We start from the raw sequence: 43,758 nt of genomic DNA, 5'->3' as shown, positions 1-43,758 counted from the left end.
CCACCTCCGGCCCGACTGGGAACGCCCCCTGCGCCGCCTCTCCGCCCGCCACCAGGTCCTCGCCATCGAGATCATCGACCCCCGCGAACTCGACCTCCCCGACGTCGGCCTCGTCGAGATGACCGACCCCGAGACCGGCAGCGTCCACGAGATCGTCCTCAGCCGCCGCGTCCGCGAACGGTACGCCGCCGCCGCGGCCGCGCAACGCGACCGCACCCGCGACGCCCTGCGCCGCAGCGGCGCCCACCACCTCGTCCTGCGCACCGACCGCGACTGGATCGCCGACATCGCCCGCTTCGCCCTCCGCCAGCGCCGCGCCGCAGGACGGTCCGTCGAACGGAGCTCGTCCGTTGAAAGGCGGCGGGCGGGGGCTGGAGGACGGTCCGTCGAACGGAGTCCGTCCGTCCAACGGCGGCAGTCGGGGCCCGGAGGACGGTCAGCCAGCACCGCGGGAGAGCGCCCATGACCTTCCTGTCACCCGAACGCCTCTGGCTCCTCGGCGTCCTGCCCGCACTGGCCGCCGTCTACGTCCTGCTGCAACTGCGCCGCGGACAGCACGCCGTCCGCTTCACCAACCTCGCCCTGCTCACCCAGGTCGCGCCCCGCCGCCCCGGCTGGCGCCGGCACGTCGCCGCCGGCCTGTTCCTCGTCATGATCACCCTCATGATGATCGGGTTCGCGCGGCCCGCCGACTCCGTCAAGGTCCCCCGCGACCGCGCCACCATCCTCGTCGCCATCGACGTCTCCCTGTCCATGATGGCCAGGGACGTCCCGCCCAGCCGCTTCGACGCCGCCAAGGCCGCCGCCAAGAAGTTCATCGGCGAGCTCCCCGGACGCTTCAACGTCGGCGTCGTCGCCTTCGCCGGCAGCGCCAACCTCGTCGCCGCGCCGTCCACCGACCGCGCCGCCGCCGTCGCCTCCATCGACCAGCTCGTCATGGCCAAGCGGACCGCCATCGGCGAGGCCGTCTTCACCGGCCTGCAGGCCGTCCGGTCCTTCGACGCCGAAGCCCGCCAGGACCCGCCGCCCGCCCACATCGTCCTGCTGTCCGACGGGGACAACACCACCGGACGCTCCGTCCAGGAGGCCATCGACGCCAGCCGCGCCGCGCACGTCCCCGTCTCCACCATCGCGTTCGGCACCCCCTACGGCACCGTCGACATCGAGGGCGAGACCACCAGCGTCTCGGTCAACAAGGAGACCCTGCGCTCCCTCGCCGACAGCACCGAGGGCAAGGCCTACGAGGCCGCCGACTCCGCCGAGCTCCGCGACGTCTACGCCAACATCGGCACCTCCCTCGGCTTCAAGACCGAGCACCGCGACGTCGCCGCCCGCTACACCGGCATCGCGCTGCTGTTCGCGCTCGCCGCCGGCGGCGCCTCCCTGGCCTGGTTCTCCCGCCTGCCCTGACCGCTGATACGGTCGGCCGACGTGGGGGATCACTACTTCGCCGAACGGCCCGGCACCGCGAGCCGCCGCCGCACCGTCGACCTCGTCCTGCCCGACCTGCACCTGCGGCTCGACACCGACAGCGGCGTGTTCTCCCCCGACCGCGTCGACCCCGGCACCCGCGTGCTGCTGGAGACCGTCCCCGCGCCCCCGCAGGACGGCGACCTCCTCGACCTCGGCTGCGGCTACGGCCCCATCGCCCTCACCCTCGCCAGACGTTCGCCCCAGGCGATGGTCTGGGGCGTGGACGTTAATCAGCGAGCCCTGGAACTCGCTGAAAGTAATGCTCACGCCGCCGGCCTTGACAATGTAAGGTTCTGCTTGGCGGACGATCTCGACCCCGGCCTCCGCTTCGCCGCGATCTGGTCCAACCCGCCGATCCGCATCGGCAAGGCCGCCCTGCACGACCTCCTCCGCGCCTGGCTCCCCCGCCTCACCCCCACCGGCCTCGCCCACCTCGTCGTCCAGAAGCACCTCGGCTCCGACTCCCTGCAGCGGTGGCTGGACGCCCAGGGCCACCCCACCGAGCGGATCGCGTCCCGGTCCGCTTACCGCGTCCTGCGCGTCGCACCCCGCCCGGAAACCAGCACCGAAGCCCGCACGGATGACAGCACGGAAGGCCACACCCGATGAGCGGCCCCGACCGCCCGCACACCCCAGCCCAAGGACGCAGGCAGCTGCGCGGCACCGACGTCAAGCGCCTCAACCGCGACTGGCGGCGCCGCACCGACGCCCGCCTCGACCTGCTGGTGGAGTCGGTCACCCAGCCGTTCAACATCGGCTCGATCATCCGCAGCGCCGCCGTGTTCGGCGTCGAGCGCCTCTGGCTCGCCGGCAACGCCACGCCCCCGACCCACAAGGCCGTCGACAAGACCGCCCTCGGCACCGCCCGCCTCGTCCCCTGGGAACACGCCGGCTCCCCCGGCGACGCCGCCGCGGCCGTCCGCAAGGAGGGACTGCGGCTGGTCGCCGTCGAGCTCACCGCCGACGCCGTCCCCCTGCACGAGGCACCCCTGGACGGCGACGTCTGCCTCGCGGTCGGCGGCGAGGACCACGGCTGCTCCCCCGCCCTGCTGGCCGCCGCCGACGCCGTCGCCTACATCCCGCAGATCGGACGCGTCGGCTCCCTCAACGTCGCCGTCGCCACCGCCATCGCCCTCGCCGAGGCCCGCCGCCGCGACTGGACCGCCTAACCCCCCGCACCACCGCCCCAGCCCCGGCCGGGCCGCGCCGCTACACTGCTCCCGTGCAGTTCCTCACCCACGGATAGGACGCCCCCGCGCCACCGCGAAACGCGCCGGCGCCGGCCCGCGTCCCCCTGTCACCGCCCCGGCGAGGGCCCTTCCGAGGAACACACCGTGACCGCCTCGTACGCCTCCGTCCTGCGCACCCCGCACGCCCTGCGCACCTTCACCCTCGCGCTGCTGGGACGCCTGTCCTACGGGACGGTGTTCCTGTCCCTGACCCTGGCGTTCACCGCGTCCACCGGCTCCTACGCCGCCGCGGGCGCCCTGATGGCCCTGCTCGGACTCACCGGCGCCGCCCTGTCGCCCGTGCGCGCCGCGCTCATCGACCGGCACGGCGCACGCCGCGTCCTGCCCCCGATGACCGCCGCCTACGCCGCGCTGCTGACCGTCCTGGCCGCGCTGACCTGGCGTCCCGGCGCGCCCGTCCCCCTCCTGGGGGTCCTGTGCGTCGCCACCGGCGTCTGCCAGCCGCCCATCGGCGTCGTCATGCGGACGCTCTGGCGCGGCCTCCTCCAGGACGCCGCGCATCTCCGCCGCGCCTTCAGCCTCGACACCGTCTCCGAGGAGCTCGTCTTCGTCACCGGGCCGCTCCTCGCGGGACTGCTGGCCGCGGCCGTCTCCCCGTCCCTCGGCATCGCCCTCAGCGCCGCCCTGATCATCGTGGGCGTCCTCGGCGTCGCCGCCTCCCCCGCGGTGCCGCCGCGACCGGCCGCAGCCCGCCGCGAAGGGCCCCGCATCCGCGCGTTCGCGCCCGTGCCGGCCATCGCCGTCGCCGCCACCGGCTTCGCGCTCGGCTCGACCGGGCTGCTGGCCGTCGCGTTCACCGAACGGCACCACCAGCCCGCGGCGGTCGCCTGGGTGGAGGCCGCGATCGCCGCGGGCAGCACCCTTGGCGGCCTCGCCTACGGCGCCCTCAGCCGGACGGCCCCCGGACGCGGCCGGCTCGCCGTCCTGGTCTGCCCGGTCGGCCTCGTCCTCGCGGCGGCCGGGCTCGCCCCGTCCGTCGCCGTCCTGGCCGCGGCCGCCTTCACCGTCGGGCTGTTCGTCGGCCCCACCTTCACCACCGCGTTCCTGATCACCGACGCGACCACGGCGCCCCCCGCACGCACCCGCGCCGTCGCCTGGATCAGCACCTCCGTCAACCTCGGCATCTCCGCCGGGTCGGCGGCGACCGGCATGTTCCTGGACGCGCTGCCCCTGCCGCTCTGCTACGCCCTGGCCGCCGCCCCGGCCGCCCTCGCCCCGGCCCTGCTGCTGAGTTTGCCGAAACCGCAACAGAGTTCGCCGGACGCGCCAGTGAAGGTCCACCATCGGGCCATGGACGACGACACCACGGAACGCCAGGAATACTGGGACGCCCGCTACGCCGAGCACGACCACCTCTGGAGCGGCGAACCCAACGCCATGCTCGTCCAGGAGGTCACCGACCTGGACCCCGGCACCGCCCTGGACCTCGGATGCGGCGAGGGCGGCGACGCCATCTGGCTGGCCCGCCGCGGCTGGCGCGTCACCGCGACCGACATCTCCGGCGTCGCCCTCGACCGCGCCGCCCGCCACGCCGCGGACGCCGGCGTCGCCGACCGCGTCGACTTCCAGCAGCACGACCTGGGCGTGTCCTTCCCCGAAGGCGTCTACGACCTGGTCTCCGCCGCGTTCCTGCACTTCCCCAAAGAGGGCGTGCCGCGCGAGCCGATCCTGCGCGCCGCCGCCGCGGCCGTCGCCCCCGGCGGGACCCTGCTCATCCTCGGCCACGCCGGGCCCCCGCCCTGGGACCCCGACGCCTACCCGTCCGCGGAGCTGCCCACCGCCGCCGAGGTCCTGGCCTCCCTGCGGCTCCCCGGCGACACCTGGGACGTGCTCTACGAAGGCGAGCACGAACGCGTCCAGACCGCCCCCGACGGACGCACCATGACCCGCACCGACAGCACCCTCAAAGTCCGCCGCCGCCCCACCTGACGGGCCCGTTGGTCCGACCCCGCCCTGAGGCGGACCGCCGCCGCCGTCAGCGGCCGGCGGTCCGCTCCATCAGCGCGGTGAACTCCTCCAGCGAGATCTTCCCGTCGCCGTTGGCGTCGGCGGCCACGACCACCTCCACCGCGCGGGTGTCGGTGATGTCCTGCCCGAGCTTGCTCATCAGGTTCTTCAGCTCGGCCGTCGAGATGTAGCCGTCGCCGTCCACGTCCACGAGCTCGAACGTCGCCCGGTACTCGTTCACGTCCGCCATGGTCCCGCTCCCTCGGTGATCGATTGCCGCGCCGACGGTAGCACCGGGCGCGCCCGGCCCGAGGCCTTTACGTAGTAAGGTCCAGCGTGGCCACGAGGTCGGCAATAATCGGACGGGTGCGCCGCTCGTACGAATTCCTCGACCACCCCGGGCCGATCGCCTTCGCCCACCGAGGCGGCGCGGGCGGGCGGCCCGAGAACTCCATGGCCGCGTTCCAGCGCGCCGTCGACCTCGGCTACCGCTACCTGGAGACCGACGCGCACGCCACCGCCGACGGCGTCGTCGTCGCCTTCCACGACCGCACCCTCGACCGCGTCACCGACCGCAACGGCGCCATCGCCGAGCTCCCCTACGCCGAGGTCGCCAAGGCCCGCATCGGCGGCACCGAGCCCATCCCCCGCCTGGAGGAGCTCCTCGCCGCCTTCCCGGACGCGCGCGTCAACATCGACCTCAAGGACGCCCCCGTCATCGGCCCCCTCGCCGCCGCGCTGCACCGCGCCAGGGCCTGGGACCGGGTGTGCCTCACGTCCTTCTCCACCCGCCGGCTGGCCCAGATGCGCGCCCGCCTGCCCCTGTTCACCGACCGGGACGTGTGCACGGCGCTGGGCCCGCGCGGCGTGATGGCCCTGCGCGCCAAGTCCTACGGCGGCCCGGCCGCCAAGCTCATCCGCCTGGCCGCCACCGGCGTCGCCTGCGCCCAGGTCCCCTACGGCCTCGGGCCCCTCCCGTTCGTCACCGAGTCGTTCATCGCCCGCGCCCACGAACTCGGCCTGCAGGTCCACGCCTGGACGGTCAACGACCGCCCCGACATGGAACGCCTCCTCGACCTCGGCGTCGACGGCATCATGACCGACGAGATCCTCACCCTCCGCGCCGTCATGACGTCCCGCGGCCAATGGCCCGGCCCCGGCCCCGGCAGCGCCGCCGGCTGAACGAGCGGGCGCTCAGCGGCGGAAGCCGGGCGGCCGGTACTCGGCCGCGACGCGCAGCGGAGTCGACGGGGTCTGCGGACGCTCGACAGGCCGCGCCTGCTGCCCCGCCTGGGAAGCCTGCGTCAGGTCGACGCGCTGCGACTTGACCAGCTCCAGGAGCTCCAGGTCCTCCGGGGAGACCAGCGCGGCCATCACCCGTCCCCGCCGCGTCAGCTTGACGGGCTCGCCCGTGTAGGCGACCCGGTTCACCAGGTCCGCGAACTGGGCACGTGCTTCGGTTACCGGAACATCCACGTTTTTCATCGTATAGCGAAACCCCGGGGTACTCCCCTGGTCACTCCCTCCCTCCCAGGCTAGCGTGCTACGTACGTAGCGTACAGAACGTACAGATCGAGGAGGAGCTCGTGAACGGCGAACCGGAGCGGTGGAGCGGCGAGCGACGGGCGGAGACGTTCGCGGGGAGGACGTGGGCCGCGGTGGCGGAGGCGCCGCTGCTGGCGGAGGCGCAGCTGTTCGAGCGGCTGCTCGCGCAGCGGATCGTCTTCATCGGCACCGAGATCGACGACAAGGTCGCCAACCGGATCAACGGGGAGCTGCTGCTCCTCGCCGCGCAGGACGCGGAGCGCGACATCACGATCTACATCAACTCGCCCGGCGGCGTCGTCGACGCCGGGATGGCGATCTACGACATGATGCAGTTCGTCCCGAACGACATATCCACGGTCGCGATGGGCATGGCCGCGTCCATGGGACAGACCTTGCTGTGCGCCGGGACGCGGGGCAAGCGGTACGCGCTGCGCCACGCACGGGTGATGATGCACCAGCCGCACGGCGGGATCGGCGGCACCGCGTCCGACATCAAGATCCAGGCCGAGCAGTCGCTGTACCTCAAGCGGACCCTGGCGGAGCGGACCGCGTTCCACACCGGCCAGCCGCTGGAGCGGATCGAGGCCGACGGGGACCGCGACGCCTGGTTCACCGCCGAGCAGGCGCGCGACTACGGTTTCGTGGATCACGTCATCGACAGCACCGACCGGGTGGGCACATGACACGGGCGGAACGGCGCTACCTCGTCCCCGAGTTCGAGGAGCAGACCACCTACGGGCGCAAGCACACCGACCCCTACAACAAGCTCTTCGAGGACCGGATCGTGTTCCTCGGCGCGCCCGTCGACGACATCAGCGCCAACGACGTCACCGCGCAGCTGCTGGCCCTGGAGGGCATGGACCCCGACCGGCCCATCGCCCTCTACATCAACTCCCCCGGCGGGTCGCTGACGGCGATGCTCGCGATCTGCGACACGATGCGCTACGTCCGGCCGCCGATCGAGACGACGTGCGTCGGGCAGGCCGGGTCGGCGGCGGCGGTCCTGCTGGCGGCGGGCTCGCCGGGCCGGCGGGCGGCGCTGACCGGCGCGCGGATCCTGCTGCACGAGCCGGCGATCGAGGTGGCCCGCGGCTACACCACCGACCTGGACATCCAGGCCCGCGAGGTGCTGCGGCTGCGCGCCCAGACCGAGGCGATCGTGGCGGAGGCCACCGGGAAGGACCCCGGGACCGTCCGCCGCGACCTGGACCGGGAACGCTACTTCACCGCCGCCGAGGCCAAGGACTACGGGCTGATCGACGAGGTGCTCACGTCCCGTCACTGAGGCTCGCGCGGGGCCGCCGAGGGGGCGCGGCCCGGTGCGGCCGCAAACGGCAGGGTTGGATCACCATGGCCCGGGGAATCTTGTCGTGGGATTCAGCGTTGGTCAGGGCAAGACCGCAAGCCGTCTGGGAGGCACGTGACGATGGCCGAGCGCGCACTTCGCGGCACCCGACTCGGAGCGACGAGCTACGAGAACGATCGCAACACCGATCTGGCCCCTCGCCAAGAGGTGGACTACACCTGCACGAAGGGCCACCGGTTCACCGTGACGCTCGCAGCCGAGGCCGAGGTGCCGATGACCTGGGAATGCCGCAACTGCGGCGCCACGGCCCTGCGGGTCGACGGGGAGCTGCCCCAAACCAAGAAGGGCAAGCCGCCGCGCACGCATTGGGACATGCTCATGGAGCGCAGGACGCTCGAAGACCTTGAGGAGGTTCTGGCTGAGCGTCTGGCGATCCTGCGCGCGGGACGCAGGAAGTCGGCGTGAGCATCGACTGAGATTTCACGGATCGGGCCCGTACCGGGGATACGGTACGGGCCCGATTCACGTCCGTCCGGGGCCGGCGGCTCCAGCTGCGCGAGCCGCAGCGGGCCGCCAAGAGCAACCCGCGGTCAGGTGCGGGACGGGGAGTCGTCCTCGTCGATGACCTCGCCGCGGACCACCGGGCCCGGCGGGGTCTCGACGCGGTCGGGGCCGGGCCCGCGTCCGAACGGGTCGAAACCGGCGGCGAAGCCCGGCGGGAACGCGGCGCGCGACCGCGCCCTGTCCTCGGCCGCCCGCATCCGCCGCGACGCGTACCGCGACAGCACGCGGCGCACCAGCGGACGGGTGAACGGCAGCACGAACGCGAACCCGAACACGTCGGTGACGAACCCGGGCGTCAGCAGCAGCACGCCGCCGGCCATGACCAGGGCGGCGTCGGCGAGCTCCCGGTCGGGCATGACGCCGCGCCGCAGCGTCTCCTCCAAGGCGCGCCACGCGCGGCGGCCCTCCCGGCGCACGATCCAGCCGCCGAGCAGGCTCTCGGCGACCAGGAGCCCGACCGTGGGCCAGGCGCCGATGGCGCCGCCCACCTGGATGATCACGTAGATCTCCGCGACGGGCATCGCCAGGAACGCCAGGACCAGTAGCAGCGGCAGCATGGCTCCATCTTCGGGTCGCGGGGTGAATCCCTCTCCCCAGTACAACGCCGGGAAGCCCCCGAACGTTTCCCGCCCGCCGCCGGGCGGGCGGCGTTCAGCGGGGCGGACGCCGCCTGCCGGCCCGGCTGGACACGCCCCACTGGGTGATCCGCAGCGCCGCCTCGGCCATCACGTCGCGGCTCATCTTGCTCGTGCCGTGGACGCGCTCGACGAACGTGATCGGGACCTCCACGACGCGCAGGCCCTGCCGCACCGCCCGCAGCGCCAGGTCGATCTGGAAGCAGTAGCCGCGCGAGTCGACGCCGTCCAGCCCGATCTTGTCGAGCGTCGCGGCGCGGAACGCGCGGTAGCCGCCGGTGGCGTCGTGCAGCGGGATGCCGAGCATCAGCCGCGCGTAGGTGTTGGCGCCGCGCGACAGCGCCTCGCGGCGCTTCGGCCAGTTGCGGACCTTGCCGCCCGGGACCCAGCGGGCGCCGATGACCAGGTCGGCGTCCTGCAGGGCGGTCAGCAGCCGCGGAAGCTCCTCGGGCTGGTGGGAGCCGTCGGCGTCCATCTCGACCATGACGTCGTAGCCCTGCTCGGCCGCCCAGCGGAACCCGGCGATGTAGGCGGGGCCGAGGCCGTCCTTGCCCGCGCGGTGCAGGACCCTGATCTGCTCGTCCGCGGCCGCCAGGGCGTCGGCGACCTCGCCGGTGCCGTCGGGGCTGGCGTCGTCGACCACCAGGACGTCCACCGAGGGGACGGCCTCGCGCACCCGGCCGGCGATGCGCTCGATGTTGTCCCGCTCGTTGTACGTCGGGATGATCACGAGCACCCGGCCGAGGTCGGCTGGGATCTCCATCGGTGTCAATTCCCCTCGTTCTTCCTGGCCGACGTCCATGCCGCCGCGCAGACCGCGCCGAGCCCGAGCGCCGCGAGCGCCCAGTCGGGCGCGGCGCCGAGCCGGTCCGAGAGCGTCCGCGACGTCCGCGCCTGGACGGTCGCGACCTGCAGGTCCGGGACGAACTCCCGGGACTGGTCGATCATGCGGCCGTCCGGCGCGACGATCGCGCTGATGCCGCTGGTCGCGGCAACCAAGATCGTACGGCCATGTTCGACCGCGCGCAGCCGGGACATCGCGATCTGCTGCGGCGGCAGGCTGGTGCGGCCGTAGGTGGCGTTGTTGGTCTGCACGACCAGGAGGTCCCCGCGCGCGACGTCGCGGACCTCGCGGTCGTAGGCCACCTCGAAGCAGATCACGTCACCGACCGTGACGGGGCCCAGCCGCATGACGCCGGAGCGGGTGCCCTTGGCGAAGTCGCGGGGGACCCGCTCGAACCGCGTGATCAGCTTGGTGAGGACGTCGCGGAACGGCAGGTACTCCCCGAACGGGACGGGATGCCGCTTGACGTAGTAGTCGCCGGGCCCGGTCCGCGGGTCCCAGACGATGCCGCGGTTCTCGACCTTCTCGCCGTCGGGGGTGTCGGTGAGCGCGCCGACCAGGACGGGGACGCCGACGTCCTTCACCGCGCCGTCGATGGCGGTGTAGGCCTCGGGCTCGGCGTAGGGGTCAAGGTCGCTGGCGTTCTCGGGCCACACGACCAGCTCGGGCCTGGCGACCTCGCCCGCGCGGACCCGCCTGGCCAGCTCGTGGGTGGCCTGGACGTGGTTGTTCAGGACGGCCTTGCGCTGCCCGAGGTAGTCCAGGCCGAGGCGCGGCACGTTGCCCTGGACGACGGCGACGGTGACGGGCCGCCCGGACGTGGGGGTCGGGATCAGCGCGCCGCCCCCGGCGAGCGCGGCGATCACGGCGAGCGCCGCCGCGGCGGGCGCGGCCGGGGCCAAGGCGCGCCACTTCGGTCCGGTCCGCCCCTCCCCCTCCCCCTGCGGCTGCGCAGTACGGGCGCGGTAGGCGCGGTGGGCGAGGACGGCGGCGTAGGCGAGCAGCCCGCCGATCAGGGCGGTCAGGAACGTGACGAGGGGCGCGCCGCCGTAGGAGGCGTAGGGCGTCAGGGGCGAGGCGGTCTGGCTGAACGCGAGCCGCGCCCACGGGAACCCGCCGAACGGGACGTGCCCCCGGATCAGCTCCTCGCCGACCCACAGCGCGGCCGTCCACACCGGCCAGCCCGGCAGCCGGGCGACCAGGGAGATCCCGGCGCCGAGCGGCAGGAAGTACACGGCCTGGACGAGGCTGAGCGCGACCCACCCGTCCGGGCCGATGGCGGCGATCCCCTCCAGGACGGGCAGGAAGAACACGGCGCCGCCGACGAAGCCGAGCCAGGCGCCGGTGCGGGCGGCCTGGCCGCGCAGGGCGAGGGTGAGCAGCGCGACGCCCACGGGCGCGAGGACGGCGAGGTCGACGGGCGGGAACGCCAGCCACATGACCGGCCCGGACGCGGCGGCCAGCAGGGTGCGGGGCCAGCCCGCGCGGCCGCCGGCGCGGAGCCGGCCGGGGAGGCCGCTCAGCCGTCCCGGGCGCTCCCGGCCGCCGGGCTCGCCGCCTGGGCCCTCGTCCGGGCCCTTGGCCGGCGACCGGTCGGGCAGGGTCTCCTGGGCCACGTCCCACCTCGTTCGCTCGGTCTCTTGGTGGGAACGCTACCGGGCTCCGGCGGCCACGGCGACCATGCCCGCGCACGCACGAGCCCGCACACGCACGGGCGGACGAGCACGGGCGCGTGGCTTTTACGCACGGAAGAGGGCCCGCGACATCCGTCGGGCCGGAGTCGTCCCACAGGCGGTGGGAGCGAGGCTCCGTTTTCTACTGGATGTCCGGGCCCTTCCCGGGTCCAACCCCCCGCGCGATCGGGCGGCTCCGTCCGGGCACGGCCTCGGGTCACCGCGCTGGCTCGGGCGGACACGGCGTCGACCACTCGCGTGATCCCCGTCCCGTCGTGGCGCGGTGCCCGGTGGCGCCTCGGGCGGCCGATCGGTGAGTCCCGTGCTGGACTGCTGCAAAACTACCGGCTTCCGCCACCTTGTCAACCGCGGCATGTTCTGCGGCGACTCCGTGTTTCCCCAGCTCAACACCATGATCGCGGGGTCGGGCGAATTGGCCGCCGACACTTTCGATCATGGTGCGGCGGCAGGGTTCAGCCGCCGGGCGCGGACACCACGACGGTGCCGGACGCGGTGACCGCCACGATCGGGTCGGCGAGCGCCTCGGCGGCGGACTCGCCCTTGTCCGGACGGCCCCGGCACACCACGCGGGCCTCGAACTCCATGACCCGGCTGCGGGTGCCCGCGCGGGTGAGGACGGCGGTGGTCTCCAGCACGTCCCCCGCCCGGACGGGAGCGCGGAACTGCACGTCGGAGTAGGACGCGAACAGCCCCTCGTCGCCGTCGGTGCGGATGCACAGCTCGGTGGCCACGTCCCCGAACAGGCCGAGGACGTAGGCGCCGTCGACCAGGTCACCGGCGTAGTGGGCGTGGGAGTAGGGGATGTACCTGCGGTGCGTGACGGCCGTCCCCTCGCGCGGGCCGCTCGCGGTCTCCCGCGGGGGGACGGCCCCCCGCGTCGCCGGGTTCGCTTCGCTCATGTCACTCGTCCTCGTCCTCGTCCTCGTCGTCGTCGTCGGCCGGGCGGTCGGCGGCGGGCAGCAGCGCGTGGACGAGGTAGCTCGCGACCTCGGCGGGCGTGGTGCCCTTGCCGAAGATCCGGTCGACGCCGAGGTCGGCCTCGCTCACGGTGTCGAACCGGGGCCCGCCGACGACCAGCAGCGGCCGCCCCATCCCGCCGGCGACGGAGGTCGGGTACTCGGCGTGGAACGCGGCGGCCATCTGCTTGGTGTTGTGCAGGTGCGCGTTGCGCTGCGTGACGACCTGCGACACCAGGACGGCGTCGGCGTCCTCGGCCTTGGCGCGCTCGACCAGTTCCGCGACGGTCACCTGCGCGCCCATGTTCACCACCTGGATCTCCCGGTAGTACTCCAGGCCCTTCTCCCCCGCGAACCCCTTGACGTTGAGGATCGCGTCGATGCCGACGGTGTGCGCGTCGGTGCCGATGCAGGCGCCCACGACGACCAGCTTCCGGTTCAGCGCGCCGCGGATCGCCAGGTTCACCTCCTGGGACGTCAGCAGCGGGTAGGCGCGCTCCGCCGGGACGGGGATGGACGCGTAGTCGATGAGGTGCCCGACCTTCCCGTACACGATGAAGAAGGTGAAGTGGGGCCCCATCGGCTTGGCGTGCACGACGCTGGCGGGGTCCAGGCCCATCTTGCCGGCGAGCTGCAGCGCGGCGGCGTCGGCGCGCTTGCCCGCCGGGACGGGCAGGGTGAACGACATCTGCACCATGCCGTCGCCGGTGGTGTCGCCGTAGGGGCGGATCACCTGCCGGGTGTCGGCCGGGTCGGCCGGGGTCTGCGTCCCGGTCCCGGGGATCTCGACCGTCATGCGGGCACCTCCTGTTCGGCCGTGCCGCCCGCCGCGCCCACGGCGGCGGGCGGGGCGGCGTCCGGGTTCTCGGCGTCGAGGATCTCGATCGCGGGGTTGACGTAGCCGTCGGCGCGGGGGACGACGCCGTCCAGGCCCTTGCCGCCGTCGGGCGGGCGGCGGGTGACGCCGAACGTGCCGTCGGCGATGGCGTCGAGGAGCCCGTCGTCGGCGATGCGGCCGAGCAGGTCGACCGACTCCGACAGCACCTGCTTGGCGCGCTGGACGAGCATGCCGTCCGGGCGGGGCATGAAGTCCTCGGCGAGGCTCCCGCAGGCGTCGCGGACGTACCGGACGTTCTCCAGCGCCAGGTCGCGGTCCGACAGCCAGGGGGTGTGGATGCCCTCGGTCATCATCCCGATCAGGATGATCGACTGCCCGGTCATGACGCCGGCGAGGTTGAAGAACGCGTCCAGCAGGTACCCGTTGAAGATGTTGCCGGTCATGTGCTTGGTCGGCGGCATGTACTTCAGCGGCGCGCCGGGGAACAGCTCCCGGACCAGCTGCGCGTGCGCGAGCTCCAGCCGGAACGACCCGGGGATCGACGGGTCGATCTCGAAGGCGTGGCCGAGGCCGAGCTGCGCGTCGGCCAGGCCCGCCTCGTGCCCGAACCGCTCGTTCAGCAGCTGGCTGACGATCACGGTGTGCGCGGCGTCGACGGCGTCGGCGGTGGTGAGGTAGTTGTCCTCGCCGGTGTTGATGACGATGCCGGCGCGGGCGTGGATCTGCCGGGAGAAGCGCTGGTCGATGAACGTCCGGCGGGGGTTGATGTCGCGGAAGATGATCCCGTACATGCAGTCGTTCAGCATCATGTCCAGGCGCTCAAGACCGGCGAGCGTGGCGATCTCGGGCATGCAGAGGCCGGACGCGTAGTTCGTCAGCCGCACGTACCGGCCCAGTTCGCGGGACACCTCGTCCAGCGCGGACCGCATCAGCCGGAAGTTCTCCCGGGTGGCGTAGGTGCCGGCGTATCCCTCGCGGGTGGCGCCCTCGGGGACGAAGTCCAGCAGCGACTGCCCGGTGGAGCGGATCACCGCGACGATGTCGGCGCCCTCGCGGGCGGCGGCCTGCGCCTGCGGGATGTCCTCGTAGATGTCGCCGGTCGCGACGATCAGGTAGACCAGCGGGCGGGGCGGGTCGGCGGTGTCGGGGGTGGGCAGCTCGCGCAGCAGCGCGTCGCGTTCGGCGCGGCGGTGGTCGATGCGGGCGATCCCGGCGCGGGCCGCCTCGCCGGCGGCCTTGCGGGCGTGTTCGGCGTCGGTCCCGGCGGGCAGCCGGAACGACGCGCGGCCGCGGGCGGCGGCCTCGGCGAGGTCGCGGAGGGTGCCGTGCGGGCCGGTCAGCAGCGCGTCCCAGACGGGGAGCGCCACGCCGTGCTCCAGACCGACCTGGCCGCGGACGGCGTCGGCGAGGTGATTGGCCCACGGGCGGCCCTCGTCGTCGGCGCCGGTGAGCCCGGACAGGCGCAGCAGCGCGCGTTCGACGGAGACGGTCGTGTGGGAGCGGGCCATCCGGATGATCGGCTCGGCGGCGCGGGCGGCGAGCCGCCGGGCGGCGCGCACCGTCTCCGGGTCGAGGTCCAGCTTTCCGTGCGGCGCCATCGCCGTCTCCCCTCGCGCAGCCGCCCCTCTCAGGCCGGTTCCGTCAATCGTCCGTCAATCAGAGATCTCTACAAGAGATCTTCCGGCACGAACACCGTATTCCACAAGAACTACCACCAGTTCTTCCCCGTCTCACGCCGGTGGACAGCTCCATCTTCCCTGGCCGGGCGGTCACCTCACCGCCGGGTGAGGCTCGCGGCGGATCCCGGGCGTGGCGACTGACCGTAAATCTACAATCACCCCAGGTAGTGGCAGATCCGTCCCCCGGGAGAGCCATGATCGTTTACATTGCGGCCGCAGCGTGCGCGGTCGGCGTGGTGCTCATCGCGAGCCGGCTGGTCCGGCGGACGCCCGGCGTCGACGACCCCGACCCGGACGGCCCCACCACCGCCCACACCGGCGCGATGCTGTCCGCCCTGTTCCTGCTGGCGTTCGCCATCGCCGTCGTCGTGCCGTGGACCACGTCCGACTCCGCGCGCTCCAACACCTACACCGAGAGCCAGGCGATCGCCGAGGCGTACTGGGCCGCGTCGCGGCTGCGGCCGCCCGACGCGCAGCACGTCCAGCGGGCGCTGCGCGCCTACGTCGACCTGGTCCGCGGCCCCGAGTGGAAGCTCATGAAGGACGGCGAGCTCAGCCACCGCGGCTGGACCGACCTGGACCGCCTCCGCCGGGACGTCATCGCCCTCAGGACCGGCGACGACGAGGAGGTCAAGGAGGCCCGCAGCACCGTGCTGCTGCACCTCGGCGAGATCTCCGCCGCCCGCCGCCAGCGCGCCATGGACGCCCGCACCTCGCCGCCCGCCGGGCTGCTGATCATCACCGTGCTCACCGGGATCGTCGTCGTCCTGCTGCCCTTCCTCGCCGGCGCGCGGCCGCGCGGCATGACCCTCGTCCCGCTGGCGCTGATGGGGTCGCTGCTGGCGGCCGGGGCGTACCTGACCATCGACATCTCGCACGTGTTCACCGGCGCCCTGGCCGTCGGGCCGGACGCGTTCACGACCCTGGCCGCCGACCTGCAGCGCATCGCGGGAGGCGGCTGACCATGCGCCGCGCCCTCGTCCCGCGGGCCCGGCCCGTCAAGCGCGTCCGGTGCGTCGAGCGCGTCCGGCGCGTTCGGCTCGCCAGGGTCGTCTTCGCCGTTCTGGGCGGTGCCGTCGCGGGCGCGCTGGCCCTCCCGTCCTCCGTGCTCGCCGCCGGGCCGCCCCCGCCGTCGGCCCCGAAGCCGCGGATCAGCCTGTGCGTCGACGTGGAGATCGGCCCGGGCGGCGCGCACGGCCGACCAGGCCGACCCGGCTGGCCCACATGGCCCACTTGGCCGCCCTGGCCCACCTGCACACCGCCGCCGACACCGCCCACCCCTCCGACACCGCCGATACCGCCGATACCGCCGATACCGCCGACTCCGCCGATACCGCCAACGCCGACCGTCGTGCCGCCGACTCCGCCGACGCCTCCCGGGCCGACGCTCCCGACGCCGACGGCGCCCGCGCCGCCGTCCACGCCGCGTCCCCGGCCGACCGAGGCGGCCCCGGCCGCTCCCGCGCCGCCGCCCCGGACACGGCCGCGGCCGTCGTCGCCCAAGGCGACCCAGCCGGCCTTCGCGCGCTCGACGCCCCGCGCGGCGCGGACGCCGCCGCCGCGCCGCGACCCGCTCCGCACCTCGCTGGTCATAGCGGTCATCGCGATCGTCATCAGCGCGGGCGCCGCCATCGCGTTCGCCCGCTGACCGCCCCCGTCCGAGGGCGCGGCGCAGGGCGGGGCTAGCGGCGGCCCACCCCGCCGAACATCAGGAAGCGCTCGGGGTCGTCCACGGCCTCGCCCTCGTCCGGACGCCACAGCGGCACGTACACCAGCCCGGGGTCGAGCAGGTCCCAGCCGTCGAAGAACCGCAGGATCTCCGCGCGCGACCGGGACACGGCCGGGGAGCTCGCCCGGTCGTACAGCTTGCCGATCGCCGCGGTCTTGCCCGGTTCGGACTCGTGGGTGAGGTGGGAGATCACCAGGTGGCTGCCGGGCGCGCAGGCGTCCCGCAGCGCGGCGACGATCGAGCCGGGGTCCTCCTCGTGCTTGACCAGGTGCAGCGTCGTGACCAGCAGGAACGCGACCGGCCTTGCCAGGTCGAGCTGACCCTTCAGCACGGGGTCGGCGAGGATCTCCCCGGGGCGCCGCATGTCGGCCTGCAGGACGATCGCCCGGTCGTCGTCCGCGAGGATGGCGCGGCTGTGCGCCACGGCGACGTCGTCGTTGTCGACGTACACCACCCGCGCCTCCGGGTTGACGCTCTGCGCGACCTCGTGCACGTTTCCCTGCGTGGGGATGCCGGACCCGATGTCGACGAACTGGTCGACGCCCGCCCCGGCGACCGCGCGGACCGCGCGCCGCAGGAACGCCCGGTTCGCCCGCGCCAGTTCCCGCGCCTGCGGCTCGACCCGCAGCAGCCCGGTCGCCAGGTCGCGGTCGGACGCGAAATTGTGGTCTCCGCCGAGCAGGAAGTCGTATACACGTGCGACGCTTGGTCTTTGACTGTCGACCTCGGGTGGAACCCACTCGGAGCCCATGCGTCCACTCCCTTTTCGACCGATTGGCGCCGTCCGCGGGGACTCAGCGTAACGCGGTCCCGCCGGCGGCCCCGGCACACGGAACATGGAAGGCCGATGTCCGAACGACCCCCGCGGCAGGCGGCGCCGGTGACCGTCCTGCTGACCCCGGACGGGCGGATCACCGGCTGGAGCGAGGGCGCCGCGCGCCTGTTCGGCCGCGCCGCGGACGAGGCCGTCGGGTCCCTGCTCGCCGACCTGCTCACCGACCGGCTGGGACGTCCGGGCGCCGCCGAGCCGCTCGTCACCGCGCTCAAACGCGCCGCGGAGGGACGGCCGTGGCACGGCGCGCTGCCCCTGCCAAGCGGCGACCCGCCGGGCGGTGGCGTGTTCGACGGTGGCGTGGCCGGTGGCGGGCTGTCGGTTAGCTGCGAGCCGCTGACCGTCGCGGACGGCGGGACCGTCATCGCGCTGACGGTGTCCCCGTCGTGGGCCGGCGGGCTGGAGCTGCTCAGCGAGGCGGGCCGCCGCATCGGCTCGACCCTGGAGCTGCACCTGACCGCGCGGGAGATCGTCGACGTCGCCGTCCCGCGGTTCGCCGACGCCGGCGGGATCTACGTGCTGGAGCGGCTGCTCGCCGACGACGACCGGCCAGCCGCCGAGACCGGCGGCCCCGGCGAAGATCCCGGCGGCGGCGCGTCCGAGGGCGGCGGCCCGGCGGTCGTGCGGCGGCTGGCGGTCGCGTTCGCCGAGGACGACCCGCGCGGATGGTCCCGCGAGTTCCCCGTCAACGAGGTGATCGTCTACCCGCCGTCCACGCCGTACGCGCGGTGCCTGGCCACCGGCGGCATGGTCGAGTTCGGCGGCGACGCCGTCCAGGACACCCTCGCGCACCGCACCGGCCGCCTCATCGAGGGCCTGCTCGACCACGTGTCGCTGCTGGCGGTGCCGCTGGTGGCGCGGGACAGGGCGCTGGGGTTCGCGGTGTTCAGCCGCAAGCGCGGCCGGCTGCCGTTCGCCGCCGCCGACGCGGCCCTGGCCACCGAACTCGCCGCGCGGGCCGCGACGAGCATCGACAACGCGTGCCTGTTCCGGCGCGAGCACCGCACCGCCACGGCGCTGGCGTCGAGTCTGGTGCCCGCCGCGGTCGCCGCCCCGCCCGGCCTGGAGATGGCGCACCGCTACCTGCCGGCCCGCAGCGGCGTCGGCGGCGACTGGTACGACGTGGTGCCGCTGTCCGGCGACCGGATCGCCGTGGTGATCGGCGACTCGGTCGGCCACGGCGTCACCGCCGCCGCGGCGATGGGGCAGCTGCGGGTCGCCGCGCACACCCTGGCCAGCTGCGAGTTCCGGCCCGCCGAGGTGCTGGAGCGGCTCGACGCCATCGCCCAGGACCTGCACGCCGCCCAGTTCGCGACCTGCCTGTGCCTGGTCTGCGACCCGGCGACGCGGCGCTGCGAGGTGGCGTGCGCCGGGCATCCGCCGCCGCTGCTGGCCCTCCCCGGCGGCACCGTGCGCCATTTCTCCGCGCCGCGCGGCCTCCCGCTCGGCGTGTCCGACCAGGCGCATCCGCCCGAGTACGAGCAGGTCACCGAGACGATCCCGGTGGGCGCCACCCTCGCCCTCTACACCGACGGCCTCGTCGAGAGCCGGATGCGCAACGTGGACGAGGGCATCGCGCGGCTGGCGTCCGCCCTGGTCGCGTCCCGGGCGGGCACGCTGGAGGAGACCGCCGACGGCGTCCTGACCCTGCTGGCCGACCAGCAGGGCCGCGACGACATCGCCCTCCTCCTCATCCGTCCGGGCCCGGCCCGCGCCTGATCCCGCGTCCGTCACTTATTGTGTCGAGTTTGTTACATGCTGTATTCGCGTTGGTTAGAGTGCACGGCATGGCACCTCTCTTGGCCGCGCTCTGGGGCCTCGCCGGCGGCCTGTGCGTCGAGGGACTCGACCTCTACGCCCGCATCCACCGCGGGCGGGGATGGTCGTGGCGCAGGCCGATACCGCAGGGGTGGGTCGCGTTCGTGCTGTCGGTCGGGATCCGCTCCGGCGTGGGCGCGATCCTCGCGGCGGCGACGGCGGCGAGCGGCCAGGTCGAGGGCGCGTTCGCGGCCTTCGCGCTGGGAGTCGGCGCCCCGCTGGTGATCGAGCGCCTCGCCCGCGCCGTCCCGGTGGCGGGCCCGCCGGAGGCCCCGCCACCGCCCCGGAGCGCGCCGGAGACGGAGGTCACCGGTGATCCGCGCTGAGTCGTTCGCCGGCCGGCTGGTCGCGTCGCTCGCCCGGCCGCGGCCGGAACCGGCCGGCCGCCGGCCCGCGCCCGGGCTGATCGGCGCGCTGGCGCGGGACGCGGCGGGCGAGGCGCCGCCACGGCGCCCGCGGACCAGGCCAGCCCCACGGACCGGGCCGGGCCCGCGCGTTCCGGCCCCGCGGGACGGCTCCCGGCCGCCGCTCAAAGGCTTCGGGAAGCCCCTGCTCAGCGCGTTCCTGGCCGCCGCCGCGATGGCCGGAGGCGTCCTCGTCGACACCGCGATCCAGGAGCCCCGGCCGATGGTCGCGCCCGGCGGGGGGTTCATGCGCGTCACCGACGAGTCGGGCCGGATCACCGTGTCCGTCCCCGCCGAGTGGCGGGTGTGGCCCGGCCCGACCTGGGACCCGTCCACCGTGGGAGTGCGCGACGGCCGGCAGCGGCCCGTGCTGCGCGCCACCCCCGACCTGCGCGGGTTCCTCGGCGACGGGTCCGCCCCCGGGATCTTCGTCGGGCTGGTCTCGGCCGCCTCGGACGACGAGCTGCCGCCCCCCGCCGCGTCCGGCCATCCGAGCTGCGGCCCCCCGCGGGCACGGCCCTACCTCGCCGCCGGCGGGCTCCTCCACGGGTCCATCAGGCGGTTCACCGGTTGCCGCTCCGGGACGCCGTCCGTCGACGAGATCGGCCTCAGCGGCACCGGCCTCAGCGGCGACGGCGTCCGGGCGTGGGTCCGGATCAAGCAGCGCGACGACCGCGACCTCACCCTGGAGATCCTCGGGACGTTGCGGATCACCGGCGCCTGACCCGCGTCCGCCGCGTGACCGCGCCCCGCTAGAGGCCGGGGATCTCGTGGTTGCGGAAGGCGTCCACGAAGTAGGTGTGGTCGTCGCGGACGATCTCGGCGTACTGGGTGCCGAACGCGACCATCGCCGCGACGAACGCCGACTCGTCCGGGCCGATGACGGCGTCGATGGCGTCCTCGACCTGGAACCCGACCAGGGTGTGGTCGGAGTCGGTGTCGGACACGCAGTGCACCTTGGCGGTGGCGCGTCCCAGGTCGTCCAGGACCGACAGCATCTCCTCCGGCTCGGTGAGGCCGCTCCAGTCCAGGTCCTCCTCGTAGGGGGACAGCTCCTGGACGACGTACCCGACGCCGTCGATCTGGGTGTGGCCGAGCCACGGGTCGCTGTTGGCCTGCAGCGCCCGGCGCGACACGGCGGTGCGGTGCCCGTGGTGCTGGAAGTACGCGCCGATGCGGGGGTCGTCGACGACGCGGCTGGCGGCGGCGACGTTGCCCTGCTTCATCGACAGCACGACGTCGTTCTCCAGCGCCTGCGTGTTGCCCTCCACGAGGATGTTGTACGCCGACAGGCCCGCGGAGCCGATGCCGAACCCGGACGCGCCGACGATGTCCTTGACCTGGTAGGTGAGGCTGCCGAACCGCTTCTCCGCCGGGATCGTCGTCAGGTACTCCTGGTAGGCGGCCTCGACCTTGGCGCGCTCGGCGTCGTCCAGGCGGCGGACGCCGGGACGGTCGCGGAACCGCCGGTCGGGCCCGGCGACCTCCGTCATGCCGGCCAGCAGCCCGATCCGGGTGCCGCCCATCGCCGCGACGAGCACGTCCCGGACGTACCCGCCGGTCGTGTCGAGCGTCAGCGCGAACTTCTCGTCGCCGTCGTGCGCCGCGAACCGGCGGACCTGGTCGACGTAGCCGCGCACGTAGGTCTCGATGAGCCGCCGGATGTCGGCGTCGGAGATCGCCTTCTGCCAGGCCAGCAGCGCCAGGCTCGCGACGAGCCGCTTGACGTCCCAGGTGAAGTGCCCGACGTAGGCCTCGTCGTAGTCGTTGACGTCGAAGACGAACACGCCGTCGTCGTCCATGTAGGTGCCGAAGTTCTGCGCGTGCAGGTCGCCCTGGATCCAGACGCGGGACGTGCGCTCGTCGGCCCACGGGTCGTCGTCGTGGACGATGTCGGCGTAGAACAGGCAGGCGCTGCCCCGGTAGAACGCGAACGGGTCGGACGCCATCTTGCGGAAGCGGCGGCGGAACTCGGCGGGGCTGCGCTCCATCAGGTCCGAGAACGCCTCGACGAGGACGTCGACGATCTGCGCCCGGCGCTCCTTCGGGTCCCGTCCGCGCAGCTCCTCGGTGATGCTCCCCATGCCGTCTCCCTCAATGATCCGATTCCCCCGCCGCGTCCGGCGCGTTCCCGGTCATTGTGCCGAATCGTCCCCGGTCCTGGAGGTGAACAGCGCACGGACGGCGGGTTCCGACCGCAGCAGGTCGAGCGCGGCGGCGGCGTGCCCGGGGACGTAGCCGTTCCCGATGAGCATCGTCACGTCGGCGGCGAGGCCCTCGGCGCCGAGCGCGGCGGCGGGGAACGACGTCGCCATCGAGAAGAACACGACGGTGCCGCCGGGCGCGGTCGCCAGGATCGCGCCGTGCTCGCAGCCGGGCACGTCGACGCAGACGACGGTGACGTCGACGGGGTCCCCGACGGCGGCGGCGACGGCGACGGGGTCGCGGGCGTCGGCGCGGACGACCACGTCGGCGAGGCCGGTGGCCGCCAGCCTCTCCTCTTCCTCGGCGGTGGGGACGAGCCCGATCAGGCGGGACGCGCCGGCGCCGCGGGCGGCGGCCAGCGACAGGCAGCCGCTCTTGCCCGCGGCCCCGAGCACCGCCACGACGGGCGCGTTCTCCCGGGACGCGACGACGCGGCGGGTGAGGGCGGGCGCGCCGCACACGTCCATGACGGCGAGGGCCAGCGGAACCGGCAGGTCGCCGGGCAGCACGGCGGCGATGGACCGCGCGAACAGGATGGCGTGTCCCTCGGCGGGCACCTGCTCCGACAGGCCGTCCCAGCGGGCCAGGCCGTCGGTGATGGCGAGCGGGGTGAGGGTGAGGGACACGAGGGTGGCGACGCGGTCGCCGGGCTTGAGGCCGAGCGGCGAGCCGGGCCCGGCCTCGTCGACGGTCCCGACGAGCATGCCGCCCGACCCGGTCACCGGGTTGTGCATCTTGCCGCGCTCGCCGACGATCCGCAGCACCTCGGCCCGGATCGCGTCCGGGTCGCCGCCGTGGGCGGTGTGCAGCTGCCGGTAGGACGCGGCGTCCAGGTTGAGGCGCTCGACGGCGATGCGCACCTCGTCGGGGCGGATCCGCGGGTCGGGGTCAAGGCGCAGCGCGGCCTGCGGCAGCACGCCCGCGGGCTCCAGCACCCGATGCAGCCCCACCGCCGTGCCCGCGCCGCCCGCGCCGTCGCTCATCGCCGTCCCCGCCCCTCGCTCGAATGCCCCGGCGTTGCGTAAGATGTACCGAACACTACTGGTTTCATCGAAAGTCTTCCCGTAACGTCGGCCTCGTACAAGAGTTTTATGCGATCAGTATGAGGCGAGGAGGCGGTCGAGGATGACCACTGCCCTGCACCCGGACACGGACGGGCCCGTCCTGTCGGACGAGGCCGTGCGCCAGCCGTACGTGTACCGGCGCCGGCCGCTGGTGGAGCCCGACTGGCGGCGCCTGCCCGGCTGGCGGGACGTCACGCAGGACGAGTGGGAGTCGGCCCAGTGGCAGCGCGCCCACTGCGTGAAGAACCTGCGCCAGCTCCGCCAGGTCATGGGCGACCTGCTGGACGAGCCGTTCTACGCCGACCTGGAACGCGACCAGGCCGAGCGCGCGACGATGTCGATGCTGCTGCCCCCGCAGATGCTGAACACGATGGACGTCTCGTCCACCGACGGCTTCTACGCCGACCCCGTGCGCCGCTACATGCTCCCGGTGTTCAGCGACCGCCGCACCGACTGGCCGTCCCACCCCCACGCCGAGCGCGACTCGCTGCACGAGGCCGAGATGTGGGCGGTCGAGGGCCTCACGCACCGCTACCCCACCAAGGTCCTGGCCGAGATCCTGCCGACCTGCCCGCAGTACTGCGGGCACTGCACCCGGATGGACCTCGTCGGCAACTCCACCCCGAACGTCGACAAGCACAAGTTCACGGCCAAGCCGCCGGACCGGCTCGGCGCCATGCTCGACTACCTGCGCCGCACGCCCGGCGTCCGCGACGTGGTCGTGTCCGGCGGCGACGTCGCCAACATGCCGTGGCCGCGGCTGGAGTCGTTCGTCGCCTCGCTGCTGGAGATCGACAACATCCGCGACATCCGGCTGGCGAGCAAGGCGCTGATGGGCCTGCCGCAGCACTGGCTCCAGGACGACGTCCGCGCCGGCATGGAGCGCCTCGCCGCGACGGCGCACGAGCGCGGCGTCCAGATCGCGATCCACACGCACGTCAACGCCGCCCAGTCGGTGACGCCGCTCGTCGCCAGGGCGACCCGCGCGATGCTCGACAGCGGGATCCGCGACGTCCGCAACCAGGGCGTGCTGCTGCGCGGCGTGAACGACTCCCCCGCCGCGCTGCTGGACCTGTCGTTCGCGCTGCTCGACGAGGCCGCGATCATGCCGTACTACCTCTACATGTGCGACATGATCCCGGGCAGCGAGCACTGGCGGCTCGCGGTCTGGGAGGCGCAGGAGCTGCAGCACGCGATCATGGGCTACCTGCCCGGCTTCGCCACCCCGCGGATCGTGTGCGACGTCCCCTACGTCGGCAAGCGCTGGGTGCACCAGCTCGCCGACTACGACCGCGAGCGCGGCGTCTCCTACTGGACGAAGAACTACCGCACCGCCCTGGAGGCGTCCGATCCCGACGCGCTGACCAGGCGGTACGAGTATCACGACCCGATCTACACGCTGCCGGAGCGCGGCCGCGAGTGGTGGCGGCGGCAGGCGGAGGCCGCCTGATCGGTCGGGTTGGATCGCTCCCGCCCGGCGCCTTTACGTTGTAGATCAGGAACGTGGCGGCCTCTCGCGTCCGCCTATGCTCGAACGGGTGACCTCCGACCTGACCTGCCGGTTCCCGCTCGGCGCCGCCGTCACGGCCGCCGACCTGGAGGACGATCCGCACCCGCACCTGGCGCGCCTGCGCGAGCGCGAACCGGTCTCCTGGCTGCCCGCGCTCGACGGCTGGCTGGTGACCTCCCGCGCCCTGGCCCTGCGCGTCATGCGCGACGCGGACGCGTTCACCGTCGACGACCCGCGCTTCTCCACCGCGCAGGTCGTCGGGCCGAGCATGCTGTCGCTGGACGGGCCCGTCCACACCCGCCACCGCGACCCGTTCGCCCGCCCGTTCCGCCCCGCCCTGACCCGCGAGCGGTTCACCGCGTTCGTCGAGGACGAGACCGCGCGCCTCGTCGGCGGGCTCGCCCCGGCGGGCCGGGCCGAGCTGCGCGGCGAGCTGGCCGGGCCGCTGGCCGTCGCCGTCGTCACCGAGGCCCTCGGGCTGGACGGCGTGGACGCGGCCACCGTCCGGTCCTGGTACGGCGCGTTCGTCGAGGCCGTCTCCGCGATCACGGCGGGCGGCGCGGCGCCGCCCGCCTCGGGCGACGCGTACCGGCTGCTCACCGCGGCCGTCGAGGAGGCGATCACCGCGTCCCGTCCCGGGTCGCTGCTCGCCGGGGCCGCGCGCGACGAGGCGGGGCTGACCACCGCCGAGGTCGTCGCGAACGCCGCGATCCTGATGTTCGGCGGCATCGACACCACCGAAGGCATGATCGCCAACGCCGTCCTGCACCTGCTCGGGCATCCCGGCCAGCTCCGGCTCGTCCTGGACGACCGCGGCCTGCTGCCCGCGGCGATCGAGGAGTCGCTGCGGCTGGAGCCGTCCGCGTCCGTCGTCGACCGGTACGCCGTCCGCGACGCCGAGATCGGCGGGACGGAGGTCAGCGCGGGCGACCTCGTCCGCGTGTCGCTCGCCGGCGCCAACCGCGACCCGGCCGTGTTCGCCGACCCCGACCGCTACGACGTGCGGCGCCGCAACGCCGCCGAGCACCTGGCGTTCGCGCACGGCCCGCACTTCTGCTTCGGCGCCCACCTCGCCCGGCTGGAGACCGGGACCGCCCTCGCCGCCCTGCTGGACCGGCTGCCCGGGCTGCGGCTCGACCCGTCCCGCCCGGCCCGCCCGCACGGGCTGGTCTTCCGCAAGCCGCCGCGGCTGGATGTCCGGTGGGAGACCTGATGTGGGAGCATTCCCCAATGATCGTGGAACGCCGGGTCGAGCTGCGCTTCGCGCAGGAAAGCCGTGAGGCCGAGACGCACACCAACCTGTCCGCCGTGCGCCAGGACGGCCGCTGCCTGTGGGTCGCGGGCGACGAGACCGCCACCATCGAGCGGCTGACCGCCGCCCTGGACGGCGACGGGCGCGTCACCGGCTACGACGGGCAGGCCACGGTCGCGCTCGCCGACCTCGTCCCGCTGCCCGCCGGCCCCGGCGAGGAGGCCGACATCGAGGGGCTGGCGCGCGCCAACGGCTGGCTGTGGGCGGTCGGCTCGCACAGCCTCAAGCGCAAGAAGATCAAGCCGGGGCAGAGCGACGCGAAGTCGCGCAAGCGCCTCGCCACCGTCGTCCGCGAGGACAACCGCTTCATCCTCGTGCGGCTCCCGCTGGTCACCGGCGAGGACGGGCTGCCAGGCGTCGTCCGCGAGGACGGCGACCGCACCGCCGCCGTCCTCGGCCTGGACAGGGACTCCATCACCGACCTGCTCGCCGGCGACCCGCACCTGGCGCCGTTCATGTCCGTCCCGAGCAAGGACAACGGCATCGACATCGAGGGCGTCGCCGCGCACGGCGACCGCCTCTACATCGGGCTGCGCGGGCCGGTGCTGCGCGGCTGGGCGGTGCTGGTGGAGATCCGTCCCGGCGACCACCCGCGCGACCCGCGGCGGCTGCGCGCGCTGCCCGTCGGCGACGACGGCGAGCCGTACCGCACGCACTTCCTCGACCTGCGCGGACTCGGCATCCGCGACCTGTGCCCGCACGGCGACGACCTGCTGGTCCTCACCGGCCCCAGCATGGACCTGGACGGCCCGGTGCAGGTCGTGCGGTGGCGCAACGCGGTCAAGGCCGACGCCGCCGAGATCGTCACGGCCGACGAGCTGGAGGTGGTGGGCGACCTCCCCTACGGCGACGGCGACGACCACGCCGAGGGCATCGCCGTCCTGGACGAGGGGCCCGGCACCCGCGTCCTGGTCGTGTACGACAGCCCGTCGCCGGAGCGGCTCACGGCGGACGGCGGCGTCCTCGCCGACGTCGTCACACTCCCCCAGTAAGCGCTCGCTTTCGCCTTCTGCGAGGATGGACCGCGTGACCGGCGGACGCGGGAGGACGGGGCGAGCATGATCGAGTGGTCCGACGAAGACCTGATGATCCGGGACGCGGTGCGCGGCTGGATCGACGCGGAGGTCAGGCCGAACCTGGACGCGCTGGAGTCCGGCGACCTCCCGCCGTACGACCTGCTCCGCGACCTCTACAAGACGTTCGGCATGGACGAGCTGGCCCGCTCGTCCTTCCGCGCCCGCGGCCGGGACGAGGAGCGGCCGCCGCGGGGCGCGAATGCGGCGATGACGATGATCCCGGTGATCGAGCTGTGCCGGGTCGCGCCCGGGCTGGTGGCGGCGATGGGCGTCGGCCTCGGCCTCGCCGCCGGAACGATCATGAAGCGCGGCACGCCGGAGCAGCGGGAGCGCTGGGCGCTGCCGCTGCTCACCATGGAGAAGATCGGCGCCTGGGCGATCACCGAGCCGGACTCGGGCTCGGACGCGTTCGGCGGCATGCGGTCCACCGCGCGGAAGGTCGGCGACGAGTACGTCATCAACGGCGGCAAGACCTTCATCACCAACGGCCCCTACGCCGACACCATCGTCTTCTACGCAAAACTCGACGACGGGAGCGACCCACGCGATCGGGAGATCCTCACCTTCGTCCTGGACAGGGGCATGCCGGGGCTGGAGCAGAGCAAGCCGCTGCGCAAGATGGGGCTGCACTCCTCCCCCACCGGCGAGCTGTTCCTCACCGACGTCCGCGCGGGCGCCGACCGGCTCCTCGCGGCGGGCGAGGGCGGCGGCAAGGCGTCGGCGAAGCAGAACTTCGTCACCGAGCGCGCCGGCGTCGCCGCCATGGCACTCGGCGTCATCGAGGAGTGCCTGAGGCTGTCGGTCGAGTACGCCAGGACGCGCGAGCTGTGGGGCCAGCGGATCGGCGACTTCCAGCTCATCCAGCTCAAGCTCGCCACGATGGAGGTCGCGCGGCTCAACGTCCAGAACCTGGTGTTCCGGCACATCGAGATGCAGCGCGCCGGACGCGCCCCCACCCTCGCCGAGGCGTCGGCGATGAAGCTGTACGCGGCGCAGGCGGCGAGCGAGGTCGCGCAGGAGGCCGTGCAGCTGTTCGGCGGCAACGGCTACATGAGCGAGTACCGCGTCGAGCAGCTCGCCCGCGACGCGAGATCGTTCCAGATCTACGCCGGAACCGACGAGATCCAGGTGACGCACATCGCCCGCGACCTGCTGTCCCGCTGACCTCCGGGAGGCCCGGCGGCGAGGTGAACACGCCGCGAACTTTCGCGTCGGAGAGGCCGTCGAAGAGGGGGAGGGCGGGTGAGGGCCGATCACCCGCCCTCGCAGAAACGCCATTCTGGACAGCCGACGACGGGGACTGGATACTCACAGCTATGGACGGTCAGCCCTCATTCCCGGTGAGAGCGTCCGACACGGAGCGGGACCGGGCGCTGCGCGTCCTCAGCGACCGCGTGGCCGAGGGCCGGATGTCGAACGAGACGTTCGAGCGCCGCGTCGACCAGGTGCTCCAGGCCCGCAGCCAGGCCGAGCTGGCCGACATCGTGCACGACCTGCCGTCCGGGAACCGCGTCCTCAACCGGCTGACCGGCATCGTGTCGTCGGTGTCGCAGGTGACCGCGCGGATCGAGGCGGCCTGGCGGGCGCCGCGGCTGCCGCGGTTCATGCTCCCGCCCGGCGACCTGAAGCGGATCGTCGTCGGCCGCGCGCCCGGCTGCCAGTTCATCCTCACCGACCTGACCGTCTCGCGGTTCCACGCCGAGATCTACCGCGCCGACGAGGGCTGGATGATCTCCGACCTGGGGTCGATGAACGGCACCCGCGTGAACGGATGGCGGCTGACCGGCCCGGCCCGCGTCCGGCCCGGCGACGAGGTCGGCTTCGGCAACTCCAGCTTCATCGTCACCGCCCCCTGAGCGCTCCCCCTCCGCCGTGAAGGGCCGGGTCCGGCCTGGGTCTTGACGTGATCGTTAAGAGTCCTTACTTTCTCCTCCAAGTTAGGAAACCTTCTTAACGCGAGACCTTCTGCGCACGGAGGCGCCGCCGTGTCCACGCCCGTCCCCGGGACGCCCAGCCTGCTGCGGGCGATCAACGACCGCGCGGCGCTGGAGGCCCTGCTGGACCGGGGGCCGCTGACCCGGCCGCAGATCTCCGACCTCACCGGCATCTCCAAGCCGACCGCCTCGCAGCTGCTCGCCCGGCTGGAGGAGGCCGGGCTCGTCGTCCGCGACGGCATCCGGGAGGGCCTGCCGGGACGCACCGCCGAGCTGTACCGGATCAACGGGTCCGCCGCGCACGTCGCGGGCGCCGACGTCACCCCGGCGCGGATCCAGGTCAGCGTCGCCGACCTGGCCGGGACGGTCGTCGGCGAGCACACGCTGCCGACGCCCGGCCGCACCGGCGTGGACGTCGTCGCCCGCATGGCCGCCGCGCTCGACGGCGCCGCCGCCGCGGCCGGGCTGGCCCGCGGCGGCCTCGGCCGCGCCGTCATCGGCATCCAGGGCGCCGTCGACCCGGCGACCGGGCGGCTCGGATACGCCTCCCACATCCCCGGCTGGCACATCCCGGACCTGGTCGCGACGCTGACCGGCGGGCTCGGCGTGCGGATCGCGATCGAGAACGACGTGAACCTCGCCGCCCTCGCCGAGCGCGCCGGCGGGCAGGCGGCGGGGGCGAGCGACTTCGTGCTGCTGTGGGTCGCCGACGGCGTCGGCATGGCCGTCGTGCTGAACGGCGCCCTGCACCGCGGCGCGACGGGCGGCGCCGGCGAGATCGGCTACATGCCCGCGGTCGGCGCGCCGCTGATGCGGGACGTGCGCCGCACCCACACCGGCGGCGTGCACAGCCTCACCGGCGGCGCCGCCGTGCTGAAGCTGATGCGCGAGCACGGGTTCCGCGGCCGCGACGCCGCCGTCGCGCTCCGCCGCGCCGCCGCCGACGTCGGCGCCGCCGCGGCCGGGACGCGCACCGCCTCCGACGCCGGGGCCCGCGCCGAACGGGCCCTCACCGAGCTCGCGACCCGTCTCGGCGTCACCCTGGCCACCGTCGTGGCCATCGTCGACCCCGCCCTCGTCGTCCTCACCGGCGACGTCCTGCGCGCCGGAGGCGAACCGCTCCGCGCGCGCGTCGAACAGCACCTGCACAGCCTGACGATCCCGCGCCCCAAGGTGCGGCTCAGCACCGTCCAGGGCAACCCCGTCCTGGCCGGAGCGCTTCAGCAGGCACTCCGGGAGACCCGCGACGAGGTCTTCTCCAGCACCGTCCCCGTCCCCTGACCCCCTCCGACCGCCGACTCCCCTCTCCCACCACCGCATTCCCGACCGGCATCACTCCCGACCCGGCATCACTCCCCGACACCGTGACGGCTGCAGACGGCCGTCCCACCCCTGAAGGAGAACCGGAGTGCCCACCACCATCACGCGCCGGCTCGCGGCCGCCCTAGCCGCCGCGGCGCTCGGCCTCACGGCGGCCTGCACCGCCGGCGGCGACGATTCGTCCGACGAGGGCCCGAAGTCCGACGAGAAGCAGACCATCGAGGTCTGGCACGGCTGGAGCGCCCCGCACGAGGTCCAGGCCTTCAAGGACGCCGTCGCCGGCTTCAACAAGGCCCACCCCAACATCACCGTCAAGCTCGTCGAGGGCCAGACCGACGAGCGCATCACCAACGCCATCCGCGGCGGGAACCCGCCCGACGTGGTGTCGTCGTTCACCACCGACAGCGTCGGCCAGTGGTGCCAGAGCGGCGCCTGGCAGAACCTCTCGCCCTACATCGGCAAGTCCAAGGTGGACCTGAACCAGTTCCCGCAGGCGGTGCGCAAGTACACCGAGTACAAGGGCACCCGGTGCGCGATGCCTCTGCTCGCCGACGCCTACGGGCTCTACTACAACAAGGCCCTGATGAAGGGCGAGCAGCCGCCCAAGACGATCAGCGAGCTGACCGCGCTGGCCAAGAAGCTCACCGTCCGCGACCCGGACGGCACCATCAAGGTCGCCGGGTTCATGCCGTCCGCGCAGTACTACGAGCACATGGTGCAGCACATGGCCCCGCCGTTCGGGGTGAAATGGCTGACCGACGACGGCAAGGCCAACTTCGCCAAGGACCCCGCCTTCACCGCGTACCTGAAGTGGAACAAGGAGCTCATCGACTGGTACGGCTACGACAACGTCAAGAAGTTCCTGCGCTCGCTGGGGCAGGAGTTCGAGGCGGCCAACCCCTTCCAGAAGGGGAAGGTGGCGATGGCCATCGACGGTGAGTGGCGCACCAAGTTCATCGAGAAGGAGGCGCCCAAACTCGACTACGGCACCGCGCCGTACCCGGTCGCCGACGACAAGCAGTCGCTGTACGGGGGCGGCTTCATCGCCGGCACCGTCATCGGGATCCCGCGCGGCGCCAAGCACGCCCAGGCGGGCTGGGAGTTCGTCCGGTACCTCACGACCGAGACCCAGGCGCTGGTGACGCTCGCCAACGGGCTCGGGAACGTGCCGTCCACGATCCCGGCGCTGTCGTCGCCCGACCTGAAGCTGCCGCCGCAGTTCAAGACGTTCCTGGACGTGTTCAAGCATCCCGCGAGCAACACCACGCCGCCGACGCCGAACGGCAACGACTACATCGTGCGGTTCCAGAAGTTCGTCCAGGACGAGTGGGAGACCGGCAAGGCCAAGGACCTCGGCCCCGCGCTCACCAAGCTCGACGGCGAGGTCGACGGCGCGCTCAAACTCGCCGGAGGCTGACCGGTGGCACTCGGTTCCCTGCGGCTCCGCTCCTTCGGCGGGGCGCGGACCGGGACGGCGGCGGCGCGGGCGCGCCGCCGCCGGCGGCTCCGCGTCCTGGCGTTCCTGTCCCCGTGGCTGGTCGGGTTCGCGCTGTTCTTCGCCTACCCGCTGGCCGCCACCGTCTACTTCTCCTTCACCCGCTACAACCTGTTCACGCTGGAGTACGTCGGCTGGGACAACTACGCCTACCTGTTCGACGACGGCCAGGCCTGGACGGCGATGCGCAACACGCTGTGGCTGGTCGCGGTGCTCGTCCCGCTGCGGGTGCTGTTCGGCCTCGGCGTCGCCCAGCTCCTCACCAAGATCAAGGCGGGCGGGGGCGTGCTGCGGTCCATCTTCTACCTGCCGTACCTGATCCCGCCGGTGTCGGCCACGGTCGCGTTCGTGTTCCTCATGAACCCCGGCACCGGACCGTTCCCGACGATCCTCGACCGGCTCGGCCTCACGCTGCCCGACTTCTTCAACGAGGCCGCCTGGGCCAAGCCCGGGCTGACCCTCCTCGGCCTCTGGGCCGTCGGCGACATCATGATCATCATGCTGGCGGCGCTGCTGAACGTGCCGCGGTCGCTGTACGAGGCCGCCGCGATCGACGGCGCCGGCGCCTGGTCCAGGTTCCGGCACATCACGCTGCCGACCGTGTCGCCCGTGCTGGCGTTCTGCGCCGTCACCGGCGTCATCGAGACGCTCCAGTACTTCACGCAGGCGATGGTGGCGGGGAAGGTCGCGTCCGGGCGCGCCGACCTGCCCGGCACCCAGTACACGCCCGGGTATCCGGGCGACTCCACGCTGACGTTCCCGCAGTGGCTGTACGACCAGGGGTTCCGGCAGTTCAACATGGGCTACGCGAGCGTCCTGGCGCTGGTGATGTTCGCCATCGCGATGGTGTTCACGCTCTTCCTGCTCCGCCAGTTCAAGGCGTTCGCGGGCGAGGAGGCGTCGTGAGGTCCGGGGGCAGGACGCGGCGGGCGCTGCTGTGGGTCGCCGTGCACGCCACCGCCGTCGCCGTCGCGCTGATGTTCCTCGCGCCGCTGGTGTTCATCGCGCTGACCGCGGTGATGAGCGACCGGCAGGCGCTGAGCGACGACCTGTGGCCGCGCGACTGGCAGTTCGGGAACTTCGTCGACGTGTTCAGCGGCGACATGGTCCGCTGGACGATCAACAGCACGGTCTACGCGGGCCTGTCCACGGTGTTCATGCTGGTGTCCAGCGTCCCGGTGGCGTACGCGCTGGCCCGGTTCCGGTTCCGCGGCCGCAACCTCGCGCTGGTCGTGGTGATCTCGGCGATGATGCTGCCGCCGCAGGTCACGATGGTGCCGCTGTACATCGTGTGGGCCCGGCTCGACCTGACCGGCACGCTGTGGCCGCTGATCATCCCGCAGCTGTTCGGGGACGCGTTCTCCATCTTCCTGCTGCGCCAGTTCCTGGTGACGATCCCCCGCGAGTACGCCGACGCCGCCCGGGTGGACGGCTGCGGGGAGTTCCGCACGATGATCCGGGTCATCCTGCCGATGGCGAAGCCCGCGCTGGCCGCCGTCGCGCTGTTCCAGTTCTTCTACTGCTGGAACGACTACTTCCGGCCGCTCGTCTACGCCGACCCCGACCACTGGACCCTCGCGATCGGCGTCGCCACGTTCCGCGCGGCGCACGAGGTCGAGTGGAACCTGACGATGGCGGCGACGCTGCTGACGATCCTGCCGGTGCTGGTCGTGTTCTTCCTCGCCCAGCGGGTGTTCATCCAGGGTGTGACCTTGACGGGAGTGAAGGGTTGAAGCTGACAGTCATCGGGGGTGGGTCCACCTACACCCCGGAACTCGTCGACGGGCTCGCGCGCGCGCACGCCGCGCTGCCGGTGTCGGAGCTGGTGCTGCACGACCCCGACACGGAGCGCCTCGAACTCGTCGGCGGCGTCGCCGCGCGGATGCTGCGGCGCGCCGGGCATCCCGCGACGGTGACCACCACCGGCGACCTCGACAAGGCGGTCGCGGACGCGACGGTCGTGCTGCTCCAGCTGCGCGTCGGCGGCCAGGCCGCCCGGCACGTCGACGAGACGCTCCCCCTCGAATGCGGCTGCGTCGGGCAGGAGACGACCGGGGCGGGCGGGCTCGCCAAGGCGCTGCGGACCGTCCCCGTCGTGCTGGACATCGCCGCCCGCGTCGCCGACCTCGCCCCCAGCGCGTGGATCGTCGACTTCACCAACCCGGTCGGGATCGTCACCCGCGCGCTGCTGGACGCGGGCCACCGCACGGTCGGGCTGTGCAACGTCGCGATCGGGTTCCAGCGCCGCGCGGCCAAGTTGCTGGACGTCCCGCCCGACCGGGTGAGCCTCGGACACGCCGGGCTCAACCACCTCACCTGGGTGCGGTCGGTGCTGCTGGACGGCCAGGAGGTCCTGCCCCGCCTCCTCGACGAGCACCCCGACGCGCTCGCCGAGATCTCCGGGCTGCCCGCGCCGTTCCTGCGCGGGCTCGGTGCCGTCCCGTCGTACTACCTGCGCTACTTCTACGAGCACGACCGCGTGGTCGAGGAGCAGCGCGGCGCGCCGTCGCGGGCGGAGGCGGTCGCCGCGCTCGAACGCGACCTGCTCGCCCTCTACGCCGACCCGTCCCTGGACACCAAGCCCGCCCGGCTGGACGAGCGCGGCGGCGCGTTCTACTCCGAGGCCGCCGTGCAGCTCGCCGCGTCGCTGCTGACGGGACGCGGCGACGCGCAGGTCGTGAACGTCCGCAACCACGGGACGCTGCCGTTCCTGGACGACCGCGCCGTCGTCGAGGTGCCGGCGCGGATCACCTCGTCGGGGGCGGTGCCGCTGTCCGTCCCGCCGGTGGAGCCGCTGTTCGCGGGGCTGATCGCGCACGTGTCGGCCTACGAGGAGCTGGCCCTGGACGCGGCGCTGCGCGGCGGCGTCGACCGCGTCGCCGCCGCGCTCCTCGCGCACCCGCTGATCGGCCAGCGCGACGTGGCCGACCGCCTCGCCCGCGACCTGGTGGCCGCCAACCGCGCCCACCTCCCCTGGGCCGCGTGATGGCCGCTCCCGCGAACCCGCAGGGAGGCGTGCTGGTCGCCGTCGACGGCGGCAACAGCAAGACCGACGCGGCCGTCGTCGGGACCGGCGGGGAGCTGCTCGCCACCGTCCGCGGCGACGGGTTCCGCCCCCAGCTCGACGGGCTGGACACCGCGCTGGACGCGCTGTCGTCCGTCATCGACGCCGCGCTGCGCCGCGCGGGCGCGCTGCCCGGCGACGTCGCCCACCTCGCCGCCTACATGGCCAACGTGGACCTGCCGGGCGAGGAGGAGCGGCTGGAGAAGCTGCTGCTCGGCCGGGGCGCCGCCGCGAGCGTCGCGGTCGGCAACGACACGTTCGCGCTGCTGCGCAGCGCCGTCACCGCCGGGTGGGGCGTCGCCGTGGTGTGCGGCGCGGGCATCAACTGCGCGGGCGTCGCGCCCGACGGCCGCACCGCCAGGTTCCCGTCCCTCGGGCCGCACACCGGCGACTGGGGCGGCGGCGCCTCACTCGGCCGCTCGGCGCTGTGGCACGGCATCCGCGGCGAGGACGGCCGCGGCCCCGGCACCGCGCTGACCGGCGCCGTCGCCGCGCACTTCGGCGTCCGGCGGGCGATCGACGTCGGGCTCGGCATCCATCTCGGCGAGTTCGACGAGGGGCGCCTCACCGGCCTCGCGCCCGTCCTGTTCGACGTCGCCGAGGGGGGCGACGCGGTGGCCCGGGAGGTCGTGGCGCGGCTCGCCGACGAGGTCGCGGTCCTCGGGTCGGTGGCGCTGCGGCGGCTGGACCTGCTGGACGAGCCCGCCGACGTCGTGCTCGGCGGCGGCGTCCTGGCGGCGCGGCGCCCGCTGCTCATGGACGGCGTCGCAGACCGCTACGCCGACCTCGCCCCGCACGCCCGGCTCCTCGTCCCCGAAGACCCCCCGCTGCTCGGCGCCGCGCTCCTCGCCCTCGACCACGCCACCGCCCCGCCCGCCGCCCACGACGCCCTCCGCGCCGCGTTCCGCCGCCGCTGAGCTCACAGCGGCGGGCGGCGGGCCTCCCAGGGGGTGCTGAGGACGACCGTCGTCCGCGTCGCGACGTTCGCGGCGGCGCGGATCTTCTGCAGCAGGTCTTCCAGCTCGTTCGGAGACGCGACGCGCACCTTGAGGATGTAGCTCTCGTCCCCGGCCACCGAATGGCACGCCTCGATCGCCTGGAGATGGGCCAGCCGGTCGGGCGCGTCGTCCGGCGCGGCCGGGTCGATCGGCTTGATCGAGATGAACGCGGTCAGCGGCAGCCCGATCTGCGTGCTGTCGAGCTTGGCGGCGAACCCGGCGATGACGCCGCGCTTCTGCAGCCGCCGCACGCGCTGGTGCACGGCCGACACCGACAGTCCCGTCTCCTTGGCCAGATCGGTGAAGCTCATCCGCCCGTCGTCGGCCAGCAGCCCCATGATCTGACGATCTATCTCCTCCACGCCGGAAATCTAGCGTGCCGCGGCCGGTGCCCGGGCCCGTCTCAGATCACGGATCGGCTCTATCTGCCCGGTCTATCTGCCCGGTTCGCCGCCCGGCCGGCGGCGCTGGGCGCGCAGGGGGCCGCAGCTGCCGCGCACGACCAGCTCGGTCGGCAGCAGCACCGGCCCTCCCCTGCCCCGCCTGGCGGGCTCGCGCAGCACCAGCTCGCAGGCCCGGTAGCCGATGTCGTGGGCGGGGCGCGCGACGGCGGTCAGCGGCGGGTCGCACAGCTCGGCCCACGCCACGTCGTCGACCATCGCGATCGACACGTCGGCGGGGACCCGCAGGTCGAGCTCGCGGGCCACGAGCACGGCGGCCTCGCCGAGCAGGTGCCCGGCGGCCAGGACGGCGGTGACGTCGGCGCGGCGCTGCAGCAGCCCGGCGGCGGCCGCGTAGGCGGCGTCGGTGGCCGGGCGGGCCGCGACGACCAGGTCCTCCTCGACGGGCACGCCGAGCTGGGCGAGGGTGGCGCGGAACGCCCGCTCCCGCACCCGGGGCGGGCCGCCGGGGACGGCGCCGAGGAACCCGATGCGGCGGTGCCCGAGCCCGGCGAGGTACTCGGTCACGGCCCGGACGCCGCCCGCGTCGTCGGCCAGCACGGACGGCACGTCCGGCAGTCCCGGCAGGACGCGGCCCGCGAACACGACGCTGGAGCACACCCGGGCCGCGCCGCGCCAGTCGGCCTCGTCGCCGGCGGGCATGGCGATGATGCCGTCCACCCGCTGCTCGGCGAGCCGCTCGACGATCTCGGCCTCGCGGGCGGGGTCGCCCCCGGCGGCGTCGACGATGACGTGCTCGCCGAGGGTGCGGGCGCAGGCCAGCACTCCCGCGACGAGCTCGGCGCAGAACGGGTCGGTGACGTCGGGGACGATCAGCCCGATGCCGCCGCTGCGCCGGAGCTTGAGGCCGCGGCCGAGGGCGCTCGGACGGTAGTCCAGCGCGCGGGCCGCGGCGAGCACCCGCTCCCGGGTGGCGGCGCTGACCGAGCCCGTCCTGGAGAACACGCGCGACACGGTGGCGATGCCGACGCCGGCCGACGCCGCCACGTCCTTGACCGTCGCCGGCCGCCTGTCCGTCATGCCCGGATCGTCCCCCTCACTGGGTTTTAGTTGATCTTATCCCTGATCATCCCTCCCATGGAAACGTTTCCATGATGTTTACTCCAGCTGTCGGACAAAACCCCTGCTCGGCAGGGGGCTATGGAAACGTTTCCACGAGGGGGTTCGGATGGCCGGGATCGTGCTGGACCGGGTCGACAAGGTGTACTCCGGCGGCGTCAAGGCCGTGGACGGCCTCGACCTGGAGATCCGCGACGGCGAGTTCATGGTGCTGGTCGGCCCGTCCGGGTGCGGCAAGTCCACCGCGCTGCGGATGATCGCCGGTCTTGAGGAGATCACCGGCGGGAAGATCTCCATCGGCGGGCAGGTCGTCAACGACCTCGCGCCCAAGGACCGCGACATCGCGATGGTCTTCCAGAACTACGCCCTCTACCCGCACATGACCGTCGAGCAGAACCTCGCGTTCGGGCTCAAGCTGCGCGGCACGCCGAAGGCGGAGATCAAGCAGAAGGTCCGCGAGGCCGCCAAGATGCTCGGCCTTGAGCAGTTCCTTTCCCGCAAGCCAGCCGCGCTGTCGGGCGGGCAGCGGCAGCGCGTCGCGATGGGGCGCGCGATCGTCCGGCAGCCGCAGGCGTTCCTGATGGACGAGCCGCTGTCCAACCTGGACGCCAAGCTCCGCGTGTCCATGCGCGCCTCCCTCAGCCAGCTGCACGAGCGGCTCGGCGTCACCACCGTCTACGTCACCCACGACCAGGTCGAGGCCATGACGCTCGGGTCGCGGGTCTGCGTGCTGCGCGAGGGACGGCTGCAGCAGGTCGACACGCCGCAGCGGCTGTTCGACAACCCCGTCAACCTGTTCGTGGCGGGCTTCATCGGCTCCCCGGCGATGAACTTCGCCACCGCCGACCTGACCGGCGCCGACGGCGACGGCGCGCAGGTCACCTTCGCCGGATACACGCTGCCCGTCCCGGCCTCGGTCCTGACCGACAAGCCGGACCTGCGGAACTACGTCGGCCGCCAGATCATCCTCGGCGTCCGGCCGTCGGACTTCGAGGACGCCGCGCACGCCAGCGCCGACTGGGCGCCGATGGCGGTCCGCAGCAGCGTGACCGAGGAGCTCGGCAGCGAGATCAACGTGATCTTCACGATCGACGCGCCGCCGGTCGAGCACAAGGACACCGCCGACCTCGCCGAGGACGCCGCCGAGGGCGACGCCGACCTGACGATCCCGCTCACCGACAACCGGGCGCTGTGGACGGCCCGCGTCAACTCCCGCTCGCGCGTCCGCCCCGGCCAGCACGTCGACCTGGCCGTCGACACCCGCCGGCTGCACTTCTTCGACCCGTCCAGCGGGCTGGCGCTGTAACTCCCAGGGGGGCGACCCCCTGGAACCCCCGTCACCGGCCGGGGGGCCGTTTCCCGAGCCGCTGGCGCGTCTCGTGAAACGGCCCCCCGGCCGGCGGGTCGTGCGACCTCCGGCGCGGGGCGCCTCCGGCCGCACGACCCGTGGCCCCGGCTTAGGTCTGGTCCAAGGGGTGTTGTGACTCTTCCACGTGGGATGTTGTGGTCAGTCCACGATGACCAGGGCGCGTTCGGTGACGTTCATCGGCTCGTGGCCGTCCTCGGTGCACACGACGATGTCCTCGATGCGCGCGCCGTGCGGCCCGGGGTAGATGCCCGGCTCGATCGAGAACGCCATGCCCGGCTCCAGCGGCTCCAGGTTGCCCGCGACGATGTAGGGGTCCTCGTGCGACTCCAGGCCGATGCCGTGGCCGGTGCGGTGGAAGAAGTGCTCGCCGTGCCCGGCGGCCGCGATGATGTCGCGGGCGGCCGCGTCCACCTCCTCGGGCGTCGCCCCCGGGCGGACGGCCTCGCTCGACGCCCGCTGCGCCTCCGCCAGCACCTCGAAGTACGCGCGGTACTCGGCGGGCGGCTCGCCGACGCAGTAGTTGCGGGTGGAGTCCGAGCAGTAGCCGCTGGGCATCGTCCCGCCGATGTCGACCACCACCGGCTCGCCCGGACGGATCACGCGGTCGGACGGCTCCGCGTGCGGGTTGGCGCCGTTCGGCCCCGACCCGACGATGACGAAGTCGACCTGCGCGTGCCCCTCGGCGGTGATCGCGTCGGCGATGTCGCGGGCGACCTCCCGCTCCGTGCGGCCCGCCTTGAGGAGGCCGGGCACGCGGCGGTGCACCCGGTCGATCGCCGCGCCCGCCTCGCGCAGCGCCGCCACCTCCGCCGGGCTCTTGCGCATCCGCAGCTCCCGGAGCACTCCCCCGGCCGCGACCTGCTCGGCGGCGGGCATCGCGGCGCGGAACCGCAGCGCCATCACCGCCCACATCCGGTCGGCCACCCCGACGGCGCCCAGGCCGCCGGGCAGCCGCCGCGCGACGAGCGCGTACGGGTCGTCGGTCTCGTCCCACGGCACCAGCTCCACGCCGAGCGACCCGGCCGGCGACGCCTGCGCCGCGGGGATCTCCAGCCGCGGGACGACCAGGAACGCCTCGCCGCCCGCGGGCACCACCAGGCAGGTGAGCCGCTCCAGCTGCTTGGCGTCGTACCCGGTGACGTACCGCAGGTCCGGGCCCGGCGTCAGCAGCACCGCCCCGAGGCCGGCCCGCTCCGCCGCGTCCCGCACCAGGCCGACGCGCTCGCGCGGATACAACTCCGTTGTCACACCCGTCTCCATTCTCCGATCTTCACTGCGTACCAGGATCGCAGGAGCGCCGCGCGGTCGCACCGGCCGCCTCCGTCCCGGCCCGCCTGCGCCCCGGAGTCGGTGGCGCATGGCACGATGTGGCGCATGAGCGGGCTGATGCTGCTGGACACGCCGTCGTTGTACTTCCGCGCCTTCTTCGGGGTGCCCGAGTCGGTCACGGCCCCGGACGGGACGCCGGTGAACGCCGTCCGCGGCCTCATCGACATGATCGCGCGGCTCGTCCAGGACCGCGGGCCCGAGCGCCTCGTCTGCTGCATGGACGCCGACTGGCGGCCCGCGTTCCGGGTGGCGGCGCTGCCGTCCTACAAGGCGCATCGGGTGGCCGAGAGCGGCGGCGACCAGACGCCCGACGCGCTGGAGGCGCAGCTCCCGATCATCGACGCGGTGCTGGACGCGGTCGGCCTGGCCCGCGCGGGCGTCCCCGGGTACGAGGCCGACGACGTCATCGGGACCTTGGCCGTGCGGGGCGCGGCGGACGGCCCGGTCGACATCGTGACCGGCGACCGCGACCTGTTCCAGCTGGTCGACGACCGCGCCCCGGTCGCCGTCCTGTACACGGCGCGCGGCATCAGGAACCTGCAGATCATGGGCGAGAAGGAGGTCGCGGCCAAGTACGGCATCCCCGGCCGCGGCTACGGCGACTACGCGACGCTGCGCGGCGACCCGAGCGACGGCCTGCCCGGCGTGCCAGGCGTCGGCGACAAGACCGCCGCCGCGCTCGTCACCCGCTTCGGGTCGGTGGCCGGGATCCTCGCGGCGCTCGACGCGGGCGCCGACGAGGGGTTCCCGGCGGGCGCGCGGCGCCGGATGGAGGCCGCGCGCGAGTACCTCGCCGCCGCCGAGACGGTCGTGCGGGTCGTCACCGACATCGACGCGCCGGAGCTCGCGGCGCTGGACGACCGCCTCCCCGCGGGCGCGCGCGACCCGGAGACGCTCGTCGCGCTGGCCGACGAGTGGAACCTCGCCAGCCCCGTCAACCGGCTGCTGAACGCCCTGTCCCGCTGACCGCGCCCCCCGGGCGCCGCCCGCGGATCGTCGCTGCAATTTTCGTCAAAAGTGTCAGATGACGCAGACACGGCGTTCTCCCGCGTGCAGCATTCCGCTCAGTGAGGGGTTCTCATTGGGATGAAGGCAGTGCACCGCCGCCGGACGGACGTTGACGCCCGTCCGGGCGGCGGCCGCATGAGCGACCGGTACCCGCGGCACTGGGCCTCACCGCCCCACTCCCCCCATCTGTCGCGGGTACCGGTTCACCCGACCCCAGGAACCGGAGACGCGGACCCGTGACCGAACGCGCGCCGACCGACCGCCTGCCGACCGACCGACCGCGGACACGGGCGGCGACATCCCGTGGCGGCGCCGCCGCCGGCCCCGGCGACGCCTTCTGGGACGCGCTGGACGCCCCCGAACGCGCGGCGCTCCGGGCGGTCGCGCGGCCCCGGAAGTACGCGCCGCGGACGCCGCTGTGCTACCAGGGCGACGATTCCGACCACATCATCATCATCGAGTCGGGGTGGGCGAAAGTGACGTCCGCCAGCGAGGACGGCCGGGAGGTCGTCCTGGCCGTGCGCGGCCCCGGCGACCTGGTCTGCGAGAGCGCGGTGCTCGGCCGCCGGGAGCGGTCGGCGACGGTGGCGGCGCTCAGCCCGCTGCGCGCGCTGGTCGTGCCCGCCGCCCGCTTCACCGGCTTCCTGGACGCGCACCAGGGCGTGTGGCGGCTGGTCAGCGGCACGTTCGTGCGCCGGCTCGACGACGCCGACCGCAGGCTGCAGGCGCACGTGTCCGCGCACGGCGCGCGGCGGCTGGCGATCCTGCTGACGGAGCTGGCGGAGATGTCGGCCAGGCACGCGCCGCCGGACGCGGCCGGCGCCATCGTGATCGGCCCGCCGCTGTCCCAGGAGGAGCTCGGCAGCTGGATGGACGCCTCGCGCGAGACGGTCGCCCGGGCGCTCGGCACGCTGCGGGCGGAAGGCCTCGTCCGCACCGGACGCCGCAAGATCACCGTGGTGGACCCGGTGGGGCTGCGGGAGTTCGCGCGGTCGCCGGAGCGTCCGTCGGCCGACGCCTTTACGATGTAGATCACGTCCGGAACCCGGTTTTCGTCCCGTACCCTCGGTGCTGTGCCGCGCCGACCGCTGCGACTGCGTACCGCCGAGGCCGACGCCGAGATCCGCGCGGGCCTCGACCGGATCCGCGCCGAGTACTCGGTGCCCGGCCCTTTCCCGCCCGCCGTCCTGTCCGAGGCGGCCGGCCCCGCGTCCCACCCCGACGGCCGCGCCGACCTGCGCGGGCTCCCGTTCTTCACCCTCGACCCGCCCGGCTCCCTCGACCTGGACCAGGCCATGCACCTGGAGCGGCGCGGCGACGGCCACCGCGTCCGGTACGCGATCGCCGACATGGCCGGGTTCGTGCGTCCCGGCGGCGCCCTGGACGCCGAGGCCCGGTCCCGCGGCGTCACGCTCTACCTGCCCGACACCAACGCGCCGCTGCACCCGCGCCCGCTGTCGGAGAACGCCGCGAGCCTCCTGCCCGGCCGCGACCGCCCCGCCGTCGCCTGGACGATCGACATCGACGACACCGGCCGGATCACCGGCGTGGACGTGCGGCGCGCCCTCGTCCGCAGCCACGACCGGCTCGACTACGCGGGCGCCCGGCACGACGACGGCGACCCCCGGATCGCGCTGCTCGGCGAGATCGGCGAGCGGCTCATCGCGGCGGAGGCGGCGCGCGGCGGCGTCAGCCTCCCGCTGCCCGAGCAGGAGGTCGTGCACGCGAACGGCGGCTGGGCGCTGAAGCTGCGCGGCGACCTGGCGACCGAGGCGTGGAACGCGCAGATCTCGCTGCTCACCGGCCGCGCGGCCGCCCGGATGATGCTGGACGGCGGCGTCGGGCTGCTCCGCACGATGCCGCCCGCGCCGCCCGAGGCGGTGTCGCGGGTCAAACTGGCGGCCGGCGCGCTCGGCGTCGCCTGGCCGGGGGGCTCCTCGTACGGCGACATCGTCCGCGCGCTCGACCCGTCCCTGCCCCGGCACGCCGCGTTCCTGCACGACGCGGCGGCGCTGATGCGCGGCGCCGGGTACACCGCGTTCGACGGCTCGCCGCCCGAGCAGGCGGAGCACGCGGCCGTCGCCGCCCCGTACGCGCACGTCACGGCGCCGATCCGGCGGCTGGCCGACCGGTACGCCACCGAGGTGTGCCTGGCGCTCGCGGCGGGACGTCCCGTCCCCGGCTGGGCCCGGGACGCGCTGCCGGAGCTGCCGGAGGTGATGCAGCGGGCGCTGCGCCGCGCCGCCGACGTCGACCACGCCTGCGTCGACCTCGTCGAGGCGCTGCTGCTGCGCGACCACGTCGGGCACGTCTTCGACGCGGTGGTGGTGGACGTGAGCGCCGACCGGACGGGCGGGCGCGTCCAGCTGGTGTCGCCGCCGGTGTTCGGCCGCTGCGACGGGGACGCGCTGCCGCTCGGCGAGCAGGTCAGGGTGCGGCTGGAGGAGGCGGACCCGGCGCGCCGCCGCGTCCGCTTCTCCCGCACCGGCTGACGGGCGCCGTCCGCGCGTCCGGGCCTGCGGTCAGGCGGCGCTGGGGCGGATGCTCCGGTCGAGCTCCTCGGTGACGCCGGCGTTGAGGCCGTAGGCGGCCTTGACCTCGTCGATGACGCGGTCCTGCTCGGCGGCGTCCCAGGGCGCGGCGTCCAGGAGGTCGCGGTAGCGGTCCTTGTACGCCTTGGGCTTGCCGGGGAAGCGGTAGAAGCGGACGCCGTCGTCCCCGGCCGCCAGGTCGAGGGTCTTGCGGACCTGCCGGCCGATGTACTGCCCGCCGGACAGGTCGCCCAGGTAGCGGGTGTAGTGGTGGGCGACGAACCCGGCCGGCCAGTCGAAGCACACCTCGCGGAGCCGGTCGCAGTACCGCTCGGTGGCCGCGCGGGGCTCGATCCGGGCGCGCCAGCGCGGGCCGTAGAAGTAGGCGAGGTCGGCCTCCAGCGCGTCGCGCCGGCGCAGGCCGGGAAGGTCGAACGGGCCCGCGACCGGGTCGGACGCCATCCGGTCGGCGGCCTCTTCGAGGAGGTCGTAGACGGGGTGGAGCT

The 43,758-nt window shown here is 73.8% G+C and carries 43 protein-coding genes and 1 pseudogene (1 of these 44 cut by a window edge); 29 read left to right on the top strand and 15 right to left on the bottom strand.

What is annotated here, in order from left to right; all coding sequences use genetic code 11:
• The 5 genes and pseudogenes from ACH34T_RS05540 to ACH34T_RS05520 all read left to right on the top strand — a co-directional run.
• Positions 1 to 466 (top strand): annotated as a pseudogene (locus ACH34T_RS05540) (hypothetical protein); the annotation flags it as partial.
• Complete coding sequence (locus ACH34T_RS05535) at positions 463 to 1,410, top strand: VWA domain-containing protein (protein ID WP_395990849.1); 948 nt, start codon at positions 463 to 465, stop codon at positions 1,408 to 1,410. The pseudogene ACH34T_RS05540 and the gene ACH34T_RS05535, both read left to right, overlap by 4 nt.
• Positions 1,411 to 1,431: 21 nt before the next feature.
• Positions 1,432 to 2,082, top strand: a complete 651-nt coding sequence (locus tag ACH34T_RS05530; RefSeq protein WP_395990848.1) for a class I SAM-dependent methyltransferase — start codon at positions 1,432 to 1,434, stop codon at positions 2,080 to 2,082.
• Positions 2,079 to 2,642, top strand: a complete 564-nt coding sequence (locus ACH34T_RS05525; protein ID WP_395990847.1) for a TrmH family RNA methyltransferase — start codon at positions 2,079 to 2,081, stop codon at positions 2,640 to 2,642. The genes ACH34T_RS05530 and ACH34T_RS05525 overlap by 4 nt, the downstream gene beginning before the upstream one ends.
• A gap of 165 nt (positions 2,643 to 2,807) precedes the next feature.
• Positions 2,808 to 4,652, top strand: a complete 1,845-nt coding sequence (locus ACH34T_RS05520; RefSeq protein WP_395990846.1) for an MFS transporter — start codon at positions 2,808 to 2,810, stop codon at positions 4,650 to 4,652.
• Between the two features lie 46 nt (positions 4,653 to 4,698).
• Here the strand turns inward: ACH34T_RS05520 and ACH34T_RS05515 are convergent, their stop codons facing one another.
• Positions 4,699 to 4,920, bottom strand: a complete 222-nt coding sequence (locus ACH34T_RS05515; protein ID WP_395990845.1) for an EF-hand domain-containing protein — start codon at positions 4,918 to 4,920, stop codon at positions 4,699 to 4,701.
• Between the two features lie 116 nt (positions 4,921 to 5,036).
• On the opposite strand from ACH34T_RS05515, the gene ACH34T_RS05510 reads away from it, so the two are divergent.
• Positions 5,037 to 5,852, top strand: coding sequence for a glycerophosphodiester phosphodiesterase (locus ACH34T_RS05510; protein WP_395990844.1), 816 nt, complete (start codon positions 5,037 to 5,039; stop codon positions 5,850 to 5,852).
• A 12-nt stretch (positions 5,853 to 5,864) separates the two neighbouring features.
• On the opposite strand, the gene ACH34T_RS05505 is transcribed toward ACH34T_RS05510, so the two are convergent.
• Complete coding sequence (locus tag ACH34T_RS05505) at positions 5,865 to 6,155, bottom strand: type II toxin-antitoxin system Phd/YefM family antitoxin (protein WP_395990843.1); 291 nt, start codon at positions 6,153 to 6,155, stop codon at positions 5,865 to 5,867.
• 173 nt (positions 6,156 to 6,328) lie between these two features.
• On the opposite strand from ACH34T_RS05505, the gene ACH34T_RS05500 reads away from it, so the two are divergent.
• From ACH34T_RS05500 to ACH34T_RS05490, 3 genes are all read left to right on the top strand, one after another.
• Positions 6,329 to 6,901, top strand: a complete 573-nt coding sequence (locus ACH34T_RS05500) for a ClpP family protease (protein ID WP_395990867.1) — start codon at positions 6,329 to 6,331, stop codon at positions 6,899 to 6,901.
• On the top strand, positions 6,898 to 7,503 hold the full coding sequence (locus ACH34T_RS05495) for an ATP-dependent Clp protease proteolytic subunit (RefSeq protein WP_395990842.1): 606 nt from the start codon (positions 6,898 to 6,900) through the stop codon (positions 7,501 to 7,503). Before ACH34T_RS05500 ends, ACH34T_RS05495 begins: the two co-directional genes overlap by 4 nt.
• Before the next feature lie 141 nt (positions 7,504 to 7,644).
• Positions 7,645 to 7,989: an RNA polymerase-binding protein RbpA gene (locus tag ACH34T_RS05490; protein WP_395990866.1), complete on the top strand. Its 345-nt coding sequence runs from the start codon at positions 7,645 to 7,647 to the stop codon at positions 7,987 to 7,989.
• 125 nt (positions 7,990 to 8,114) lie between these two features.
• On the opposite strand, the gene ACH34T_RS05485 is transcribed toward ACH34T_RS05490, so the two are convergent.
• From ACH34T_RS05485 to ACH34T_RS05460, 6 genes are all read right to left on the bottom strand, one after another.
• Complete coding sequence (locus tag ACH34T_RS05485; protein ID WP_395990841.1) at positions 8,115 to 8,645, bottom strand: FxsA family protein; 531 nt, start codon at positions 8,643 to 8,645, stop codon at positions 8,115 to 8,117.
• 94 nt (positions 8,646 to 8,739) lie between these two features.
• Positions 8,740 to 9,486 carry a polyprenol monophosphomannose synthase gene (locus ACH34T_RS05480; protein ID WP_395990840.1) on the bottom strand — a complete coding sequence of 249 codons (747 nt, stop codon included), beginning with the start codon at positions 9,484 to 9,486 and terminating at the stop codon, positions 8,740 to 8,742.
• A 5-nt stretch (positions 9,487 to 9,491) separates the two neighbouring features.
• Entirely contained in the window at positions 9,492 to 11,183 is a 1,692-nt protein-coding gene (gene lnt / locus ACH34T_RS05475; RefSeq protein ID WP_395990839.1) for an apolipoprotein N-acyltransferase, read from the bottom strand.
• Positions 11,184 to 11,713: 530 nt separating this feature from the next.
• On the bottom strand, positions 11,714 to 12,160 hold the full coding sequence (locus ACH34T_RS05470) for a hotdog fold domain-containing protein (RefSeq protein WP_395990838.1): 447 nt from the start codon (positions 12,158 to 12,160) through the stop codon (positions 11,714 to 11,716).
• Between the two features lies 1 nt (position 12,161).
• Positions 12,162 to 13,013 carry an OAM dimerization domain-containing protein gene (locus ACH34T_RS05465; RefSeq protein WP_395990837.1) on the bottom strand — a complete coding sequence of 284 codons (852 nt, stop codon included), beginning with the start codon at positions 13,011 to 13,013 and terminating at the stop codon, positions 12,162 to 12,164.
• A complete protein-coding gene (locus ACH34T_RS05460; RefSeq protein ID WP_395990836.1) occupies positions 13,010 to 14,653 on the bottom strand; it encodes a lysine 5,6-aminomutase subunit alpha in 1,644 nt (547 codons plus the stop codon). The genes ACH34T_RS05465 and ACH34T_RS05460 overlap by 4 nt, the downstream gene beginning before the upstream one ends.
• Positions 14,654 to 14,928: 275 nt before the next feature.
• Between ACH34T_RS05460 and ACH34T_RS05455 the strand changes: the two genes are divergently transcribed.
• The gene (locus ACH34T_RS05455; protein ID WP_395990835.1) at positions 14,929 to 15,696 is read left to right on the top strand and encodes a hypothetical protein; all 768 of its coding nucleotides are present in this window, start codon (positions 14,929 to 14,931) and stop codon (positions 15,694 to 15,696) included.
• 262 nt (positions 15,697 to 15,958) lie between these two features.
• A complete protein-coding gene (locus ACH34T_RS05450) occupies positions 15,959 to 16,420 on the top strand; it encodes a hypothetical protein (RefSeq protein WP_395990834.1) in 462 nt (153 codons plus the stop codon).
• Here the strand turns inward: ACH34T_RS05450 and ACH34T_RS05445 are convergent.
• Complete coding sequence (locus ACH34T_RS05445) at positions 16,417 to 17,214, bottom strand: SAM-dependent methyltransferase (RefSeq protein ID WP_395990833.1); 798 nt, start codon at positions 17,212 to 17,214, stop codon at positions 16,417 to 16,419. The two genes, ACH34T_RS05450 and ACH34T_RS05445, sit on opposite strands and share 4 nt — an antisense overlap.
• Positions 17,215 to 17,310: 96 nt before the next feature.
• Here ACH34T_RS05445 and ACH34T_RS05440 point away from each other — a divergent pair, with 96 nt between their 5' ends.
• The 3 genes from ACH34T_RS05440 to ACH34T_RS05430 all read left to right on the top strand — a co-directional run bounded on the left by ACH34T_RS05440 (position 17,311) and on the right by ACH34T_RS05430 (position 20,241).
• Positions 17,311 to 19,014, top strand: a complete 1,704-nt coding sequence (locus ACH34T_RS05440; protein WP_395990832.1) for a SpoIIE family protein phosphatase — start codon at positions 17,311 to 17,313, stop codon at positions 19,012 to 19,014.
• Positions 19,015 to 19,082: 68 nt separating this feature from the next.
• On the top strand, positions 19,083 to 19,439 hold the full coding sequence (locus ACH34T_RS05435) for a hypothetical protein (RefSeq protein ID WP_395990831.1): 357 nt from the start codon (positions 19,083 to 19,085) through the stop codon (positions 19,437 to 19,439).
• The gene (locus ACH34T_RS05430) at positions 19,426 to 20,241 is read left to right on the top strand and encodes a hypothetical protein (RefSeq protein WP_395990830.1); all 816 of its coding nucleotides are present in this window, start codon (positions 19,426 to 19,428) and stop codon (positions 20,239 to 20,241) included. Before ACH34T_RS05435 ends, ACH34T_RS05430 begins: the two co-directional genes overlap by 14 nt.
• 28 nt (positions 20,242 to 20,269) lie before the next feature.
• Here the strand turns inward: ACH34T_RS05430 and ACH34T_RS05425 are convergent, their stop codons facing one another.
• Both ACH34T_RS05425 and ACH34T_RS05420 read right to left on the bottom strand, forming a co-directional pair.
• Positions 20,270 to 21,601 (bottom strand): DUF2252 domain-containing protein, encoded by a 1,332-nt coding sequence (locus ACH34T_RS05425; protein ID WP_395990829.1) that lies wholly within the window; start codon positions 21,599 to 21,601, stop codon positions 20,270 to 20,272.
• A gap of 51 nt (positions 21,602 to 21,652) precedes the next feature.
• A complete protein-coding gene (locus ACH34T_RS05420) occupies positions 21,653 to 22,705 on the bottom strand; it encodes an L-erythro-3,5-diaminohexanoate dehydrogenase (RefSeq protein ID WP_395990828.1) in 1,053 nt (350 codons plus the stop codon).
• A gap of 142 nt (positions 22,706 to 22,847) precedes the next feature.
• On the opposite strand from ACH34T_RS05420, the gene ACH34T_RS05415 reads away from it, so the two are divergent.
• The 11 genes from ACH34T_RS05415 to ACH34T_RS05365 all read left to right on the top strand — a co-directional run bounded on the left by ACH34T_RS05415 (position 22,848) and on the right by ACH34T_RS05365 (position 35,414).
• Entirely contained in the window at positions 22,848 to 24,236 is a 1,389-nt protein-coding gene (locus tag ACH34T_RS05415) for a KamA family radical SAM protein (protein WP_395990827.1), read from the top strand.
• Positions 24,237 to 24,324: 88 nt separating this feature from the next.
• Positions 24,325 to 25,509: a cytochrome P450 gene (locus ACH34T_RS05410; RefSeq protein ID WP_395990826.1), complete on the top strand. Its 1,185-nt coding sequence runs from the start codon at positions 24,325 to 24,327 to the stop codon at positions 25,507 to 25,509.
• 17 nt (positions 25,510 to 25,526) lie between these two features.
• Positions 25,527 to 26,600 (top strand): DUF3616 domain-containing protein, encoded by a 1,074-nt coding sequence (locus ACH34T_RS05405; protein WP_395990825.1) that lies wholly within the window; start codon positions 25,527 to 25,529, stop codon positions 26,598 to 26,600.
• A gap of 66 nt (positions 26,601 to 26,666) precedes the next feature.
• The gene (locus ACH34T_RS05400; RefSeq protein ID WP_395990824.1) at positions 26,667 to 27,848 is read left to right on the top strand and encodes an acyl-CoA dehydrogenase family protein; all 1,182 of its coding nucleotides are present in this window, start codon (positions 26,667 to 26,669) and stop codon (positions 27,846 to 27,848) included.
• Positions 27,849 to 28,000: 152 nt separating this feature from the next.
• Positions 28,001 to 28,540, top strand: coding sequence for an FHA domain-containing protein (locus tag ACH34T_RS05395; protein WP_395990823.1), 540 nt, complete (start codon positions 28,001 to 28,003; stop codon positions 28,538 to 28,540).
• A 129-nt stretch (positions 28,541 to 28,669) separates the two neighbouring features.
• A complete protein-coding gene (locus tag ACH34T_RS05390) occupies positions 28,670 to 29,899 on the top strand; it encodes an ROK family protein (protein WP_395990822.1) in 1,230 nt (409 codons plus the stop codon).
• Positions 29,900 to 30,026: 127 nt separating this feature from the next.
• Entirely contained in the window at positions 30,027 to 31,355 is a 1,329-nt protein-coding gene (locus ACH34T_RS05385; RefSeq protein ID WP_395990821.1) for an ABC transporter substrate-binding protein, read from the top strand.
• Between the two features lie 3 nt (positions 31,356 to 31,358).
• A complete protein-coding gene (locus tag ACH34T_RS05380; protein WP_395990820.1) occupies positions 31,359 to 32,339 on the top strand; it encodes a carbohydrate ABC transporter permease in 981 nt (326 codons plus the stop codon).
• Entirely contained in the window at positions 32,336 to 33,166 is an 831-nt protein-coding gene (locus ACH34T_RS05375) for a carbohydrate ABC transporter permease (RefSeq protein ID WP_395990819.1), read from the top strand. Before ACH34T_RS05380 ends, ACH34T_RS05375 begins: the two co-directional genes overlap by 4 nt.
• On the top strand, positions 33,163 to 34,419 hold the full coding sequence (locus ACH34T_RS05370; RefSeq protein ID WP_395990818.1) for a 6-phospho-beta-glucosidase: 1,257 nt from the start codon (positions 33,163 to 33,165) through the stop codon (positions 34,417 to 34,419). Before ACH34T_RS05375 ends, ACH34T_RS05370 begins: the two co-directional genes overlap by 4 nt.
• Complete coding sequence (locus ACH34T_RS05365) at positions 34,419 to 35,414, top strand: N-acetylglucosamine kinase (RefSeq protein WP_395990865.1); 996 nt, start codon at positions 34,419 to 34,421, stop codon at positions 35,412 to 35,414. The genes ACH34T_RS05370 and ACH34T_RS05365 overlap by 1 nt, the downstream gene beginning before the upstream one ends.
• 2 nt (positions 35,415 to 35,416) lie before the next feature.
• On the opposite strand, the gene ACH34T_RS05360 is transcribed toward ACH34T_RS05365, so the two are convergent.
• Both ACH34T_RS05360 and ACH34T_RS05355 read right to left on the bottom strand, forming a co-directional pair.
• Positions 35,417 to 35,857, bottom strand: a complete 441-nt coding sequence (locus ACH34T_RS05360; protein ID WP_395990817.1) for an Lrp/AsnC family transcriptional regulator — start codon at positions 35,855 to 35,857, stop codon at positions 35,417 to 35,419.
• Positions 35,858 to 35,929: 72 nt separating this feature from the next.
• Complete coding sequence (locus tag ACH34T_RS05355; protein WP_395990816.1) at positions 35,930 to 36,976, bottom strand: LacI family DNA-binding transcriptional regulator; 1,047 nt, start codon at positions 36,974 to 36,976, stop codon at positions 35,930 to 35,932.
• 148 nt (positions 36,977 to 37,124) lie between these two features.
• Between ACH34T_RS05355 and ACH34T_RS05350 the strand changes: the two genes are divergently transcribed.
• Entirely contained in the window at positions 37,125 to 38,321 is a 1,197-nt protein-coding gene (locus ACH34T_RS05350; protein ID WP_395990815.1) for an ABC transporter ATP-binding protein, read from the top strand.
• Positions 38,322 to 38,522: 201 nt separating this feature from the next.
• Here the strand turns inward: ACH34T_RS05350 and ACH34T_RS05345 are convergent, their stop codons facing one another.
• A complete protein-coding gene (locus tag ACH34T_RS05345) occupies positions 38,523 to 39,632 on the bottom strand; it encodes a M24 family metallopeptidase (protein WP_395990814.1) in 1,110 nt (369 codons plus the stop codon).
• A gap of 126 nt (positions 39,633 to 39,758) precedes the next feature.
• Between ACH34T_RS05345 and ACH34T_RS05340 the strand changes: the two genes are divergently transcribed.
• From ACH34T_RS05340 to ACH34T_RS05330, 3 genes are all read left to right on the top strand, one after another.
• Positions 39,759 to 40,679: a 5'-3' exonuclease H3TH domain-containing protein gene (locus ACH34T_RS05340; protein WP_395990813.1), complete on the top strand. Its 921-nt coding sequence runs from the start codon at positions 39,759 to 39,761 to the stop codon at positions 40,677 to 40,679.
• A gap of 278 nt (positions 40,680 to 40,957) precedes the next feature.
• Positions 40,958 to 41,752: a Crp/Fnr family transcriptional regulator gene (locus tag ACH34T_RS05335; protein ID WP_395990812.1), complete on the top strand. Its 795-nt coding sequence runs from the start codon at positions 40,958 to 40,960 to the stop codon at positions 41,750 to 41,752.
• Positions 41,753 to 41,794: 42 nt separating this feature from the next.
• The gene (locus tag ACH34T_RS05330) at positions 41,795 to 43,213 is read left to right on the top strand and encodes an RNB domain-containing ribonuclease (RefSeq protein ID WP_395990811.1); all 1,419 of its coding nucleotides are present in this window, start codon (positions 41,795 to 41,797) and stop codon (positions 43,211 to 43,213) included.
• A gap of 30 nt (positions 43,214 to 43,243) precedes the next feature.
• On the opposite strand, the gene ACH34T_RS05325 is transcribed toward ACH34T_RS05330, so the two are convergent.
• On the bottom strand, positions 43,244 to 43,758 hold the 3' portion of the coding sequence (locus tag ACH34T_RS05325) for a heme oxygenase (biliverdin-producing) (RefSeq protein WP_395990810.1). Its footprint extends 193 nt past the window's final position; only the last 515 of its 708 coding nucleotides appear in the window; its start codon lies off the right edge, out of view; it ends in the stop codon at positions 43,244 to 43,246.

It is taken from the genome of Actinomadura sp. 9N215 (genome assembly GCF_044326345.1).
Classification (GTDB): Bacteria; Actinomycetota; Actinomycetes; order Streptosporangiales; family Streptosporangiaceae; genus Spirillospora.
The sequence above is the reverse complement of the archived record's forward strand: the minus strand, read 5'-3'. Positions and strand labels throughout refer to the sequence as shown.

Coding starts and splice junctions, on each gene's coding strand:
- ACH34T_RS05460 (WP_395990836.1), bottom strand. CDS start 14,653: ATGGCGCCGCACGGAAAGCTGGACCTCGACCCGGAGACGGTGCGCGCC.
- ACH34T_RS05480 (WP_395990840.1), bottom strand. CDS start 9,486: ATGGAGATCCCAGCCGACCTCGGCCGGGTGCTCGTGATCATCCCGACG.
- ACH34T_RS05400 (WP_395990824.1), top strand. CDS start 26,667: ATGATCGAGTGGTCCGACGAAGACCTGATGATCCGGGACGCGGTGCGC.
- ACH34T_RS05450 (WP_395990834.1), top strand. CDS start 15,959: ATGGCCCACTTGGCCGCCCTGGCCCACCTGCACACCGCCGCCGACACC.
- ACH34T_RS05485 (WP_395990841.1), bottom strand. CDS start 8,645: ATGCTGCCGCTGCTACTGGTCCTGGCGTTCCTGGCGATGCCCGTCGCG.
- ACH34T_RS05355 (WP_395990816.1), bottom strand. CDS start 36,976: ATGACGGACAGGCGGCCGGCGACGGTCAAGGACGTGGCGGCGTCGGCC.
- ACH34T_RS05515 (WP_395990845.1), bottom strand. CDS start 4,920: ATGGCGGACGTGAACGAGTACCGGGCGACGTTCGAGCTCGTGGACGTG.
- ACH34T_RS05525 (WP_395990847.1), top strand. CDS start 2,079: ATGAGCGGCCCCGACCGCCCGCACACCCCAGCCCAAGGACGCAGGCAG.
- ACH34T_RS05440 (WP_395990832.1), top strand. CDS start 17,311: ATGTCCGAACGACCCCCGCGGCAGGCGGCGCCGGTGACCGTCCTGCTG.
- ACH34T_RS05350 (WP_395990815.1), top strand. CDS start 37,125: ATGGCCGGGATCGTGCTGGACCGGGTCGACAAGGTGTACTCCGGCGGC.
- ACH34T_RS05445 (WP_395990833.1), bottom strand. CDS start 17,214: ATGGGCTCCGAGTGGGTTCCACCCGAGGTCGACAGTCAAAGACCAAGC.
- ACH34T_RS05495 (WP_395990842.1), top strand. CDS start 6,898: ATGACACGGGCGGAACGGCGCTACCTCGTCCCCGAGTTCGAGGAGCAG.
- ACH34T_RS05340 (WP_395990813.1), top strand. CDS start 39,759: ATGAGCGGGCTGATGCTGCTGGACACGCCGTCGTTGTACTTCCGCGCC.
- ACH34T_RS05490 (WP_395990866.1), top strand. CDS start 7,645: ATGGCCGAGCGCGCACTTCGCGGCACCCGACTCGGAGCGACGAGCTAC.
- ACH34T_RS05465 (WP_395990837.1), bottom strand. CDS start 13,013: ATGACGGTCGAGATCCCCGGGACCGGGACGCAGACCCCGGCCGACCCG.
- ACH34T_RS05405 (WP_395990825.1), top strand. CDS start 25,527: ATGATCGTGGAACGCCGGGTCGAGCTGCGCTTCGCGCAGGAAAGCCGT.
- ACH34T_RS05455 (WP_395990835.1), top strand. CDS start 14,929: ATGATCGTTTACATTGCGGCCGCAGCGTGCGCGGTCGGCGTGGTGCTC.
- ACH34T_RS05415 (WP_395990827.1), top strand. CDS start 22,848: ATGACCACTGCCCTGCACCCGGACACGGACGGGCCCGTCCTGTCGGAC.
- ACH34T_RS05420 (WP_395990828.1), bottom strand. CDS start 22,705: ATGAGCGACGGCGCGGGCGGCGCGGGCACGGCGGTGGGGCTGCATCGG.
- ACH34T_RS05505 (WP_395990843.1), bottom strand. CDS start 6,155: ATGAAAAACGTGGATGTTCCGGTAACCGAAGCACGTGCCCAGTTCGCG.
- ACH34T_RS05425 (WP_395990829.1), bottom strand. CDS start 21,601: ATGGGGAGCATCACCGAGGAGCTGCGCGGACGGGACCCGAAGGAGCGC.
- ACH34T_RS05470 (WP_395990838.1), bottom strand. CDS start 12,160: ATGAGCGAAGCGAACCCGGCGACGCGGGGGGCCGTCCCCCCGCGGGAG.
- ACH34T_RS05435 (WP_395990831.1), top strand. CDS start 19,083: ATGGCACCTCTCTTGGCCGCGCTCTGGGGCCTCGCCGGCGGCCTGTGC.
- ACH34T_RS05535 (WP_395990849.1), top strand. CDS start 463: ATGACCTTCCTGTCACCCGAACGCCTCTGGCTCCTCGGCGTCCTGCCC.
- ACH34T_RS05365 (WP_395990865.1), top strand. CDS start 34,419: ATGGCCGCTCCCGCGAACCCGCAGGGAGGCGTGCTGGTCGCCGTCGAC.
- ACH34T_RS05395 (WP_395990823.1), top strand. CDS start 28,001: ATGGACGGTCAGCCCTCATTCCCGGTGAGAGCGTCCGACACGGAGCGG.